54 protein-coding genes (1 of these 54 cut by a window edge) are annotated in these 54,514 nt (G+C 70.1%); 29 read left to right on the forward strand and 25 right to left on the reverse strand.

The features are described from left to right. Nucleotides 1-245: 245 nt before the first annotated feature. From TX83_RS01235 to TX83_RS01245, 3 genes are all read right to left on the reverse strand, one after another. On the reverse strand, nt 246-605 hold the full coding sequence (locus TX83_RS01235) for a TfoX/Sxy family protein (protein ID WP_222423700.1): 360 nt from the start codon (nt 603-605) through the stop codon (nt 246-248). Nucleotides 606-739: 134 nt separating this feature from the next. After that, nucleotides 740-3,172, reverse strand: a complete 2,433-nt coding sequence (locus TX83_RS01240; protein ID WP_064746100.1) for a TonB-dependent receptor plug domain-containing protein — start codon at nt 3,170-3,172, stop codon at nt 740-742. A 160-nt stretch (nt 3,173-3,332) separates the two neighbouring features. After that, nucleotides 3,333-4,754 (reverse strand): M1 family metallopeptidase, encoded by a 1,422-nt coding sequence (locus TX83_RS01245; RefSeq protein WP_075574930.1) that lies wholly within the window; start codon nt 4,752-4,754, stop codon nt 3,333-3,335. Nucleotides 4,755-5,120: 366 nt separating this feature from the next. Between TX83_RS01245 and TX83_RS01250 the strand changes: the two genes are divergently transcribed. Beyond that, nucleotides 5,121-5,516, forward strand: a complete 396-nt coding sequence (locus TX83_RS01250; protein ID WP_064746101.1) for a DoxX family protein — start codon at nt 5,121-5,123, stop codon at nt 5,514-5,516. 30 nt (nt 5,517-5,546) lie between these two features. On the opposite strand, the gene dbpA is transcribed toward TX83_RS01250, so the two are convergent. After that, nucleotides 5,547-6,968: an ATP-dependent RNA helicase DbpA gene (gene dbpA / locus TX83_RS01255; RefSeq protein WP_075574931.1), complete on the reverse strand. Its 1,422-nt coding sequence runs from the start codon at nt 6,966-6,968 to the stop codon at nt 5,547-5,549. Between the two features lie 193 nt (nt 6,969-7,161). Here dbpA and TX83_RS01260 point away from each other — a divergent pair, with 193 nt between their 5' ends. Both TX83_RS01260 and TX83_RS01265 read left to right on the forward strand, forming a co-directional pair. Continuing rightward, nucleotides 7,162-7,839, forward strand: coding sequence for a hypothetical protein (locus TX83_RS01260; RefSeq protein WP_222423701.1), 678 nt, complete (start codon nt 7,162-7,164; stop codon nt 7,837-7,839). Further along, nucleotides 7,836-8,336, forward strand: a complete 501-nt coding sequence (locus tag TX83_RS01265; protein WP_064746102.1) for a GreA/GreB family elongation factor — start codon at nt 7,836-7,838, stop codon at nt 8,334-8,336. Before TX83_RS01260 ends, TX83_RS01265 begins: the two co-directional genes overlap by 4 nt. A 10-nt stretch (nt 8,337-8,346) precedes the next feature. Here the strand turns inward: TX83_RS01265 and TX83_RS01270 are convergent, their stop codons facing one another. Together TX83_RS01270 and TX83_RS01275 are read right to left on the reverse strand one after the other, a co-directional pair. Beyond that, a complete protein-coding gene (locus TX83_RS01270; RefSeq protein WP_079247973.1) occupies nt 8,347-9,417 on the reverse strand; it encodes a serine hydrolase domain-containing protein in 1,071 nt (356 codons plus the stop codon). Between the two features lie 30 nt (nt 9,418-9,447). Further along, nucleotides 9,448-10,329: a helix-turn-helix transcriptional regulator gene (locus TX83_RS01275; RefSeq protein WP_064746103.1), complete on the reverse strand. Its 882-nt coding sequence runs from the start codon at nt 10,327-10,329 to the stop codon at nt 9,448-9,450. Between the two features lie 146 nt (nt 10,330-10,475). Between TX83_RS01275 and TX83_RS01280 the strand changes: the two genes are divergently transcribed. Both TX83_RS01280 and TX83_RS01285 read left to right on the forward strand, forming a co-directional pair. Then, a complete protein-coding gene (locus TX83_RS01280) occupies nt 10,476-11,504 on the forward strand; it encodes an acyl-CoA desaturase (RefSeq protein WP_064746104.1) in 1,029 nt (342 codons plus the stop codon). After that, nucleotides 11,501-12,544 (forward strand): SRPBCC family protein, encoded by a 1,044-nt coding sequence (locus TX83_RS01285; RefSeq protein ID WP_064746105.1) that lies wholly within the window; start codon nt 11,501-11,503, stop codon nt 12,542-12,544. Before TX83_RS01280 ends, TX83_RS01285 begins: the two co-directional genes overlap by 4 nt. Before the next feature lie 164 nt (nt 12,545-12,708). On the opposite strand, the gene TX83_RS01290 is transcribed toward TX83_RS01285, so the two are convergent. Together TX83_RS01290 and TX83_RS01295 are read right to left on the reverse strand one after the other, a co-directional pair. Then, nucleotides 12,709-13,023, reverse strand: a complete 315-nt coding sequence (locus tag TX83_RS01290) for a metalloregulator ArsR/SmtB family transcription factor (protein WP_064746106.1) — start codon at nt 13,021-13,023, stop codon at nt 12,709-12,711. Nucleotides 13,024-13,164: 141 nt separating this feature from the next. Beyond that, on the reverse strand, nt 13,165-14,184 hold the full coding sequence (locus TX83_RS01295; protein WP_064746107.1) for a fatty acid desaturase: 1,020 nt from the start codon (nt 14,182-14,184) through the stop codon (nt 13,165-13,167). Between the two features lie 217 nt (nt 14,185-14,401). On the opposite strand from TX83_RS01295, the gene TX83_RS01300 reads away from it, so the two are divergent. Continuing rightward, a complete protein-coding gene (locus TX83_RS01300) occupies nt 14,402-14,659 on the forward strand; it encodes a GIY-YIG nuclease family protein (protein ID WP_064746108.1) in 258 nt (85 codons plus the stop codon). 3 nt (nt 14,660-14,662) lie between these two features. Here TX83_RS01300 and TX83_RS01305 read toward each other — a convergent pair whose 3' ends face one another. Both TX83_RS01305 and TX83_RS01310 read right to left on the reverse strand, forming a co-directional pair. After that, complete coding sequence (locus TX83_RS01305; RefSeq protein ID WP_064746109.1) at nt 14,663-15,052, reverse strand: MAPEG family protein; 390 nt, start codon at nt 15,050-15,052, stop codon at nt 14,663-14,665. Between the two features lie 49 nt (nt 15,053-15,101). Then, nucleotides 15,102-16,094, reverse strand: coding sequence for a zinc-dependent alcohol dehydrogenase family protein (locus TX83_RS01310; protein ID WP_064746110.1), 993 nt, complete (start codon nt 16,092-16,094; stop codon nt 15,102-15,104). A gap of 185 nt (nt 16,095-16,279) precedes the next feature. Between TX83_RS01310 and TX83_RS01315 the strand changes: the two genes are divergently transcribed. Then, nucleotides 16,280-16,507 carry an RNA-binding S4 domain-containing protein gene (locus tag TX83_RS01315; protein ID WP_064746111.1) on the forward strand — a complete coding sequence of 76 codons (228 nt, stop codon included), beginning with the start codon at nt 16,280-16,282 and terminating at the stop codon, nt 16,505-16,507. A 255-nt stretch (nt 16,508-16,762) separates the two neighbouring features. Here the strand turns inward: TX83_RS01315 and TX83_RS01320 are convergent, their stop codons facing one another. Next, the gene (locus TX83_RS01320) at nt 16,763-17,758 is read right to left on the reverse strand and encodes a hypothetical protein (protein WP_261369973.1); all 996 of its coding nucleotides are present in this window, start codon (nt 17,756-17,758) and stop codon (nt 16,763-16,765) included. A gap of 135 nt (nt 17,759-17,893) precedes the next feature. Between TX83_RS01320 and TX83_RS01325 the strand changes: the two genes are divergently transcribed. The 4 genes from TX83_RS01325 to TX83_RS01340 all read left to right on the forward strand — a co-directional run bounded on the left by TX83_RS01325 (nt 17,894) and on the right by TX83_RS01340 (nt 22,830). Further along, complete coding sequence (locus TX83_RS01325) at nt 17,894-18,949, forward strand: bifunctional nicotinamide-nucleotide adenylyltransferase/Nudix hydroxylase (RefSeq protein WP_064746112.1); 1,056 nt, start codon at nt 17,894-17,896, stop codon at nt 18,947-18,949. A gap of 73 nt (nt 18,950-19,022) precedes the next feature. Continuing rightward, nucleotides 19,023-20,447 carry a nicotinate phosphoribosyltransferase gene (locus TX83_RS01330; RefSeq protein WP_064746113.1) on the forward strand — a complete coding sequence of 475 codons (1,425 nt, stop codon included), beginning with the start codon at nt 19,023-19,025 and terminating at the stop codon, nt 20,445-20,447. Nucleotides 20,448-20,621: 174 nt separating this feature from the next. After that, entirely contained in the window at nt 20,622-21,758 is a 1,137-nt protein-coding gene (locus TX83_RS01335; RefSeq protein WP_064746114.1) for a hypothetical protein, read from the forward strand. Then, nucleotides 21,745-22,830 carry a DNA methyltransferase gene (locus TX83_RS01340; RefSeq protein ID WP_064746115.1) on the forward strand — a complete coding sequence of 362 codons (1,086 nt, stop codon included), beginning with the start codon at nt 21,745-21,747 and terminating at the stop codon, nt 22,828-22,830. The genes TX83_RS01335 and TX83_RS01340 overlap by 14 nt, the downstream gene beginning before the upstream one ends. Nucleotides 22,831-22,899: 69 nt before the next feature. Here the strand turns inward: TX83_RS01340 and TX83_RS01345 are convergent, their stop codons facing one another. The 3 genes from TX83_RS01345 to TX83_RS01355 form a co-directional block, all read right to left on the reverse strand. Beyond that, nucleotides 22,900-23,466 carry a GNAT family N-acetyltransferase gene (locus tag TX83_RS01345; RefSeq protein ID WP_064746116.1) on the reverse strand — a complete coding sequence of 189 codons (567 nt, stop codon included), beginning with the start codon at nt 23,464-23,466 and terminating at the stop codon, nt 22,900-22,902. Continuing rightward, a complete protein-coding gene (locus TX83_RS01350; RefSeq protein ID WP_064746117.1) occupies nt 23,463-24,014 on the reverse strand; it encodes a GNAT family N-acetyltransferase in 552 nt (183 codons plus the stop codon). Before TX83_RS01350 ends, TX83_RS01345 begins: the two co-directional genes overlap by 4 nt. Nucleotides 24,015-24,216: 202 nt before the next feature. Beyond that, nucleotides 24,217-25,227, reverse strand: a complete 1,011-nt coding sequence (locus TX83_RS01355) for a zinc-dependent alcohol dehydrogenase family protein (RefSeq protein WP_064746118.1) — start codon at nt 25,225-25,227, stop codon at nt 24,217-24,219. A 145-nt stretch (nt 25,228-25,372) separates the two neighbouring features. Between TX83_RS01355 and TX83_RS01360 the strand changes: the two genes are divergently transcribed. Further along, entirely contained in the window at nt 25,373-26,314 is a 942-nt protein-coding gene (locus TX83_RS01360) for a LysR family transcriptional regulator (protein ID WP_064746119.1), read from the forward strand. 74 nt (nt 26,315-26,388) lie between these two features. Here the strand turns inward: TX83_RS01360 and TX83_RS01365 are convergent, their stop codons facing one another. Further along, entirely contained in the window at nt 26,389-27,549 is a 1,161-nt protein-coding gene (locus TX83_RS01365; protein ID WP_064746177.1) for an AAA family ATPase, read from the reverse strand. A gap of 401 nt (nt 27,550-27,950) precedes the next feature. Here TX83_RS01365 and TX83_RS01370 point away from each other — a divergent pair, with 401 nt between their 5' ends. The 4 genes from TX83_RS01370 (at nt 27,951) to TX83_RS01385 (ending at nt 30,682) form a co-directional block, all read left to right on the forward strand. Further along, complete coding sequence (locus TX83_RS01370) at nt 27,951-28,916, forward strand: CsgG/HfaB family protein (RefSeq protein WP_064746120.1); 966 nt, start codon at nt 27,951-27,953, stop codon at nt 28,914-28,916. Nucleotides 28,917-29,110: 194 nt separating this feature from the next. Continuing rightward, nucleotides 29,111-29,986 carry an alpha/beta hydrolase gene (locus TX83_RS01375; protein ID WP_079247975.1) on the forward strand — a complete coding sequence of 292 codons (876 nt, stop codon included), beginning with the start codon at nt 29,111-29,113 and terminating at the stop codon, nt 29,984-29,986. Nucleotides 29,987-30,029: 43 nt separating this feature from the next. Continuing rightward, nucleotides 30,030-30,380 carry a VOC family protein gene (locus TX83_RS01380; protein ID WP_064746122.1) on the forward strand — a complete coding sequence of 117 codons (351 nt, stop codon included), beginning with the start codon at nt 30,030-30,032 and terminating at the stop codon, nt 30,378-30,380. A gap of 65 nt (nt 30,381-30,445) precedes the next feature. Continuing rightward, nucleotides 30,446-30,682 (forward strand): hypothetical protein, encoded by a 237-nt coding sequence (locus tag TX83_RS01385; RefSeq protein ID WP_141233297.1) that lies wholly within the window; start codon nt 30,446-30,448, stop codon nt 30,680-30,682. 37 nt (nt 30,683-30,719) lie between these two features. Here the strand turns inward: TX83_RS01385 and TX83_RS01390 are convergent, their stop codons facing one another. Next, nucleotides 30,720-32,144: an MATE family efflux transporter gene (locus tag TX83_RS01390; RefSeq protein ID WP_064746124.1), complete on the reverse strand. Its 1,425-nt coding sequence runs from the start codon at nt 32,142-32,144 to the stop codon at nt 30,720-30,722. A gap of 238 nt (nt 32,145-32,382) precedes the next feature. On the opposite strand from TX83_RS01390, the gene TX83_RS01395 reads away from it, so the two are divergent. Then, nucleotides 32,383-32,826: an SRPBCC family protein gene (locus TX83_RS01395; RefSeq protein WP_064746125.1), complete on the forward strand. Its 444-nt coding sequence runs from the start codon at nt 32,383-32,385 to the stop codon at nt 32,824-32,826. Between the two features lie 201 nt (nt 32,827-33,027). Here the strand turns inward: TX83_RS01395 and hutU are convergent, their stop codons facing one another. Then, the gene (gene hutU / locus TX83_RS01400; protein ID WP_064746126.1) at nt 33,028-34,698 is read right to left on the reverse strand and encodes a urocanate hydratase; all 1,671 of its coding nucleotides are present in this window, start codon (nt 34,696-34,698) and stop codon (nt 33,028-33,030) included. A gap of 144 nt (nt 34,699-34,842) precedes the next feature. Between hutU and TX83_RS01405 the strand changes: the two genes are divergently transcribed. From TX83_RS01405 to TX83_RS01415, 3 genes are all read left to right on the forward strand, one after another. Beyond that, the gene (locus tag TX83_RS01405; protein ID WP_064746127.1) at nt 34,843-35,427 is read left to right on the forward strand and encodes a TetR/AcrR family transcriptional regulator; all 585 of its coding nucleotides are present in this window, start codon (nt 34,843-34,845) and stop codon (nt 35,425-35,427) included. Between the two features lie 153 nt (nt 35,428-35,580). After that, nucleotides 35,581-36,438, forward strand: coding sequence for an N-acyl homoserine lactonase family protein (locus TX83_RS01410; protein WP_064746128.1), 858 nt, complete (start codon nt 35,581-35,583; stop codon nt 36,436-36,438). A 111-nt stretch (nt 36,439-36,549) separates the two neighbouring features. Then, entirely contained in the window at nt 36,550-37,545 is a 996-nt protein-coding gene (locus TX83_RS01415; protein ID WP_064746129.1) for a hypothetical protein, read from the forward strand. Between the two features lie 123 nt (nt 37,546-37,668). Here the strand turns inward: TX83_RS01415 and TX83_RS01420 are convergent, their stop codons facing one another. Both TX83_RS01420 and TX83_RS01425 read right to left on the reverse strand, forming a co-directional pair. Further along, on the reverse strand, nt 37,669-37,983 hold the full coding sequence (locus tag TX83_RS01420) for a hypothetical protein (protein WP_064746130.1): 315 nt from the start codon (nt 37,981-37,983) through the stop codon (nt 37,669-37,671). A 101-nt stretch (nt 37,984-38,084) separates the two neighbouring features. Beyond that, the gene (locus tag TX83_RS01425; RefSeq protein WP_141233298.1) at nt 38,085-38,645 is read right to left on the reverse strand and encodes a YybH family protein; all 561 of its coding nucleotides are present in this window, start codon (nt 38,643-38,645) and stop codon (nt 38,085-38,087) included. 143 nt (nt 38,646-38,788) lie between these two features. Between TX83_RS01425 and TX83_RS01430 the strand changes: the two genes are divergently transcribed. From TX83_RS01430 to TX83_RS01440, 3 genes are all read left to right on the forward strand, one after another. Next, entirely contained in the window at nt 38,789-40,030 is a 1,242-nt protein-coding gene (locus TX83_RS01430; protein WP_064746179.1) for an ectonucleotide pyrophosphatase/phosphodiesterase, read from the forward strand. A gap of 361 nt (nt 40,031-40,391) precedes the next feature. Beyond that, the gene (locus TX83_RS01435) at nt 40,392-41,999 is read left to right on the forward strand and encodes a DNA-3-methyladenine glycosylase 2 family protein (RefSeq protein WP_079247976.1); all 1,608 of its coding nucleotides are present in this window, start codon (nt 40,392-40,394) and stop codon (nt 41,997-41,999) included. Then, a complete protein-coding gene (locus TX83_RS01440; RefSeq protein ID WP_064746131.1) occupies nt 41,996-42,517 on the forward strand; it encodes a methylated-DNA--[protein]-cysteine S-methyltransferase in 522 nt (173 codons plus the stop codon). The genes TX83_RS01435 and TX83_RS01440 overlap by 4 nt, the downstream gene beginning before the upstream one ends. A gap of 177 nt (nt 42,518-42,694) precedes the next feature. Here TX83_RS01440 and TX83_RS01445 read toward each other — a convergent pair whose 3' ends face one another. After that, entirely contained in the window at nt 42,695-43,999 is a 1,305-nt protein-coding gene (locus tag TX83_RS01445) for a formimidoylglutamate deiminase (protein WP_064746132.1), read from the reverse strand. Nucleotides 44,000-44,078: 79 nt separating this feature from the next. On the opposite strand from TX83_RS01445, the gene hutI reads away from it, so the two are divergent. From hutI to TX83_RS01460, 3 genes are all read left to right on the forward strand, one after another. Beyond that, nucleotides 44,079-45,332: an imidazolonepropionase gene (gene hutI / locus TX83_RS01450; protein WP_261369974.1), complete on the forward strand. Its 1,254-nt coding sequence runs from the start codon at nt 44,079-44,081 to the stop codon at nt 45,330-45,332. A 271-nt stretch (nt 45,333-45,603) separates the two neighbouring features. Further along, complete coding sequence (locus TX83_RS01455; protein ID WP_064746133.1) at nt 45,604-46,743, forward strand: dipeptidase; 1,140 nt, start codon at nt 45,604-45,606, stop codon at nt 46,741-46,743. Beyond that, nucleotides 46,740-47,594 (forward strand): DUF6348 family protein, encoded by an 855-nt coding sequence (locus TX83_RS01460; protein ID WP_064746134.1) that lies wholly within the window; start codon nt 46,740-46,742, stop codon nt 47,592-47,594. The genes TX83_RS01455 and TX83_RS01460 overlap by 4 nt, the downstream gene beginning before the upstream one ends. Before the next feature lie 265 nt (nt 47,595-47,859). On the opposite strand, the gene TX83_RS01465 is transcribed toward TX83_RS01460, so the two are convergent. The 3 genes from TX83_RS01465 to TX83_RS01475 form a co-directional block, all read right to left on the reverse strand. Beyond that, nucleotides 47,860-48,498, reverse strand: a complete 639-nt coding sequence (locus TX83_RS01465) for an outer membrane beta-barrel protein (RefSeq protein WP_064746135.1) — start codon at nt 48,496-48,498, stop codon at nt 47,860-47,862. A 179-nt stretch (nt 48,499-48,677) separates the two neighbouring features. Next, nucleotides 48,678-48,863, reverse strand: coding sequence for a 30S ribosomal protein THX (locus TX83_RS01470; RefSeq protein ID WP_064746136.1), 186 nt, complete (start codon nt 48,861-48,863; stop codon nt 48,678-48,680). 173 nt (nt 48,864-49,036) lie between these two features. Continuing rightward, complete coding sequence (locus tag TX83_RS01475) at nt 49,037-49,447, reverse strand: MerC domain-containing protein (RefSeq protein ID WP_064746137.1); 411 nt, start codon at nt 49,445-49,447, stop codon at nt 49,037-49,039. A gap of 100 nt (nt 49,448-49,547) precedes the next feature. Here TX83_RS01475 and TX83_RS01480 point away from each other — a divergent pair, with 100 nt between their 5' ends. From TX83_RS01480 to TX83_RS01490, 3 genes are all read left to right on the forward strand, one after another. Continuing rightward, nucleotides 49,548-51,719 carry a TonB-dependent receptor gene (locus TX83_RS01480; RefSeq protein WP_064746138.1) on the forward strand — a complete coding sequence of 724 codons (2,172 nt, stop codon included), beginning with the start codon at nt 49,548-49,550 and terminating at the stop codon, nt 51,717-51,719. Between the two features lie 171 nt (nt 51,720-51,890). After that, complete coding sequence (locus tag TX83_RS01485; RefSeq protein ID WP_064746139.1) at nt 51,891-52,331, forward strand: MarR family winged helix-turn-helix transcriptional regulator; 441 nt, start codon at nt 51,891-51,893, stop codon at nt 52,329-52,331. 151 nt (nt 52,332-52,482) lie between these two features. After that, nucleotides 52,483-53,727, forward strand: coding sequence for an MFS transporter (locus tag TX83_RS01490; RefSeq protein ID WP_064746140.1), 1,245 nt, complete (start codon nt 52,483-52,485; stop codon nt 53,725-53,727). On the opposite strand, the gene TX83_RS01495 is transcribed toward TX83_RS01490, so the two are convergent. Both TX83_RS01495 and gltX read right to left on the reverse strand, forming a co-directional pair. Beyond that, entirely contained in the window at nt 53,724-54,221 is a 498-nt protein-coding gene (locus TX83_RS01495) for a transcriptional repressor (RefSeq protein ID WP_064746141.1), read from the reverse strand. The genes TX83_RS01490 and TX83_RS01495 overlap by 4 nt on opposite strands. A 40-nt stretch (nt 54,222-54,261) precedes the next feature. Continuing rightward, nucleotides 54,262-54,514 carry the 3' end of a glutamate--tRNA ligase gene (gene gltX, locus TX83_RS01500; RefSeq protein ID WP_064746142.1) on the reverse strand. It continues 1,145 nt past the right edge of the window, so only the last 253 of its 1,398 coding nucleotides appear in the window; the start codon falls outside the window, past its right edge; its stop codon occupies nt 54,262-54,264.

The raw sequence follows: 54,514 nt of genomic DNA on the forward strand, positions 1-54,514 counted from the left end.
TTCGCCTGTAGGAGCGGCGTCAGCCGCGACCACGGGACGCGCAGAGGCCCCAAGGCCATCGCCATCGATCGAAGCCCGAACCCTTCGCCTGTAGGAGCGGCGTCAGCCGCGACCACGGCAGCGACGTACGCAAGCGCGACGGCCGAAATCCGGGCGCTCAGTTGCACGCTCCGAGCGTAGGCTTCGGATAGAGGCGCGGTATTCCCCCGCTTCGGCGGTCGCGGCTGACGCCGCTCCTACAAGAGTCAGCGCCGCCGCGAGGGCTTCTTCTTGGCCGGCGCATTGGCCTTGCGCAGCGCCGCTTCGAACGCCAGCCGCAGCCACGGCCGCATGTCCTGCGGCGAATCCATCGCCGATTCGGGCACGGTCCAGTAGCTCATCTCGATCGGCTTGCGCTGGCGGTCGTAGACGAAGGGCTCGCAGCCGGCGGCGAGAAAACGCGGACGGCTGGTCTCGTCGGTCTTCAGGTACAAGGTCTCGTCGGCGACCAGGCCGATCATCAGGCCGTCGTGGTACAGGCCGTAGCCGCCGAACATGCGCCGCGCGCTCAGCGCGCCGAAATCGGCGGCGAGGTCGCGCAGGTGGGCGATGAAGTCGTCGCTCATGCGCGGCATCGTAGCGCCGCGCGGGCGCGCCGTCAGCCTGCGCGCCGGCCGGCGGACAAGGCTGCCAGGCGGCGGCGAAGAAAAAGCCCGGCGTGCGCCGGGCTCTTCCATGGGCGGACCTAACCCGGGCGATCTCAGAACTTGTGCCAAAGGCGCACGAAATAGGAGGCGCCGTTGAGGCCGAACTGCACGCTGTCGAACACGTGGCCGTTGTCGGTCTCGTCCGGGTTCTGCCGGGTCGGCTTGACCCCGAAGATGTTGGCGCCGCCGACGGTCAGCTTGGTGTTCTCGCTGAAGGCGTAGGTCACGCTGAGGTCGGCCGAGGTCTTGGCCTTGTAGTGCGCGTTTGGCACGCCGGCGGCGGTGCCGGAGAACGTGCCCAGGGTCTGCGGGCCGAAGTGGATGATCTTCAGGTTGCCTTCCCAGGGACCGCGCGACAGGTCGAAGCCGAGCACCGCCTTGGACTTGGGCGCGCCTTGCTCGATGAACAAGCGCTCGCGCTCGGACAGCAGCACGTCCTCGCGGCCGACCAGGGCCGGCGGCGCGTGGATCGCCTTGACCTCGGTGCGGTTGAGGTTGAGAGCGAAGAAGGTGCCGAGCTTGAACTCGTTGCCGAGCTCGCGTTCGTGATTGAAGGTCAGGTCGATGCCGTCGGTGCGGGTGTCGACCGAGTTGACAAAGAACTGCGCCTGGCCGACGCCGAGCGACTGCAGGATGCCGCCGATGGTCGGGTCGGTGGTGTCGAAGCGGCCGCTCAGCACGATGCGGTCGTCGATGTCGATCCGGTACGCGTCCAGGGTCAGCGAGGTGTCGGCGGTCGGCGACCAGGTCAGGCCGACGGTGTAGTTGCGCGACTTCTCCTTGGTCAGCAGCGGCAGGCCGGCGGCGTTGGCGATGGTGCCGCCGTTGGGCGCGATCACCACGTCGACCGGTTCGCCGTTGACGAAGTCGGTGATGGTCGAGGAGAAGTACTTCTGCTGCAGCGAGGGCGCGCGGAAGCCGGTGCTGGCCGAGGCGCGCAGCATCAGCGTGTCGGTGGCGCGGAAACCGGCGGCGAGCTTGCCGGTGGTGGTGTTGCCGAAGTCGCTGTAGTCCTCGTAGCGCACCGCCACGCCGGCGGTGAAGCGGTCGGTGAAGTCGGCCTCGACGTCGGCGTAGGCCGCCCAGCTGTCGCGGCTGTGGCCGCCGGCGTCGGCCGGCTGGAAGCCCGGGAAGCCCTGGCTGCCGGCGTTGCCGCCGACGCCGACGCCGTCGGCGTCGATGTAGGAGCCCGGTTCGCCGGCGAAGATCTTGTAGCGCTCGTCGCGGCGTTCCAGGCCGAAGGCCAGGTTGAGGCCGTTGAAGACCTGGTCGTAGAAGCGGCTGACGTCGAAATTCACCGTCTTCTGCTCGAACGAGAAGCCGCCGGCGTCGAAACTGTCGGCGCTGACGCCGCGGCCGCCGTTGAGCAGGTCGAGGTTGGCGATCGAGGCGTTGAGGGTGTTGTTGATCCGATAGCGCAGCTTGTTGTAGCCGTAGGTGTAGGACAGGTCGGCGTTCCAGTCGCCCATCGCCCAGCGCAGGCCGAGGATGCCGAAGCGGTCGTCGAGCTCGCCGTCGATGAAGGGCACGAAGCCGTCCGGGTACATCGCCGCCGAATTGCGCGAGGGAATGTCCTCCGAGCCCAGGCCGTCGCGCGCGAACGCCGCCGAGGACGCGTCGCGCTTCTGCACGCCGAGGGTGAAGTACAGGTCCAGGTTCTCGCCCAGCGGCTTGTCGCCGTTGAGGAACAAGGTGCGGTTCTCGACCTTGGAGTCGCCGATGATGCGCGGGCTGCCGGCCGGCTCGGAGCGGTCGGAACGGCCGCGATCCTGCCACTCGCCGGTGATGCCGATGCTGCCGTCGCTGCCCAGGGCGAAGCCGCAGTAGGCGCTGGCCAGCCAGTTCTCGCCGTCGCCCTTGGAGTACTGGCCGTAGCCGGCGACCGCTTCGCAGCCCTTGCGCTTCTTCAGCGAGATGTTCATGACCCCGGCGATGGCGTCGGAGCCGTACTGGGCGGCGGCGCCGTCGCGCAGGATCTCGACGCTGTCGATCGCCATCAGCGGAATCGTGTTGAGGTCGGTGCCGGTATTGCCGCGGTTGCGCGCGCCGAACAGGTTCAACAGCGAGGTGGTGTGGTGGCGCTTGCCGTTGACCAGGACCAGGGTCTGGTCCGACCCCAGGCCGCGCAGCGCGGCCGAGTCGACCAGGTCGGCGCCGTCGGCGCCGCTCTGGCGGGTCGAGTTGAACGAGGGCGCGGCGTACTGCAGCGACTGGGCGAGGTCGAACTGGGCGCCCTCTTCGGTGTTCTTGGCCATGGGCAGCACGTCGACCGGCGAGATCGAGGTGGTGTCCGAGGAACGCTGGCTGCGGCGCGAGCCGAGCACCGAGACCGTCTCCAGAGTGCGCGCCTCGCTCTCCTGGGCCGGCGCGGGAGCGGCGGCGTCCTGGGCGGCGGCGGTACCGGCGAACAGGCCGCCGGCCAACAGCGCGCCTTGAATGGCACAGAACAGGCGGGCGCGGCCGGGGCGGAAACGGTAAGGCGTCATAGCGGGGTCCTTGGCGGTGGCAGGCGGGGCATCCGCCTAGCCTATCGCCAAGACGACAGTTCGTGCACAGTCCAGGCACCGGATTCGCAAAAAAGGCCCGGCGGCCGCGGCCCGCCGATCCGGCGGCACACATCCGCGTCCGTTCGTGAGGAGGCGCCGGCTAGCGGCCGGACGCGCCGACCGCGGCCCGCGCCGGCGCCGGTTCGGCCGATTCGACCCAGCGCGCGAAGAAGCCGCCGAGGTCGCGGCCGCTGGCCCGCTCCATCGCGCGGCGCAGATCGGCGCTGGTCACCGAATGGCCGTAGTGGGCCCGGGTGTAGGCGCGCACGCCGCGCCAGAACGCGCGTTCGCCGAGTTCCTCGCGCAACAGATGCAGCACGTAGGCGCCCTTCTGGTAGACCACGGCGCGGTCGTCGGCGCTGGGCTTGAGCCAGCGCTCGTAAATCAACGCATGGTCCTTGCCGGTTTCGCGCAGCTTGTCCAGGCGCCGCTTCCAGCCCTCGACCTGGCCGCGGTATGCGGCTTCGCCGTAGCGGTGCTGCAGATAGGCCGCGGCCATGAAGTTGGCGAAGCCTTCGTTGAGCCAGAACTCGTTCCAGTCGCGGCAGGTGACCGCATTGCCCCACCACTGGTGCGCGGCCTCGTGGGCGATCAGCGCCTGCGCATCGGGCTGCGCCAGCACCTCGCGGCCGTAGCTCTCCGACATCAGGGCGAAGCCGGCGTGCTCCTGGCCGATGGTCTTGGCGACCAGGGCCTGGGTGTAGGTGCCGGTGTAGCGGATGCCGGCGCGACGGCCGAAGAAACGCAGCATGTCGGCGGTATCGGCGAACACCTTACGCAGCTGCGGGACGCTCATTTCCGCCGACAGATAGCGCAGTTCGGCGCGTTCGCCGCTGCCGCCGGCTTCGCGGTAACGGCCGGCGGCGAAACCGTAGACATAACTCGGCATCGCCAGGTCCTGGCGCCAGCGGTAGGTCTCGCGATGGCCGCCGAGCGCATTGCGCGCGACCAGGCGGCCGTTGCCCACCGCCTTGAGCCCGCTCGGCACGGTCAGGCTCAGGTCGAGCGTGGCGCGTTCGCGCGGCGCGTCGACGCAGACCAGCCACTGGCTGGTCGAGAACACGGTATAGACCTCGCTGCGCTCGGGATGGAACTCCAAACCGAACTTGGGCGCGCCGCGGTAGGCGATTTCGATCTCGCGCCGTTGCCCGGCCTTGGCCGGCGCCGCCAGCTTCACCCGCAAGCGCTGGTCGAGTTTCTCGAAACCCAGCGCCTGCCCGCCTTCGCGCACCGATTCGATCTCGAGCTCGCCGGCGTCGAAGTCGATCTGTTGCTGGCCCGCGGCCAGCACCTGGAAACGGATCGCGACTTGGCCGCGCAGACTGCGTGCGCTCAGATCGGGTTCGATCCGCGCGGTGTAGTGCAGCACGTCGATGCCGCTGCCCGCGCGCGGCGCTTCGCCGCCCTGCGCGAACGCCGCGCCGCCGAGGCCGGCCAAGGCCCAGGCCATGCACCAACGCCAGCGACGCAACCCGCGCGCGGCGCGCGATGCCGGGTTCGATTGCAGCGTGGCCTGACTCATGTCCCTGTTCCTGTTCCGTGCCGGACGCCGCCGGCGAGCCGCGATGGCATAGCCGGCGCCGATGATCGCCGATGCGCAACGGCGACTGAACCCCGTCGCGCGCATGCGGTTCGACTGCCGTTCGGGAAACGCCGGCGCGACCGCGTGCGTGGCGCGGTGGGCCGCGCAACGAGGAAGCTGGGAGTTAAGCGTGCTTAACTTCCTGCGTCCTGCGCTGCATCTCTACGCCGCCCAAGCCGCCGCGCCCGCGAAGGCGGGCCTCCACGGACTTCAACGTCCGGCCGCAGCGAAGCTCTCGGCCGCTTCGCACCGCACGCACGCGGCGGGCGTAAGCTGCAAGCGCCCTCGCCGCCCGCCGGAGCCGCCATGAACGCCGAGAAGTCCCGCGATCTCGCCCTGCTGGTCCTGCGCCTGAGCCTGGGCGCGCTGATCCTGCTGCACGGCATCGCCAAACTGCGCGGCGGCCTCGACGGCATCGTCGGCATGGTGCAGGCGCAGGGCCTGCCGGGTTTCCTCGGCTACGGCGTGCTGGTCGGCGAGGTGCTGGCGCCGCTGCTGCTGATCCTGGGCTGGCATGCGCGCGTCGGCGCGGCGCTGATCGCCGCCAACATGCTGGCGGCGATCGGCCTGGTCCACCTGGGCCAGCTCGGCCAGCTCAACGAGCAAGGCGGTTGGGCGATCGAACTGCAGGCGATGTTCCTCGCCGCCGCGGTCGCGATCGCCCTGGCCGGGCCCGGACGCCACAGCCTCGACGGCCGATGATCCTGGCCGGAGGTTTCAGCTCCGGGCGACTCAGATCCGGGCGACGCGGAACTTGCGGCCCTTGATCTTGCCTTCGCGCAGGCGCGCCAGCGCCGCCGCGGCCTGGCCGCGCGCGACCGCGACGTAGGAACGGGTGGGATACACGTTGATCTTGCCGATCGCGTCGGCCTTCAGCCCGGCCTCACCGGTGAGCGCGCCGAGGATGTCGCCGGGACGCAGTTTGTCGGTCTTGCCGGCGTCGATGCGCAGCGTCGCCATCGGCGCCGCCGGCGCATTGTGCGCCTTGCCGCCCAGCGGCTGGGCGCGCCGCCAGCTCGGTGGCAGGCCCTGGCGCTGGGCGATCTGCTCGACGCGGGCGACTTCGCGCGGCGCGCACAGGCTCAGCGCGACCCCGCCGCGGCCGGCGCGGCCGGTGCGGCCGATGCGGTGCACGTACACATCCGGGTCGGTCGGCAGTTCGTAATTGATCACCGCGCCGACGTCCTCGACGTCGAGCCCACGCGCGGCGACGTCGCTGGCGACCAGCACGTTGCAACTGCGGTTGGCGAAGCGCACCAGCACTTCGTCGCGATCGCGCTGCTCCATGTCGCCGTGCAGGGCCAGGGCGGTGAAGCCGTAGTGGCTCAGCGAACCGACCACTTCCTCGGTATCGCGGCGCATGTTGCAGAACACCACGCAGGATTCGGGCCGGTATTCCAGCAGCAGCGCGCCGAGCAGCGGCGTCTTCTTGGCCGGCTCGATCTCGTAGAAATACTGCTCGATCGCCGGCGCCGCGCCGGCGCCTTCGACCGTGACCTCGACCGGATCGCGCAGGGCGGCGCGGGCCAGCTCGCGAATCGCCTCGGGGAAGGTCGCGGAGAACAGCAGGCTCTGGCGCATCTTCGGGGTCTTGGCGACGATCGCCCGGATAGGCTCTTCGAAGCCCATGTCGAGCATGCGGTCGGCCTCGTCGAAGACCAGAGTGCGCAGGCCGTCGAGCTGCAGCGCGCGCTTGCTCAGCAGTTCCTGCAGACGGCCCGGGGTGCCGACCACGACATGCGGGGCGTGCTCCAGCGAGGCCAGTTGCGGGCCCAGCGGCATGCCGCCGCACAGCACCGAGATTTTCACGTTGGGGATGGCGAAAGCGAGCTTGCGCAGCTGTTGGCCGACCTGGTCGGCCAGTTCGCGGGTCGGGCACAGCACCAGGGCCTGGGTACGGATCGCCGCCGGGTCCAGGTGTTGCAGCAGGCCCAGGCCGAAGGCGGCGGTCTTGCCGCTGCCGGTCGGAGCCTGGGCGATCAGGTCGCGGCCGTCGAGCACGGCCGGCAGGGCGCGGGCCTGAATCGGGGTCATCGTGGCATAGCCGGCCGCGGCCACGCCCTGCAGCAGGGCCGGGGTCAGGGCGAGGGTGTCGAAAGCCGCCGCAGCGGCGCCGGCCGTGTCGGCGCCGGCGTTCGGGGAAAGATCGGTCATGCGCCATGATCGCAGCTTCGCGCCGAGCTTGCGCTCGGGGGCCGTATCCGCGCCGCCGGCTTGGCGTCCGCCTTCGAGAAGCGGGGCCAGGGCGAGCGCGGCCTTCCGCGCCCGCCGCCTCCGCCCGAGCACGGACCGCCGGCCGCACCGCGAAGGCCTATCCTGGGCCCGCCGCCCCGCCCCGGAGACCGTCATGGAGCAGTTCTTGCACATCCGCGTCCTGCTCGGCATCGTCCTCGGCCTGGCCATCACCACCCTGCTCAAGGGCCTGGCGCGGTTCGTCCAGCACCCCGGGCGCGAACGCGTCTACGGCGTGCACATCGCCTGGGCGCTGTCGATGTTCACCCTGCTGGCGCATTTCTGGTGGTGGGAGTTCCGCCTGGTCCACGTCGCCCAGTGGAGCTTCGTCGCCTTCGCCTTCCTGATTCTCTACGTGGTGGTGCTGTTCCTGCTGTGCACGCTGCTGTTCCCGGACGACATCGGCGACTACCAGGGCTGGCGCGACTACTTCCTGTCGCGGCGGCAATGGTTCTTCGGAATCATGGCCGCGTCCTACGTGATCGACTTCGGCGATACCCTGATCAAGGGCCGGCGCTCTCGATGCCTTCGGCCTGGAATACCCGCTGCGCAACCTGGCTTACGTGGTCCTGTGCCTGGTCGCGATGCGCACCCGCTCGGAGGCCTTCCACCGCGCCTTCGTGGCCGCCAGCCTGGTCTACCAGTTGTCGTGGATCTACCGCCTGTACGACGTCGTCAGCTGAGCGCGCGGCGCGCTGGCAACGAGGTCACATCAAGACCGAAACCGCTCACCCGGTCACAACATCTTTGGCACTATCGTCGGCCAATGTCCGCCCTGCCCCTCCCCGCATGAGCCGAGCCTTCGTCAAGGAGGGCGACGGCGAGCCCTCGTCCCCGGACTTGCCCGAGCTGCCGGTCAGCGAGCATCCGAACTACGTCACGCCGCGCGGCATGAGCCTGTTGCGCGCGCGCATGGACGACGCCAAGCGGCGGCTCGGCGCGATCGACGACGCCGACGCCGACGCCGGCGCCCGGCTCGAACGCGCCCACGTCGAGCGCGAACTGCGCTGGCTGCAGGCGCGCGTGCTCAGCGCGATCACGATCGCCCCGGAACGCCAGCCGGCGGACCGGGTCGCGTTCGGCGCCCGGGTCGAACTGATCGACAGCGCCGGCACGGAACATGTCTATCGCATCGTCGGCGAGGACGAAGCCGACCCCGAGCGCGGCCTGATCAGCTGGGTCTCGCCGCTGGCGCGGGCGCTGCACGGCGCCCGGGTCGGCGACAGCGCGTTGTGGAAACGGCCGGCCGGCGACCTGGCGGTGGAAGTGCTGGCGATCGATTACGGCTGAGCCGCCGCGCTCACTTCAACGGCGGCAGCACCCGTTCCGACAGCAGCCGCTGGGTCAGCTTCGGCGCCTGCGGCACCCGGTAGTTGGTGGTGGTGATCACCACCACCGCGCGTTGCTCGGGCAGGACCTGCACGCTGTTGCCGCCGGTGCCGTTCATCGCATACGAGCGCATCGTGCCGCCGGCGTAGGCCAGGCGGTGCAGCCACCACAGATAGCCGTACTCGGTGTCGTCGTCGATGCGCGCATGCGGCTCGATCGAGGCGCGCACCCATTCGGCCGGAATCAACGCGCGCCCCCGGTGGCGGCCGCCGTCGAGGTAGAGCTGGCCCAGGGCGAGCAGGTCGCGGCTGCGCAGGCCCAGGCCGCCGCCGCCCTGGGCCAGGCCCAGCGGCGAGAACTGCCATTGCGGCGCCTCGATGCCCAGCGGCGCGAACAGCCGCTCGCGCGCATAGTCCTGCAGCGGCCGGCCGACCGCGGCCTGGACCGCCGCGCCGAGCGCGGTGACGCCGGCGGTGCAGTAGCGAAAGCTGCGTCCGTGCGGCGAATCGGCCGGCTTCGGCATCCAGGCCGGGTAGCCCTGGATCGGCAAGTCCAGGTAGAAGCCGACCCAATCCTCGATCAGGTACATGCGCTCCTCGTTGCCGCGCGACCAGGTATTCCAATCGTCGCACTCCAGCGCCGAGCTCATGGTCAGCAGGTCCTCGACGCTGATCGCCTGCTTGCGTGGGTCGGGGTTCTGGATCGTCCTTCCGGCGCCGAGCCAGGGCAGCACCGGCGCCTGCACCGAAGGAATGCGGCCGTCGGCGATCGCCAGTCCGGCCAGCATGCCGGTGACGGTCTTGGTCGCCGAACGGGTGTCGTGCCGGGTCTGCGCGTCGCTGCCGCGGAAGTAGCCCTCGTAGACCAGGCGCCCGTCGCGGGCGATCAACACGCTGGTGATCTGCTGGTAGTCGCCGCGCCGCAGCGCCGCGTCCAGCTCACGCCACTGCGGCGCGACCGGTGCGGCCTGCCCCGCCGCCGCCCACGCCAGTCCGACCGCCAGCCCGACGGTCACCGTCCATCCACTCACTTTCGCGGCCATCGATTCCGATCCTGTTGTCCGGCCGGCAGATTAGCCCGGCGCGGCGGCGCGCGATTGTCTGCGCGCAACCTGCGCGCGCGGCAGCAACGCCGCGCGCAGCCGCCGGTAATCGCCCGGGGTCAGGCCGTAACCGCGGCGGAAGGCGTGGCCCAGATGCGCGGCGTCGGCGTAACCGGCCTGCGCGGCGACCTCGGCCAGCGGCAGGCGCGGGTCGGCCAGCGCGCTTAGCGCGCGCTCCAGGCGCAGGCGCCGCAGGTAGTCGCCGGGCGCGCAGCGGTAGTGGCGGCGGAACTCGCGCGCCAGGTGCACCGGATGCACGCCGGCGGTGCGCGCCAGGTCGGCGATGCGCAGCGGCCGCGCGCATTCGTCGCGCAGCTTTTCGCGCACCTGCCGCAACCAGCCCGCCGGGCGCAGGCTGCGTTCCAGCGCCAGTCGTCCGGTGTGGGCCAGCAGCTCCCAGCTCAACGCCTCGCCGCTCAAGGCCGCCGCCTCGTCCCAGGCGCGGCAGGCGGCCAGCAGACGCAGCGCCGGCAACAGCGCGGCCGCGTCGTCCTGCCACAGCGGCTGCGCCGGCAGGCTCAACGCCGCGCCGAGTTCGCGCTCGCGCTCGCGCGTCGCCGACACGGTCAAGGTGAAAAATCGTCCGTGCTCGCTGCGGAAGCAATCGCGATGAGTGGTGCCGGGCGGGTTGTAGATCAGCGCCGGACCGCGGCACAACGCCGGTGCGCCACGCGCGCTGCTGAGATAGACGCCGTCCAGCAGCAGCACGTAATGCGCATCGTCGTGGCGGTGGGTCTGGACCTGCGCCTCGGGCACGGTCGGCGACAGCTCGGCGAAGCTGAAACCTTCGGCCTCGCGCCGCAGGTCGCAGCGGCCCAGGAACACGCCATGGGCGAAACGGGTAGCGGACATCGATCGAGCTTAGCCGCCGCGACCGTTCGTCGGCACGTGCTTGACGGCAGGGTCCGCTGGCGTCGAAATATTTAGCAAATTAGTTAATTGCTGATCCATTGATCGCCGGGCGCCGCCCGCGCCGCCGTCCAGGACAGGGAGAGGTCATGCACGCATTGCCGGTCAGTCTCGACGCGCACCGGGTCCGCCCCCAGGCCGATGCGGAAACCTGCATCCGCAGCGTCCGCGAGGGCCGGGTGGTCTGGGAGCCGGTGCGTTCGCTGTGGTGCTCGCTCATGGCGCTGGGCGCGATCGTCGGCGGCGCGCTGACCTTCAGCTGGGGCGCGTTCGCCCTGTTCGTCGTCGCCACCGCGACGGTGCTGCTGCTGGGACATTCCCTGGGCATGCACCGCAAGCTGATCCACGACAGCTTCGTCTGCCCGAAGTGGTTCGAATACCTGCTGGTGTATTGCGGGGTGCAGGTCGGCCTGGCCGGGCCGATCGGCCTGGTCCGCACCCACGATCTGCGCGATTACGCCCAGCGCCTGCCCGGCTGCCACGACTACCTCGCCCATCGCCGCCCGTGGCTGATCGATGCCTGGTGGCAATTGCACTGCGAACTGCGCCTGGACGATCCGCCGCGGATCGAGCTGGAGCCGCGCATCGCCGGCGATCGTTTCTATCGCTTCCTGCAGCGCACCTGGATGCTGCAGCACCTGCCCTGGGCGCTGGCCTTCTTCGCCGTCGGCGGCTGGGGCTGGGTGTTCTGGGGCGTGTGCGCGCGCGTGGTCGCCGGCGTGTTCGGCCATTGGCTGATCGGCTACTTCGCCCACAACCACGGCGGCATGCACCACGAAGTGCGCGGCGCCGCAGTGCAGGGCCGCAACGTGCGCTTCGTGTCGCTGCTGACCATGGGCGAGTGCTGGCACAACAACCACCACGCCTTCCCCGGCTCAGCGCGGCTGGGGCTGTATCCGGGCGAATGGGACCCGGGCTGGTGGCTGCTGCGCGGTTGCGAACGCATCGGCCTGGTGCACGGCCTGCGCCTGCCGGCCGATCTGCCGCCGCGGCCGGAACTGCGGCGCCTCGACGATCCGCCTTCGCCGCCTGCGCTGACCGACCTCCCTCCCCTGCCGCCGCGCGCCGCCGCGACGCGCTCCTGCCGCTGCCCGCTGTCCCCGGCCTTGCCCCGATGACCGACTTCCCGCCCCTGCCGCCGCCGCCCGCCCCGGCCCCGCCGGTCGCGCCGCCGCCCTCGCTGCTTGCCGAAACCGTGCCGGTGCTGATCGGCGCCGCCGTCGGCCTGGCCCTGCGCTGGATCTTCGACGGCGAGCCCGGCGAACGCTTCGCGCCGATGCTGCCGATCTTCTTCCTGCTCGCGCCGGCGGCGGTCGGCGCGGTGACCGTGTTCGTCGCCGAGCGGTTGCGCGCGCGCAGCGTCCGCTATCACGTGCTGGCGCCGATGGCGACGGTGCTGCTGGTGCTGATCGGCAGCATGGCCGCGCTATGGGAAGGCATCATCTGCGTGCTGCTGGCCTTGCCGATCTTCCTGCTGCTGGGCTCGCTCGGCGGCGTGGTGATGGGCCTGATCTGCCGCCACGCCGGCTGGTCGAAGACCCCGACCGTGTACGGCATCGCCGTGTTGCCGCTGCTGCTCGGCCTGGCCGGCGTCGGCCAGGACGCGCCGGTGCGCTACCGCGCGGTCGAACGCACGGTACTGGTGCAGGCCGCGCCGGCCGAGGTCTGGACCCACCTGCTCGACGCCGACCGCATCCGCGCCGGCGAGGTCGACCGCGCCTGGATGTACCGCATCGGCGTGCCGCTGCCGCTGTTCGGCCTGACCCACCAAACCCCGACCGGGCTGGTGCGCGAGGTGCGCATGGGCCGCGGCATCGCTTTTCGGCAGATGTCCGCCGACTGGCAGCCGCAGCGGCGGGTGCGCTGGCAATACCTGTTCGACGCCGATTCGGTTCCGCCGCGCGCGCTCGACGACCATGTCCGCATCGGCGGCCACTACTTCGACCTGCGCGACACCACCTACACCCTGACCCCACGCGGGCCGGCGACCGAACTGGCGATCCGCATGGAGTATCGGGTCAGCACCGGCTTCAACTGGTACGCGGTGCCGGTCGCGGATTGGCTGATCGGCGATTTCAGCGAGGTCATCCTCGACTTCTATCGCCGTCGCGCGGAGGCCGTGGCATCGGCGCCGAAGGGGCCGGCTGCGCGCGAGTAAGCGGCCCGCGGCCGCCCGGCCTCGCCGCTGCCCGCTTCGCCGCTCTCCTCGAACCAGGGGCCAGGGCGGGCTTGCTGTTGCCGCTGCTCATCCGGCAAGGCCAGCGCGAATTCCCCGCGCTGCGAAGGTCACTGGGCGAGCGCGTCGCGCCGGGCGTTCGCGCCCTAGCCCGCCGCCTTCTTCGCCCGCCGGCTTTCGCGCTTGAGCGGGCCGCCGACCGGGCAGATCTCGAACGCGAACTGGGTCAGGGTATTGACCAGGTTGTCCGGCACCAACCGGTAGACCACGAACTGGCCGCGCCGCTCGCTGTCGATCAGGCCGGCGTTGACCAACACCGACAAATGGCGCGATACCGCCGGTGCGCTCATCTCGAAGCGCGCGGCGATGTCGCCGGCGGTCAGCTCGCGCTCGGACAGGAAGGCCAGGATCTGCCGTCGCGGCGACGAGGCCAGGGCTTCGAAGATCTTGTCCTGCATCATGGGGCACCGCCGTGACCGGTCCGCACGCCGCTCGCGTACCGGCCGATTATAGCCGTGCTTAATTAGCGAATAAGTTAATTGCCTCGGCGCCCCGACCGCCGCGGCCGCCCCGTCGGGCCGGCCGCGGAGCGCACCGCCGGCTCAGGCACGCACGCGCTTGGGATAGCCGACCATGCGCTGCAGCTCTTCGTCCCACAGTTTCAGCCGCGCGCACTTCAGGCTCGACCACAGGGTCAGGCGCGGCGCCGCCTGCAGCAGCGGGCTGGATTCGAAGGCCTCGCGCAGGCGGTAGTTGGGAATGCGGCTGGCGAGGTGATGGATGTGGTGGTAGCCGATGTTGCCGGTGAACCAGTGCACGATCCGCGGCAGATCGTAATAGGAGCTGCCGGCGATCGCCGCAGCGTGCGAGTTCCAATCGTCCTTGCGAGTCCAGTAGGCGTCCTCGAAGGTGTGCTGGACGTAGAACAGCCAGACCCCGGCCGCGCCGGCGATCAGCACGATCGGCAGGTGGGTCAGCAGCACCGTCTTCCAGCCCAGCGCATAGCCGAACCCGACCAGGGCCAAGGTCAGGGCGAGGTTGTTGAACAACACGCTGGCCCACTCGCGCTTCCAGGTGAACGGCAGGTCGAACGGAAAGCGGTGCTTGATCACGAACTGGTAGACCGGGCCGATGCCGAGCAGCACCGGCGTGCTGCGGTACAGGCGGTAGCGCAGGCGGCCGAACCAGGACAGGGCGCGGTACTCGGAGACGGTCAGGGTGACGATGTCGCCCATCTCGCGCCGGTCCAGGTTGCCCGAGGTGCCGTGATGGATCGCGTGGGTCTTCTTCCAGTAACCGTAGGGGAACAGGGTCACCACGCCGAGGCAGCGGCCGACCAGGTCGTTGGCGCGGCTGCTGGCGAAGAACGAACCGTGGCCGCAGTCGTGCTGGATGATGAAGGTGCGGACGTACAGACCGGCGGCCGGGATCGCCAGCAGCAAGGTCCAGCCGTAGCCCCAGTCGGCGATCAGGCTCCAGGCCATCAGCGCCCACAGCGCGGCGAACGGGACCAGGGTGTTGATCAGCTGCCAAACGGCCCGGCCGAGGTGGGGCTGGGCGAAGTGCGCGCAAAGCTGACGCAGGTTGCGGGCGGTGACGGGCGAATCGGCGTCGGCGTTCAAGCGGCGGCTCTCGAGAAGGACGCCGCATTGTGGTGAGCGCACTGCGACCTGGCAATGACGTGCGGTCACGTATGTTTGTGATCGCCCGCCATGTTTCGCAACCCGACGCGCGACGGACCGTGCGGCGCAAGCGCGGCACGGCCCCGCCGGATCGCCCCCGCCGGCCCGGTCCGCCCGGCGTATCCCCGGCCGGCACGCACGGGCTAGGCTATGGCGCATGCCTGCCTGGTACGTCTATGTCATCGAATGCCGCGACGGCAGTCTCTATACCGGCATCGCCGTCGACGTGGAGCGGCGCTACGCCGAGCACGCCGCCGGCAAGGGCGCGCGCTACACCCGCTCGCACCCGCCGGCGCGGCTGCTGGCGCGCTTCCCGCACCCCGACCGTTCGGCGGCCTTGCGCGCCGAATACGCGATCAAGCAGCTGACTCCGGCGGCCAAGCGCGCGCTGTGCGCCGCCGCGCCCGCCGGGTGAGGCTCAGAACAGCGCCCACAGCAGCTTGAGCAGGCCCCACAACGCCACCACCCACACCGCCGAGCGCAGATAGGGAATGCCGGCCGCGTACACCGGCACGTAGACCAGCCGCGCCCAGAAATAGAGCTGCGCGCCGAGCGCAGTGTCGTCGCTGCCGCGTCCGGCCAGCTGCACCGCCAACGCTGCCGCGGCGAACAGAGGGAAGGTTTCGAGGAAGTTGCGCCAGGCCCGTTCCATCCGCGCCGCCACCCCGGTCAGCGGTTCGGGCGTACCGTCGCGCGCGCCGGCGTTCCAGCGCAGACCGCGCTGTGCGGTCATGAAGCCGGCGTTGACCAGCAGGTGGACGATGCCCAGCGCGATCGACCAGGCCAGCATCTGCAGTTCCGCGCTCATGCTCGCTCCTTCGCAGCGCCGCGTTTCGATTCGGACCGAGCGCGCCGGCTCAGACCGGGCCGTTCGGCAGCAACAGGATCTTACCGTCGCGCTCGCCGGCCGCGGCCGCGGCGACCGCGTCCTTGATCCGGTCCAGGCCGAAGGTGGCCTGGATCCGCGCGCTGAGGGTGCCGGCCGCCACCGCGTGGGCGATCTCGCCGAACACCTGCGCCCGGCGTTGCGGGCTGGCCTGCTGGAACCAACGCGACAACCAGAACCCGCGCAGACTGACGTCGCGGAACACGAAGGCCGCCGGCGAAATCTGGCAGGGCTCGCGGCTCATCGCGCCGTAGTTCACCACCACCCCGCCCTCGCCCAGGGCCTCTGCGATGCGCTGGGTGGCGGTGCCGCCGACCGCGTCGATGCCGAGCCGGATCGGTGCGCCCTGCGCCGCTTCGCGCGCGCGCCGGGCGAGGTCGTCGCCATCGACCAGGACCACGTCGCCGCCGAGCGCGCGCACCGCCTCGGCCGCCGATTCGCGACGGACCACGTTGATCGTGCGCAGGCCGCGCTGGCGCGCGATCTGCACCAGATAGCCGCCCACCGCGGAATTCGCCGCGTTCTGGATCACCCAGTCGCCCGGGTGCAGGACGGCGAATTCGCTCAGCAACAACGAGGCGGTCGGCGGGTTGATGGTGATCATCGCCAACTGCTTGGGGTCGCCCTCGCCGGGCAGCACGACCAGCCCTTGCGCCGGCGCCACCCGATGACTGGTCCAGCTGCCGCCGCCGATCGGCAACAGCACCCGCTGGCCGACCCGCAGCGAATCCACGCCCGGGCCCAGTGCGGCGATCCGGCCCATCCCCTCGTTGCCGCCGACCGCCGGCAACGGCGGCAGCAGGCCGTACTCGCCGGTCAGGGTCAACAGATCGGAAGGATTGATCGGGGCCGCCAATACTTCGATCAGCACCTGGCCGGGCAGCAACGGCGGCGCCTCGAACGGTACCGCCTCGATCACGTCCTGCGGCACCGGGCCGCGATGGGAATATTGCGCCTTGAGCATCGCCCACCTCCGTCGGAACGCCAGGGAAAGCCACGGCGAACCGTCGCGACGGCCCGCCACCGGCGGCCGGCCCTGCGTTGCCGCCGACCGGTCCAGGCCCTCAGCCTACGCCGCCGAGGGTGCAAGCGTCTTGCGTCCAGGTCGCAGCGCTGCGACCCTGCCCTGCCACGTACCGCCCACCGCCCATGCAACCGATCCGTTTCGAACTCGATGCCCACCACGACCACGTCGAACTGAACCAGCTGCTCAAGCTGGTCGGCCTGTGCGACAGCGGCGGCGCCGGCAAGGCCCTGGTCGCCAGCGGCGCGGTCCGGGTCGACGGTCAGGTCGAGCTGCGCAAGACCTGCAAGATCCGCGCAGGGCAGCGGGTGAGCTGCGAGGGCGTGCAGATCCAAGTCTTCGCCGCGCCCTAACCGTTTTTCCGGCAAGGGCGCCGCATGCCACCCGATTCGTTGAATCCGCAGCCAGCGGCCTGAAGCGCGCGCAACGACAGGTTCGCATCAGCGTCCTGTCGTCGCCGCAACGACTTTGCGAGTCCGCTCTTCGCAACGATGCCAACGCGTGGGAACCGGAACCCGCGATGCGATTTTCTTGCGGACGGAAAACGGCCGCCGGAGGACATAGGCGCGGTTCGAAGCGCTTTTAGCGACAGGCGAACCAAGCCAAGGTCACGCCAACGGCAACGCGCTCTCCGCCCGGCACGCCTGGTCGTGCAAGCGCTGCACGTGTTGCGTCGCGATCGCGTAGTCGCGGCTGCCGAGGCTTTCGACGAAGCGGCAGGCGGCGTAGCCGGCGGCCTTGCGCTCGTAGTCGGCCACCCATTGGTCGCGCTCCGGCACGTAGGCCGGATCGCTCGGCCATACGCCGGGACGCGGGCGCAGCGGTTCGCGGATGCCGATCCGCCACGGCTTGGGGCTGAGCCGGGCGCGGAAACAATGCTGGCGCTGGCACATCAGCGCGAACCGCGGGTCGGCGCCGACCGCGGCGAAGAACTCCGCCACCGCCGGTTCGTTGGGGTCGAACACGCGGTGCATCGCCAGCAGGCGCAGCCCGGCCGGCGTGCGGTACAGCCGCAGATGCCAATCCGGGTGGCCGGCGACGAAGGCGCGCACGCGCCGCATCGCCCGGCTCTCGGGACCGCCGTCGGCGGCATGGCGGCGCTTGGACTGGGCGCGGGCGATCAGCGAGAAACCGTACAGGGCGGCAAACAGGGCCAGAAGACCGAAGCCGGTATAAGTGAACCAGCCCACGGCGACCCCGATCGCCAACGACACGAACAGATAGCCGCGGCGCCACGCCGAAACCGGCGCGTCGAAATCGACGTCGGCGAACAGCACCTCGGGCGTGTTGAGACAGCGCGCGCCGTAGCTGTTGCGGGTCACCACCGTTTCGCCATCGCGCTCGACGATCTGTTCGCGGATCGGCAGGCCTTCGGCGTCGTAGGGCACGCGCGGCTCGGTGCGCGCCACGCCGGCCTGTCCGGCGAGCATGCGGTCGAAAGCGTCGCGGGCGCGCACGTCCGCCATCGCCTGGGCCTCGGCCAGACTGGCGTCGGACCAGCCGAAACGGCGCACCGTCAGCGAACGCCGCCCCGAAGGGTGGCCACGCCCGAAACTCTCCTGCACCCGCGCTTCCGCCCAGTACTGCGGAACGATCATCGCCATCCTTGCGCTCCCCTGTGTCCGTGACCGGCCGATTGTACGCAGCGCCGCGGCACTTGACGGCCGTCGCGATCGGCGTAGCATTTTCCTCACGCCCTCGGACAGACCGGCGGCGAATCAACTCCGTGAGGGATTCTCATGGCATACGAATACGATTACCTGGTTTTCATCGGGCGCTTCGAGCCCTTCCACAACGGCCATGCCGCCGTCGCCCGCCACGCGCTGGGCAAGGCGAAGAAGGTCGTCTTCCTGGTCGGTTCCGCCGACACTCCCCGCACCGTCAAGAACCCGTTCACCGTCGCCGAGCGCGCGGTGATGATCCACAGCGCGCTGACCGACGCCGCCGATCGCCTGATCGTGCGCCCGCTGCGCGATCATCTCTACAACGAAAGCCAGTGGATCGCCGCGGTACAGCGCACGGTCGCCGAAGCGGTGCGCCAGGACGGCGGCGGCGAGCAGGCTCGGGTCGGCCTGATCGGCATGGACAAGGACGCCTCCAGCTACTACCTGCGCGAGTTCCCGCAGTGGCCGCTGGTCGACGTCACCCACACCGCGACCTTGTCCGCGACCGAGCTGCGCCGCTATCTGTTCGAAGCCAACCAGCTCGACAGCCACGGCGGGCTGATGCTGATCCGGGCCAACGTGCCCGGGCCGGTGTTCGACATGCTCGAAGCCTTCCGCAAGAACTCTCCGGCGTTCCGCCAGTTGGTCGCCGAGTACCAGTTCCTGGAGCAGTACCGCGCCGCCTGGGCCGACGCGCCCTATCCGCCGACCTTCGTCACCACCGACGCGGTGGTGGTGCATTCCGGGCACGTGCTGCTGGTGCGCCGCCGCGCCGAACCGGGCAAGGGCCTATGGGCGCTGCCGGGCGGCTTCGTCGGCCAGCACGAGGGCCTGCTCGACGCCTGCCTGCGCGAGCTGCGCGAAGAAACCCGGCTCAAGCTGCCGCTGCCGGTGCTGAAGGGTTCGCTCAAGGGCCAGCGCGTATTCGACCATCCCGAACGCAGCGCGCGCGGCCGCACCATCACCCACGCCTACCACTTCGAGTTCCCGGCCGGCGAACTGCCGCCGGTGCGCGGCGGCGACGACGCCGACAAGGCGCGCTGGATCCCGGTCAGCGAGGCGCTGGAGATGAGCCCGCAGCTGTTCGAAGACCACCTGCACATCCTCGAATACTTCCTCGGCCGCGGTTGATCCAAGGGACCGCCCGGCCCTCATGCCGGTGGACAGACCGCCGGCTTCTCCCAGACGCGAAGGAGCTTCCGTCATGCAATGCCTCGACAACCTGCTGCTCAACACCGACAGCTACAAGGCCAGCCATTGGCTGCAGTATCCGCCCGGCACCGACGCCACGTTCTTCTACGTCGAATCGCGCGGCGGCGTGCACGACCGCACGGTGTTCTTCGGCCTGCAGGCGATCCTCAAGGAGTACCTCAGCAAGCCGGTCACCCACGCCGACATCGACGAAGCGCGCGACCTGTTCGCCGCGCACGGCGAGCCGTTCAACGAGGCCGGCTGGCGCGACATCGTCGACCGCCACGGCGGCCTGCTGCCGATCCGCGTGCGCGCCGTGCCCGAAGGCACGGTGGTGCCGACCCATCAGGCCCTGGTGACGATCGAATCCACCGACCCCGCCGCCTACTGGGTGCCCTCCTACCTGGAAACCCTGCTGCTGCGCCTGTGGTATCCGGTGACGGTGGCGACGATCAGCTGGCACGCCAAGCAGACCATCCGCCAGTTCCTCGAACGCACCAGCGACGACCCAGCCGGGCAACTGCCGTTCAAGCTGCACGACTTCGGCGCGCGCGGCGTGTCCAGCACCGAATCGGCCGCGCTCGGCGGCGCCGCGCACCTGGTCAACTTCCTGGGCACCGACACCGTGTCCGGCCTGTTGCTGGCGCGGCGCTACTACCACGAACCGATGGCCGGCTATTCGATCCCGGCCGCCGAGCACAGCACCATCACCAGCTGGGGCCGCGAGCGCGAGGCCGAGGCCTATCGCAACATGCTGGCCCAGTTCGCCAAGCCCGGCGCGATCGTCGCGGTGGTCTCCGACAGCTACGACATCTTCCATGCCATCCGCGAGCACTGGGGCAAGACCTTGCGCGAGCAGGTGATCGCCTCCGGCGCGACCCTGGTGGTGCGGCCGGACTCCGGCGACCCGGTCGACGTGGTGCATCAGTGCCTGACCCTGCTCGACGAGGCCTTCGGCCATACCGTCAACGGCAAGGGCTACAAGGTGCTCAACCACGTGCGGGTGATCCAGGGCGACGGCATCAACCCGACCAGCATCCGCGCGATCCTGGAGCGCATCACCAGCTACGGCTACGCCACCGACAACCTCGCCTTCGGCATGGGCGGCGCACTGCTGCAGCGGCTGGACCGCGACACGCAGAAGTTCGCGTTGAAGTGCTCGGCGGCGCGGATCGACGGCGAGTGGATCGACGTTTACAAGGACCCGGTCACCGACAAGGGCAAGTCCAGCAAGCGCGGCCGCATGACCCTGGTGCGGCATCGCGAATACGGCCACTTCAAGACCGTGCCGGTGCCGCAGGACGCGCCTTCCGTGGCCGAAGCGGCGCCGCCGCTGGGTTACGAAGACGCGATGGTGACGGTGTGGGAGGACGGCCGTTTGCTCGCCGACTGGACGTTCGCGCAGGTGCGCGGGTTGGCGGATGCGACGCGGCTGTGAGGCGCCCCTCACCCCAGCCTCCCTCCCGCGAGCGGGAGAGAGGCTCCAAGCCCTCGCCGCTTTCAGATCACGCCCTCGGGTTCCCTCTCCCGCTTGCGGCGACCGAGGGAAGTGCAGAGCTGACAGGGCTAGGGTGAGGGCAACCCGCCCACCATCGACTCCAGGACGACTTCCATGCCGGCCCCCCTCGAAGGGCTAGCGACCGCCGATCCGGGCACGCTCCCGCTCAGCGCGGCCTCTACCCTGTTCCAGCGCCTGCGCGCGACCACGCCGCAACTGGCCCGGCGCGCGCCGGGCGAACACGATGCCGCGCGCTGGCGCGAGCACCGCATCGGCGGGCGCCGCTACCGCGTCGCCCAGCCGGTCACCTTCACCCCCTATGCGGCAGCGCGTCCTTGTTCGGCGCGCTGCCTGTTCTGCTCGGAAAACCTGCGTCCTCACGGCGACGGCGCGATGGCGCAGAGCCTGCGCCCCGGCCCCGACCACTTCCAACGCCTGAGCGCGGCGTTGGCGCAGTTGCGCGGGCTGCCGCTGTCGTGGTCGCTGTCGGGCCTGGAAACCAGCGACGACGAGGACTGGTTCCTGCGCCTGCTGGACGCCCTCGGCGCGGCCGAGCGCGACGGCGCGATCGTCGAAGAACGCGTGCTGTACAGCAACGGCGCCGGCTTCGCCCGCGGTCGCGGCGAAGAACTGATCGCCGCCTTGCGGGATTTCCGCCTGTCCTGGCTGGAACTGTCGCGGCATCACTGCGATGCGGCGCGCAACCAACGCATCATGCGTTTCCGCGAGGGCGAGCCGATCGCCGACGGCGCGCGCTTCGAAACGGTGGCGCGGCGCCTGGCCGCGACGCTGCCGCTGCGCCTGGTGTGCATCCTGCAGCGCGGCGGCATCGACGATGCCGAGGGCGTCGCCGCCTATCTCGACTGGGCCCGCGGCTGCGGCGCCGGCACGGTGATCTTCCGCGAGTTCTCGCGTCTGGACGCCGGCTATCGCGACAACGCCACCCGCCGCTACGTCGAGGCCGAACGCGTGCCGATCGAGCAGGTGCTGGCCGCGTGCATGGACGCGCCGTGGTGGTCGCGTCTGCAGCCGCTGCGCATCACCGAAGGCTATTACTTCTGGAACCTGCAGTTGCACGATCCGCGCAGCGGCCTGAAGGTGGTGTTCGAAGCCTCCGATTACGCCGCCATGCACCGCCGCCATGCCAGCGGCGACGTGTACAAGCTGGTGTTCCACGGCAATGGCCGGCTTTGCGCCGGCTGGCAGCCGGACCGCGACATTCTGTGGGAGCCGCCGCATGGACAGCCGTAGCTGGTTGCTGTTGGAGCCCGATCCGCCCGAGCATCGCCTGCCCGAGGATCTGCGCGCCCGCGATGGTCTGGGCGGCCGCGATTGCGGCTGGGTCGCGCAGATGCGTCCGTTCGTGCGCCACTTCAGCCGCCCCGGCGAAACCGTGTTCGACCCGTTCTGCGGCTTCGCCACCACGCTGCTCGCCGCCGCGCTCGAAGACCGTCGCGGCTGCGGCGTGGAGATCGACCCCGAACGCGCCGCGCTCGGTCGCGAGCGGCTGGCGCGCCACGGCGTCGACGCACCCATCGCCACCGGCAGCCTGCCCGACACGCCGGCGCCGCGCGCGTATTCGCTGTGCCTGACCAACGTGCCCTATTTCGGCTGCCGTTGGCCGGGCCGCGACGAGGCCGGACAGTTGTACCTGGAGCGCGACTACGCCGCCTACCTGCAGCGCGTGCGCGACATCTTCCACGCCGTGCGCGAGGCGCTGCCGCAAGGCGGCTACTGCATCGCCATGGCCGAGAACCTGATCGTCGGCGACCGCATGCTGCCGCTGGCCTGGGACCTGGGCCGGGTGCTCGGCAACCTGTTCGTGGCGCGCGAGGAACGCCTGCTCTGCTACGCCCGTCCGCCGCAGCCGCGCGCGCCGGGCGACCCGCGCAGCGATCGCAGCCACGAGTACGCGCTGGTGTTCCAGAAGCAGCCGGAGACGATCTGCCTGCAGAGCACCTGCGACGAATTGGACGCGATGCGCGCCGCCGGTTTCGGCTACACCCTGCACGGCAGCTTCGCCCATTGGCTGGCGCACGGCGAGGAGGCGATGAAGCGGCCGCCGGCCGACGCCGACCTGCTGCTCGACGACGGCGACCCCGAGGCGCTGGACCGGCTATTGCACTGGCTGCACGAACGCCATTACGAACTGAGCCTGTGGGGCGAGCCGGTGCGCCCGCCGCTGCGGCTGGAACGCTGGGCCGAGCATTGGTATCTGCGCGCGCAGCGCCGCGACCGGCTCGGCCGGCTGGTGCGGCTGGACCTGGGACTGGCCAGCCGCCACGCGCAACTGCCGCCGGTGCCGCTGCAGCGCGACGGCTGAGTGGTCGGACTCAGGCCAGTCGGATTCACGCCGGCAAGACCCGACTCGGCACGCGCCGAGCCGCCGGGTTCAAGCCGCTGGCGTCAGGCCCAGCCCGCCGAGATCGAGGTACCAGAACAACGCCGTCTCCTCGCGCAGCGCCGGATCGTGCGCGTAATGCATGCGGTCGTAACCGCCGAGCACGAAACCGTGGCGCGCGTAGAAACGGCAAGCGGCGACGTTGCGGTCCTGGGTCTCCAGCACCACGCCCGGCAAGCCGCGCTCGCGCGCCCAATCGGTCGCCCGTTGCAGCAAGGCCGCGCCGGCGCCGCTGCGGCGCTGTCCGGCGTCGACGGCGATGTCGTCGATCAGGGCCAGGCCGTTCCAAGCGGTCGACACCAGCACGCGGCCGATCACGGCGCCGTCGAGGATCGCGAGGAAACCGGCGGCCTGCCCGCCTTCGAAGTGTTCGTCCAGATCCTCGTCGCCGGGTTCGTCGCCGTAGCGCTTGCGATACGGCGGCAGCGGCTCGATGTCGTAGGCGATCGCCCCGCCCTCGCTGCGCAGCCGCAGGCGCGAATCGACCGCGAAGCTGGAATCGAAAGCGAACGCCGCCGCGGCCAGCGCCGGCGTCAGTGCCACGATGCTCGGGCTCACGCTTTCAACTCCAACGCGAGGATCGCGTCTTGGTAGGTGTTGGCGCCGACCTGGAAACGGCGTTCGCCGACCGGGCGGAAACCGTTGCGCGCATAGAAGGCCAGCGCACGCGCGTTGCCGGCATAGACGCCGAGCAACAACCGGCGCGCGCCGCGCCGGTGCGATTCCTCCACCGCATGCCGCATCAGTTCGCGGCCGACGCCGCCGCCGTGGAAACGCGACAGCAGGTAGATGCGCTTGAGTTCCAGATCGTCTTCGGCCAGGTCGGCCAAGGGCAGCTTGGGCGGCGCGATCAGGGCATACCCCACCGGCGCCGCGCCCAGCGCGGTTTCGGCCAACCAGGCCGCGCCTTGCGGATCGGCCAGCCAGTCCTGATAAAGCGCGGCCGCATGCTGATTGCGGCAATGGGCGACGATATCGGGCCCGTCGAGGATGCCGGCGAAGGTTTCCAGGAAGGTCGCCGCGCCGGCCAAGGCCAGGGCGGCGGCATCGTCGGCGCCGGCGCGACGGATGCGCACGGCGTCGAGGTCGGTATCGGTGGAAGTCATGGGGCTGAGGCCGCAGGGACGATCCGCCGAAGATCGCACGAAGACGCCGCCGCAGGCATCGGCGAAAAGTCGCAACCGCCCCATGCCGACGCCTGAAGCAAAACGCCGGGCGAACCCGGCGTCTTGTCGTGAGAGCGACGAGGGACGTCGAATCACGGCGCCCGCGTTTGCGGACTCCTATCCCGAAACCCCGATCCCCGCCTCAAACCGCAATCACCACCTTGCCGAAGTGCGCCCCATCGCGCAGGTAGGCATAGGCCTCGTTCGCCTGATCGAAGCCGAACACGCGGTCGACCGCCGGCACGATCTTGTTGACGCCGACGAAGCGCGACAGGTCCTCGCCCATCGTCCGGCTGCCGACGTAGATGCCGGCCAGGCGCTTGGCCCCGGCGATCACCGAGAACGGATCGAATTCGCCGGCGAAGCCGCTGACACCGCCGATCACGGCGATGGTGCCGCCCATGGTCGCCGCGTCGATCGAGCGCTGCAGGGTGCCCTTGCCGCCGACCTCCAGCACCGCGTCGACACCGCGGCCGCCGGTCAGTTCGAGCACGTCGCGCTGCCATTCCGGCTGGCTGCGGTAGTTGATCGTGGCGTCGGCGCCGAGCGCCTTGGCGCGGACCAGCTTGTCGTCGCTGGAGGAGGTCACGAAGGCCTGCAGGCCGGCGGCCTTGGCCAGCTGCAAGCCCCAGATCGACACGCCGCCGGTGCCGAGCAGCAGCACGCTGGCCCCGGGGGCCAGCCGCGATTCGACGAACAAGGCGTTCCAGGCGGTCACGCCGGCGCAGGTCAGGGTCGCGGCTTCGGCGTCGCTCAAGTGCGCCGGCACTGCGAACAGCGAGCGTTCGCCGGTCACCAACTCTTCGCTCAACACGCCTTCCGCGCCGCCGCCGAACGCATCGCGGGTCGCATGCGGAGTCGGCGCGCCGTCGTGCCAATGCGGGAAGAAGCTGGTGGCGACGCGATCGCCGACTTTCCAGCGGCCGACCTGGGGACCGATCTCGACGATCTCGCCGACCGCGTCGGAGCCCGGCACCAACGGCGCGTCGGACGGCACCGGATAACTGCCGCCGGCGACCATCAGGTCGCGGTAGTTCAGCGAAACGGCGCGCACGCGCACCCGTACCTGGTCGCCGCTGAGCGGCGCGGATGCGCGTTCGAAAGATTCCAGAGCGCCGATGCCGGCGCCGGCGCGGATGCGATAAGCCTTCATGTCTGTCTCGATAGGGAATGGGGGACGCGGCGCGCCGGAAGCATCGTGGCGATGCGGCGGCGACCGAGTGGGCGTACGATATCGCTTCCGATATCGATCCAGTGGTTCATTTCACTCCGATATTTGTATCCCCATAGGAACCAATATGGCCGTCAACGACCGACTCCTCGGCATCGTCGCCTTCGTCCAATCCGCCGAGGCCGGCGGCTTCGCCACCGCCGCCGAACGCCTGGGCGTGACCCGCTCGGCGATCGGCAAGCGCATCGCGCGCCTGGAACAGCAGCTCGGCGTGCGCCTGTTCCACCGCAGCACCCGCCGCCAGAGCCTGACCGACGACGGCCAGGCCTACTACGAGCGCTGCGTCAAAGCCCTGGCCGAGCTCGACGCCGCCGAGGCCGCGCTCGACAGCGGCCGGCGCGAACCCAGCGGACGATTGCGGGTCAGCGCGCCGGTGCAGTTCGGCCGCCATTGCGTGGCGCCGGTAATGCTGGAACTGGCGCGTCGCCATCCGCGGCTGGAGATCGACCTGTCGTTCAACGACCGCTATGTCGATCTGGTCGAGGAAGGCTACGACCTGTCGATCCGCGTCGGCCGCCTGCCCGACAGCGCCACGCTGGCCGCGCGCCGGTTGACCGAAGAGGGCCTGGGCATCTGCGCTGCGCCCGCCTACCTGGCGCAGCGCGGACTGCCGCGCGACATCGACGGCTTCGCCGGCCACGACGCGATCCTCTATGGCCGCAACGGCCAGAACGTGGCCTGGCAACTGCGCGACGACGACGGCCGGGTGCGCGAGCCGCAGGTCAATGCGCGCCTGCGCTTCGACGATCTGCAGGCGATCGCCGACGCGGCGGTGGCCGGCGCCGGCCTGGCCATGCTGCCGTGCTGGATGCTGTCGCGGCATATCCGCGCCGGCGAACTGCAGCTGGTGATGCACGCCGACCGGGTGGTCGGCACCCGCATCCACGCGCTATGGCCGCATACCCACTACCTGCCGTTGCGTACGCGCGCGGCGATCGACCTGCTGGTGGAGCGGATTCCGGATCTGGTGGCGTGGGATCGGAACGATCGCAATGCCGTGTGCAGGTAGGTGCGGCGGACGGCGCGGATCCTGTGTGGGGGCCGTCGGCCGCGTGCCGTCAACAACAAATCCCGCCTGCCCCCTCACCGTTCCGGCCAGTACCACGCCGGCGCATCCAGCATTCCCTGTCCGACGATGCCGGTCTGGCTGAACTGCTTCTCCAGCCGGATGCTGTTGCAGTCGGCTTCCTGCTCCAAGGCCGCGATCAAGCGCGCAGCGTGCGATACCACCCACACCTGGGTGCGCCGCGACGCGTGCGCGATCAAGCGCGCCAACGCGGGCAACAGGTCCGGGTGCAGGCTGGTCTCGGGCTCGTTCAGCACCATCAACGGCGGCGGCCGCGGCGTGTGCAGCGCGGCGATCCACAACAGATAACGCAGCGTACCGTCGGACAGCTCGGCCGCCGACAGCGGCCGCAACAGGCCGTGCTGATGGAATTCGAGCGCGAACAGCGCCTCGCGGCCAGCGACGTCGACCCGCGCACCGGGAAAGGCATCGCTCACCGCCGCCGCCAAAGCCTGCGGGTCGCCGATCTCCAGGATGGTCTGCCAGGCCGCGGCCAGATCGCGGCCGTCGTGGCTCAGCACCGGCGTGCGCGTGCCCAGCTGCGGTTGCCGCGACGGCGCCTGCGCGTCGCTGCGGAAATGGTCGTAGAAGCGCCAGCCGCGGATGGTCTCGCGCAGGCTCAGCACCTCCGGCGCCGCCTGCGGATCGGCGAGCTGGCCGAACAGGCTGTCGAACGGGTTCAGGCCCTCGGCCGCGACCCGCCAACCGCGCCCCTCGCGCACCCGCGCCAGGCCGGCGCGGCGGTCGACCAGCAGATTGGCCGGGCGCAGGAACGGCCCGGCCCAGATCGCCTCGCGCTTGATCTCCGGGTCGTGGGCGAAGCGCGAGCGGCTCGGCATGGGCAGGCCCAAGTCGATCGCATAGCCGTAGTCGTCGCCGGCGAAGCCCAGCCGCAACGCCACCGGCGCCTGCCGGCCGGTGCCCTGCACCGGCACTTCGCCGCGGCGCATGCGCGGCGAGATCGTCTCCGGCCCGGCCCATAGTGTCGAGCCCAGGCCGCCTTCGGCCGCCAGCGCCGGCACCACCCCGCCCTGTGCGGTTTCGGCCAGCAAGCGCAAGGCGCGATAGAGATTGGACTTGCCGCTGCCGTTGGCGCCGGTGACCACGTTGAGCCGCCCCATCGGCAGCACCAGCTCGCGCAGCGATCGGTAGTTGGCGATGGCGAGGGTATGCAGCATGGCGAACACCCGGCAGTGAACGGACGGCCCGAGGCCACAATGCGGCAGTATCGCCCGCGGTATTCGCAGCCGGTGAGACGCTGCCGACGATGCGTCCTAACGAGGGCGCGTCGGACGCCCGCCCGTCCCTCCGACGCGAACCGGCCGCCCGTCGCCACCTGTCAAAGTCGACGGGTCGGCCTGGCCTGCAAACTAGTGTGATGCCGTTATCATTGCCGGGCGTACCACCACCGCGGCGCCCGCCGCCGCGGCTTTCGTTCTGGGGACTCCGGCCGACCTCCCGCTGCAACGCAGCGATGGCCTGCGAGAGGGACGATGGGGTGGCGCAGGCACCGCGGCGCAGACCGCGGCTCTTTCAGGAACGCACGGTCGCCCCAGGCGGCCGTTTCAAGGACTAGACGATGAAAACCGCAAGCAGGGGCATTCAAGTGGTGGCATGCGTGCTCGGAGTGGGCCTGGCGCTGAGCGCCGCGCCGACCTGGGCCCAGCGCAAGAGCGCGCAGGACATCCGCGCCCAGAAGATGACCGAGATCCCCACCTGCTCCAAGAACCTCGGCGCCATCTCCGTGATCGAGCCGGAGGACGGGGTCAACTGGTGGAGCGGCCAGCAGTTGCCGGCCCCGAGCAAGCTGATCAAGGTGTTCGTGCAGAAGTCGCGCTGCTTCACCCTGGTCGACCGCGGCGCCGGCATGGACATGGCGATGCGCGAGCGCGACCTGGCCTCCAGCGGCCAGTTGCGCAACAAGTCCAACATCGGCAAGGGCCAGATCCGCGCCGCCGACTACATCCTGGTGCCGGACCTGATCGCCAAGAACAGCAACGCCGGCGGCAACGCCATCGGCGGCCTGCTCGGCGGTCTGATCGGCGGCAAGGCCGGCGCGGTCGCCGGCAACCTCAACTTCAACAAGAAGACCGCCGACGTGGTCCTGACCGTGACCGACGTGCGCTCCTCCGAGCAGGTCGCGATGGCCGAGGGCAGCGCCAAGAAGACCGACATCGGCTTCGGCGCCGGCGGCACCCTATGGGGCGGCAGCGGCCTGGGCGGCGCCGGCGTGTCCGGCTACGCCAACACCGAAATCGGCCAGGTCATCACCATGGCCTACCTGCAGGCCTACACCAACCTGGTCACCGAACTGGGCGGCCTGTCGGGCAACGCCTCGGCCTCGAACTCGCAGCAGGCGGTGACCGTGGTCAAGGCCGCGCGTCTGTTCGCCAATTCGTCGGGCAGCGGCAAGGTCGTGCGTCCGCTCGACCCGGGCATGATGCTGTACCCGACCGGCAACAAGCAGGGCGCGATGTGGGAAGTCGAGGACGAACTCGGCAACAAGGGCTGGGTGTCTTCGCTGGCGATGGAACTGTCCAAGTAAACCGAGCCGCGCCACGGCGCGTTCGATGCGCAGGGAGGCCGCCGGGCGACCGGCGGCCTTTTTCGTGCCGGCGCGCCGGCGCATGCAGGCCGCGTCGCCTACGCGGCCTTCCCTTGCGGCGCGCGAACGGCGATACATGAGGCTGTCGCCGGCCCGCAACGCGCCGCCGGCGGCGACGCCGTCAAGGAGGATCCATGAAGTCAGTCCCTCGTCTGTGCCTGCTATTGCTGATCGCCGCGCTGTCCGCCTGCACCTGGCACGTGCGCGAGGACAACATCGTGATCGCGCGCGCCGCGCCGGCGGCCGACCTGGCCGCGTTGCGCGCGCAACTGCCGGCTTACCGCATCGAAGAGACCCGCATCGCCGCCGACGGCGCGCAGTTGTATGCGCTGCGCTTCCTGCGCCGCGACGCAGTCGCCACCGTGCTGTACTTCGGCGGCAACGGCTACACCGTCGCCAGGCACGCCGCGACCAGCGCCAAGGCCTATGCCGACGCGCCGGTCAATTTCGTCCTGGTCGATCATCGCGGCTACGGCGCGAGCACCGGCACGGCTTCGCTGGAGGCGCTGCTGGCCGACGCCGGCACGGTCTACGATCGCATGCGCGAGGACCCGGAGCTGGCCGGCCTGCCGCTGATCGTGCACGGCCACTCGCTGGGCAGCTTCATGGCCGGGCGGGTGGCGGCCCATCGCCGCCTCGACGGCCTGATTCTGGAAAGCTCGGTGACCAGCTTCGAGGACTGGGGCGCGCACATGCGTTCGCGGCAGAAGCTGTGGGCGCGGATGCTGGTGCGGCGCGTCGCTCCCGCCGGGGCGCTGGTCGGCCAGGGCAACCGCCCCGTCGTCGAAGCGCTGGACGAACCGGTGCTGTTCGTCGCCGGCGAACACGACGTCGCCACCCCGCCGCGCTTCGCCGAAGCCCTGTTTCAGGCCACGCCGCTGCCCGAGGGGCGCAAGCGCCTGCTGATCGTGCCGGCGCGCAATCATACTAACGCCGCCGATTCGCCCGAATTCCGCCAAGCCCTGTCCGCGTTCCTTGCCGAGTCCGTCGCTCCCCGGCCGGCCGGTTGACCCTTCCGTCTCTTCCCCTTCCACCGCTGCCCACGGAGCCGCCATGACCGCTTCCGACCGCAACCTGCGCCTGGACTACCTCGAATCCGCCGTCGCCGACATCGCCGCCGCCAAGGCCTTCTACGGCGCCGCTTTCGGCTGGACCTTCACCGACTACGGCCCGGACTACTGCGAATTCGACGACGGCCGCATGAAGGGCGGCTTCAACGCCCATGTCGCGCCCAAGCCGGGCGGTGCGCTGGTGGTGAGCTGCGCCGACGATCTCGCCGATGCCCGGCGCCGGGTCGAAGCGGCCGGTGCGCCGATCGTCGCCGAGCACGAATTCCCGGGCGGCCGCCGCTTCCACTTCGTCGACCCCGACGGCTACGAACTGGCGGTGTGGTCGGACCGCTGAAGCGCCGTCCCGGGCCGCGCCGGCTAAACCGCAGCCGGCGCGGCGCTTTTCCAGGAGAACGCACGATGGCATTGGACGCGATAGGCGACGTATTGGGCGGCGCCTTGAGGCTGCTCGGACGCGTGCTGTTCGAAGGCGTGGTCGAACTGTTGCTGCACGGCACCGGCTGGGTGCTGTTGAAGCCGTTCTACGGCAAGAAGGAACCTGGCGAGGCATTGTGCGCGCTGGTCGGACTCGCGGCTTGGACCGCGTTCGCGGCCGCGGCCTTCTTCGCTTACCGCTACCTGCATCCGCCCGGGTAGCGTCCGGCCGCCGCGCGCGACGCGCCGCCGCCTGCCGCTACACCTGCGCGTTCTTCCATCGCCCCCGGGTGAACAGCCACAGAGTGAACACGCCGACCGCGGTCTCGGACACGAACACGCCCCAGAACACGCCGGAGTGCTGCCAGTCCAGCGAGATCGCCAGCAGGTAGGACAGCGGGATCTGGATCAGCCAGAAGAACACCACGTTGATCTTGGTCGGGGTCATGGTGTCGCCGGCGCCGTTGAAGGCCTGCACGGTGACCATCCACCAGCCGTAGATGAAGAACGAGTACGACAGGATCCGCAGCCATTCGGCGCCGATCCGCACCACCTCGGGATCGGCGGTGAAGATGCTCACCAACTGCCGCGGCAGGGCGAAGAACAGCACCGAGATCGCGACCAGATAGGCCATGTTGTACCAGCCGATCCGCCACACCGAGGCCTCGGCGCGCTCCGGATGGCCGGCGCCGAGGTTCTGTCCGACCAGGGTCGCGGCCGCGTTGGACATGCCCCAGGCCGGCATCATCGTGAACATCATGATGCGGATGGCGATGGTCGCGCCGGCCACGGCCTCGCTGCCGATGCTGGCGAGGATGCGCATCAGGAAGATCCACGAGGTCATCGCCACGATCATCTGGCCGACCCCGCCGAGCGAGGTGCGCACGATGTTCCACAGCATGGCGCCGCGCCACACCAGCTGCGCCGCGGTCACCCGGATGTGCTTGCCGCCGCGGAACAGCACCCACAACTGGTAGGCCACGCCGATGCCGCGCCCGATGTTGGTGGCGATCGCCGCGCCCTCGATGCCGAGTTCGGGCGCCGGCCCCAGGCCGAAGATCAGGATCGGGCACAGCAGGATGTTGAGGCCGTTGGACAGCCACAGCACCCGCATCGCGATCGCCGCGTCGCCGGCGCCGCGGAAGATCGCGTTGATCACGAACAGCAGCATGATCACCGCGTTGCCGCCGAGCATCCACTGCGTGTAGCGGTAGCCGTGCTCGATGCTCCAAGCGTCGGCGCCCATCAGCCGCAACAGGTCCTGGGCATAGACGATGCCGGTCAGCGCCGGCAACACCGATACCAGCAGGGCGATGAAGATCGCCTGCACCGCGGTGATGCCGGCTTCCTCGCGCTTGCCTTCGCCGATGCGCCGGGCCACCACCGCGGTCACCGCCATCGCCAGGCCCATCGCCACCGCATACAGCAGGAACAGATAGCTCTCGGTCAGCCCGACCGTGGCCACCGCCGACGGCCCGAGCTTGGCGACGAAGAAGATGTCGACCACCGCGAAGGTGGACTCCAGCACCAGTTCCAGCACCATCGGCACTGCGAGCAGGAACACGGCGCGGCGCAACGGAATCTTGGTGTAATCGGCATCGGTGCCGCGCACCGCTTCGCGCAGCTCGCGCCACAGCGAAGGCGGTGCGGCGGTCGGTTCGACGGCGGAGAGGTCCTGGGTCATCGCAGGCTCCGTGCAGTGATGGCACCGCCCGATGATAGGGGCCCTGCCCGGCTTGGCTAGTGACAACAGTCCGATGAATCGGGGGCCGTTTGGCGGTTTCGGCCGGTTTACGGCCTGCGCTACAACCTGAACCGCGCGTCGCGCCGTCGTCGCGGGCGGCGTCCATCGCCGATGTCGATTCCGCTTCCGTCCGTTCGTCGCAATGGATGAGGGCTTCACCTCGTTACGGAGATCACCCATGAGCAACACCGTTCGCCTGCTGCGCGTCTTCACCGCCCCGCCGGAGCGCGTCTACCGCGCCTTCCTCGACCCCGCCGCCCTGTGCAAGTGGCTGCCGCCGGACGGCTTCACCTGCACCGTGCACGAGCTGGAAGCCAAAGTCGGCGGCCGCTACCGCATGAGCTTCACCAATTTCGGCAGCAGCGACAGCCACAGCTTCGGCGGCACCTACCTGGAGCTGATGCCCGGCGAGCGCATCGTCCACGACGACCGCTTCGACGACCCCAACCTGCCCGGCACCATGGTCACCACCATCACCTTCCGCGCCGTGTCCTGCGGTACCGAAGTGCAGGTCGTGCAGGAAGGCATTCCGGACGTGATCCCGGCCGACCAGTGCCACCTGGGCTGGCAGGAATCGCTGACCCTGCTCGAACGCCTGGTCGAACCGACGATTCCGGGCTGAGCCCGAGCCGTCTGTCTGTAGGAGCGGCGTAAGCCGCGACCGCGACACCGGGCCTGCGGCGTAACTTGCGCCGCGGGCTGAAATCCCGCGGTCGCGGCTTGCGTCGCGTCTACCCTCGGCAGCGCCGCGGTTGTCGTGTCCCAAACGACGACGGCCCGCGAATGCGGGCCGTCGTGGCGAACGATGGACCGGCGGCGACGCTCAGAGCATCGGCAACTTCAGCCCCTGCTCCCTGGCGCAGGCCTGGGCGATCTCGTACCCGGCATCGGCATGGCGCATGACCCCGGTGCCGGGGTCGTTCCACAGCACCCGGGCGATGCGCTTGTCGGCTTCTTCGCTGCCGTCGCAGACGATGACCACCCCGGAGTGTTGCGAATAGCCCATGCCGACGCCGCCGCCGTGGTGCAGCGAGACCCAGGTCGCGCCGCCGGCGACGTTGAGCATGGCGTTGAGCAAGGGCCAGTCGCTCACCGCGTCGCTGCCGTCGCGCATCGCCTCGGTCTCGCGGTTCGGCGAAGCCACCGAGCCGCTGTCGAGGTGGTCGCGGCCGATCACCACCGGCGCCTTCAGCTCGCCGTTGCGCACCATTTCGTTGAACGCCAGGCCGAGCTTGTGGCGCAGGCCCAGGCCGACCCAGCAGATGCGCGCCGGCAGGCCCTGGAAGCTGATCCGCTCGCGCGCCATGTCCAGCCAACGATGCAGGTGCGGATCGTCGGCGATGATTTGCTTGACCTTCGCGTCGGTCTTGTAGATGTCGTCCGGATCTCCGCTGAGCGCGACCCAGCGGAACGGGCCGACGCCGCGGCAGAACAACGGGCGCACATAGGCCGGAACGAAACCCGGGAAATCGAAGGCGTTGGCGCAGCCTTCGTCCTTGGCCATCTGGCGGATGTTGTTGCCGTAGTCCACGGTCGGAATGCCTCGGGCGTGGAAGGCCAGCATGGCTTCGACGTGCACGCGCATCGACTTCTTGGCTTCGTCGCGGACTCGGGCCGGGTCGCTGCTCTGCGCTTCCAGCCACTGCTCCACGGTCCAGCCGATCGGCAGGTAGCCGTGCACCGGATCGTGCGCCGAGGTCTGGTCGGTGACGCAGTCCGGACGCACGCCGCGGCGGACCAGCTCGGGCAGGATCTCCGCAGCGTTGCCGAGCAGGGCGATCGACTTGGCCTCGCCGGCGGCGGTGTACTTGGCGATCCGCGCCAACGCGTCGTCGAGGTCGTGGGCCTGCTCGTCGACGTAGCGGGTGCGCAGGCGGAAGTCGATGCTGGTCTGGCGGCACTCGATGGTCAGCGAGCTGGCGCCGGCCAGGGAGGCGGCCAGCGGCTGCGCGCCGCCCATGCCGCCGAGGCCGGCGGTCAGGATCCACTTGCCCTTGAGGTCGCCGCCGTAGTGCTGGCGGCCCATCTCGACGAAGGTCTCGTAAGTGCCCTGGACGATGCCCTGCGAGCCGATGTAGATCCACGAGCCGGCCGTCATCTGGCCGTACATCATCAGGCCTTTTTTATCGAGCTCGTTGAAGTGCTCCCAGTTGGCCCAATGCGGCACCAGGTTGGAGTTGGCCAACAGCACGCGCGGCGCGTCGGCGTGGGTCGGGAACACGCCGACCGGCTTGCCGGACTGGATCAGCAGGGTCTCGTTGTCTTCCAGCTCGCGCAGCGACTTGAGGATGGCGTCGAAGCTCTCCCAGTCGCGCGCGGCGCGGCCGATGCCGCCGTAGACCACCAGCGCGGCCGGATTCTCGGCCACCTCGGGGTCGAGGTTGTTCTGGATCATGCGGAAGGCGGCTTCGCTGAGCCAGGACTTGCAGCTCTTTTCGCTGCCGCGCGGCGCGCGGACGACACGGGAGGGATCGAGGCGGGTGCCTGCGGACATGACGAGGTTCCGGCGGGTGGGATGGCGAAATTATCGCGCCGCGTTGCGCGCGCCCGCCAGCGCCGGCGCCGCCGCACCGGCCCGTACAGGCGGGAAAACGGGGCGAATTTGCCCTTCCCGGCCGCCGATGTATACGCTGTATACATGAGCGCCGCCGCCACCGCCGACCGGATCCTGCGTGCCGCCCGCACGCTGTTCGAACGCGGCGGTGCGCAGGCGGTGACCATGCGCCGCATCGGCGATGCGGTCGGCATCACCCCGATGGCGATCTACCGCCATTTCCGCAACCGCGAAGCCTTGCTGCAACGCATCTGCGACGACAGCTTCGAGCAGATCGCGCGCCACTGGAGCGCGCGCAGCGCCGGCGGCGACGTGATCGCGCGCCTGCTCGCGACCCAACGCATCTACCTCGACTACGCCCTGGCCCATCCGCATCTGTTCGATCACGCCTTCTCGATGCGGCGCGAGCGCGCCCGGCGATTCCCCGAGGATTTCCGCGCGCGCCTGTCGCCGACCTTGAACGTGGTCGCCGACCTGGTCGCCGAAGCGCAACGCGCGGGGCGACTGCGCGAGGGCGACGCCTGGGATCTGGCGATGACGTTGTGGGGGCACACCCACGGGTTGATCGCGCTGTACCGCGCCGGCCGCTTCAGCTACGGCGAAGCGGAGTTCCGCGCCTTCTACGACGCCTCGCTCGATCGCCTGCTGCACGGCCTGTTGGCCGGCTGAGCCGGGCGCGGATCGCGGCCGCCGCACCGGCGTCTGGTCCGGCGACCGGCGCTTGCGTCTCGACAGTCCGGCACGATAGTCCGCTGTCGGGCACAGCCTGCGCGGCGGGGCTTGGCGATAATCCACCCCCTCCCCACCGTCCGGATCCGCGCCATGCGCTTACGCCGTCGCCTCGCCGCACTGACCGCCACCCTGCTCGTCGCCGCCGCCGCGCAAGCCGCGCCGCCCAGCGCCAAGCCCTCGTCGCTGCGCGTCTACGCCATGGACTGCGGCCGCATCGAACTGCAGAACATGGACATGTTCTCCGACGCCGGCGAGTACGCCGGCCAGCCCGGCACCATGGCCGCGCCCTGCTTCCTGATCGTGCATCCCAAAGGCCGGCTGCTATGGGACACCGGCCTGGGCGACGCGATCGCGGCCAAGCCCGGTGGCGTGTTGCTGGAAGGCATGGGCATCCGCTTCACGGTCGAACGCACCCTGGCCGCGCAATTGGCCGAACTCGGACTGAGTCCGTCCGACATCGACTACGTCGCCCTGTCGCACCTGCATGCCGATCACAGCGGCAATCTCGGCCTGTTCCCCAAGGCGACCTGGGTGCTCAACCGCACCGAGCTGGAATGGGCCTCGGCCACGCCGACACCGATCGGCGTCGACCCCAAGCTGTTCGCCGGCTGGCGCCAGGCCAAACTGCGCGACGGCAACGACGACGACGATCTGTTCGGCGACGGCAGCGTGCGCATCCTGCGCACGCCCGGCCACACGCCCGGCCACCGCGTGCTGATGCTGCGCCTGGCCCACTTCGGCCCGTTGGTACTGTCCGGCGACCTCTGGCATACCCGAGCCAACTACCAGCGGTCGCGGGTGCCGGCGTTCAATCACAACCGCGCCGACACCATGGCCTCGTTCGAACGGGTCCAACGCTTGCTCGCCACCCATCCGGGCCAGGTGGTCGTGCAGCACGCGCCGGAGGATTTCGCCGCGCTGCCGAAGTTCCCGGCCTATATGGACTGAACCGCGATCGGCGAAGACGGGCTGCCGAAAGTTGGCTGACCTCCTGCACTGACGGGCGGCGCGGGCAGCGGCGAACCTGATCACCGTCCTCAAGCCCATCGCGAGTCCGCCATGCCGTTGCCGTCTTCGCCGTCGTTCCGCCTGCCATGGGCCGTCGCCTTGCTGGGCCTGGCGGCCTGGGCGCCGCTGCGCGCGCAGTCCGCCGAAACGTCCGCCGAGCCTACGCCGAAATTGCCATTGACCTTGCCGGCCACGCTCGAAGCCGGGCGGTTCTACCTGCATCCGCGACTGCACGGCGGGCGCGAACTGCGATTGTTCTCCGACAGCGGCGGCGGACTGCTGTTCACTCACGCCGGCGCCCGCGCGCTCGGCGTCGCACCGCAGTCCAGAACCGACAACGCGCCGCCGCAGTTGCTGACCTGGCCTCGATTCGACGCGCGCGCCTGGATTCCGGCACCGCAGAACGTCGAACGCGGCATACCGGTAGCGCCGGCGCCGCCGAATCAACAGCACTCGCTCGGCGACGGCATGATCGGCGCAGCCTGGTTCGGCGGACGCAGCTGGGAATTCGACTATCCGCGCGGCCGCTTGCGCCTGTTGCCCGCCGGTGCCCTACCCCGGGTCGATGCTGCGCACCGGGTCGAGCTGGGCTTCCAGAAGGACGCGCAAGGCCGGCCGACCACCCATTTCGCGCGCATTCCGGTGCGCATCGACGGCGAGGTCCTGCAGCTGCTGTTCGACACCGGCGCCAGTTTGATGCTGACCGAGCAAGGCGCGCGCGAATTGGGCGGCGGCCCCGCCCATCGCGCGGGCAGCTTCATCGCCGCCGGAGTTCTGCAGCGGTGGCACGACCGGCATCCGGACTGGCGGGTGGTCGAACACGGCGATCGCAACGGCAGCGGACGCCTGATCGAGGTGCCGGAGTTGGAAGTCGGCGGCTATCGGGTCGGCCCGGTGTGGTTCGCCGAACGCGCCGACCGCAATTTCCACGAGTACATGTCGCAGTGGATGGACCAACGCATCGACGGCGCGATCGGCGGCAACGCCTTCGCTACCCTGAAGGTCAGCGTCGACTACCCGTCCGCAACGGCGACGTTCGAACGCTGACGCCGGCGCGGGAGTGGGAGCGGAAAAATACGCCCGGCACGAGCCGGGCGTTCGATCGATCCAGAAGGGATCGGAACCGGGACGGTCGCGCGGACGGCGCGGACGGCGGTGGGTGGGCGCGCTTCAGCGCACCGAAGGATCGAGTTTGCGCAGCGCGCCGGCGACGTCGACCTCGCCGGTGCGCTGCAGGTCGTCGCGATCGTAGCGGCGACCGTACGCGGCGCACTCCTGCTTGGCGCGCGACTGGATGCGCGATCCGGTCTGGCGCAGGCAATAGCGATCGTCGGCGCGCAGCTTGGCGGCGGTCTGCGCGTCTTGCTTGGCATCGCGGCCGGCGTGCGCGTCTTGCGCGACGGCGGCGACGGCGGTAGTCGGAGTCTGTGCGGCAGCGGCGAACGCGAACGCGTACAGCGTGGCGGCGAGCATCGCGGATTTCATGGAACGCCTCCTGTGAATGGACAGGGATCGAGCGGTCGCATCCACGATACGCCGGCGCCGCCGCAGCCGCGGCGTAATGGCAATCGCCGTTTAAGGTCCTGTCAGCGTTTCGGGCAGGCCTCGCGGCGGCCGTTCTGGAACGCCATCGCCTCGGCTTCGCTGGCCGGACGCGGGGTCTGCCCGTCGTCGAACAGCACCCGCCAAACGCCGTCCCCGCCGCGATGCCAGACCGACTGGAACGCGCCCAGCGCATAACGCGGCTGCGCGCCCGGCTGCACGCGCTGGTACAGCGCCGGGCCGGTCGACCAGGCCACATCGCGCGCGCCGCCGATGGTCACCCGGGTCGGGTACCAGCGCAGCAAGGTTTGCTTGCCTTCGATCAGGCCGGCCCAACGGCGCGCGATTTGGTCGCGGCCGCGGGTCGGCTGCGGGCTGCCGGCGCCGAACGCGGCCTGCGGGTGCAGGTGTTCGGCGAAAGCCTCGGCATCGTGTTCCGCAACCGAACGGGCGAAGCTCAGCTCGCGCGCCCAAACCGCGCATTCGTCCGCGTCGAGCACCGCCGGCGGCGCCGGAGCCGGCGCGGGCACGGAGGGGGTCTGCGCAGCGGCGACGGCCCACCACGAGGCGGCGGCCAGGCAGGCGATGCGGACGGGAGTGCGCATGGACGGGGCTCCGCGGAAGTTGCGGTCACTATCGGCGGCTCGCTGCGGCGGCGCCAGCGACGGAAGTCATGCCGAATCTGGCCGCCCGTCGCGGTCCCGGCCGCCGCCATCGGCCTGCCATCCGGGGCGGCTATCATGCGCCGATGCGTTCGATCTTCTCCGCGGCCTGGGCCGCCCTGCTCCTGTCCGTTCTCGCTGCCTGCACCGCGCCGACGCGCGAGCCGCCGCCCGCCGACACGCCCTTGCTGTTGATCTCGATCGACGGCTTCCGTGCCGGCTACTTCGAACTGGGCCAGACGCCGAACATCGAGCGGCTGGCCGCCGACGGCGTGCGCGCGCAATGGATGACGCCGTCCTATCCGTCGCTGACCTTCCCCAACCACTACACCCTGGTCACCGGCCTGCGCCCCGATCGCCACGGCGTGGTCCACAACAGCATGAGCGACGACGCGCTCGGCCGCTTCCGCGTCGCCGATCGCGACGCAGTCGGCGACACGCGCTGGTGGAACGGCGGCGAGCCGATCTGGATCGGCGCGCAGAAGGCCGGCCTGCGCAGCGCCACCTTGTTCTGGCCGGGCAGCGAAGCGCCGATCCGCGGCCTGCGCCCGAACCGCTGGCGCCCGTTCGACGCTTCCGTCGACGAGAACGCGCGGGTCGACGAGGTGCTGGGCTGGCTCGGCGAACCGGCCTCGACCCGGCCGCACGTGGCCACCTTGTACTTCGACGCGCTCGATCACGAAGGCCACGACCATGGCCCGAATTCGCCCGAGGCGCGCGCCGCCCTGGTCCGCATCGACGCGGCGATCGGCCGCCTGCTCGATGGCCTGGCCGCGCGCGGCATGGCGGACCGGACCAACATCGTCCTGGTTTCCGACCACGGCATGGCCGAAGTGGCGCCCGGCCAGCGCATCGCGGTGGAGGACATGATCGCTGCGGACCAGGCGGTGGTGACTTCGGTCGGCCAGTCGATCGGCATCGTCCCGCTGCGCGGCCGCGAAGCCGAAGTCGAGCGTCGCCTGCTCGGCGCGCACCCGAATTACGACTGCTGGCGCAAGGGCGACCTGCCCGCGCGCTGGCACTACGGCCGCCACCCGCGGGTGCCGCCGATCGTGTGCCAGATGCGCGAAGGCTGGGATGCGATCGAAGCCAGCAAGCTGCGCGAATCCCCGAACCCCGGCACTCGCGGCTCGCACGGCTACGACCCGGCGCTGGCGTCGATGCGCGCGATCTTCGTCGCCCGCGGTCCGGCGTTCAAACGCGGCGCGACCCTCGCTCCGATCGACAACGTCGATGTCTATCCGCTGCTGGCGCGCCTGATCGGCATCGTGCCGGCACCGAACGACGGCCACATCGCCCCGCTGCTGCCGGCCCTGCGCGAGCCCTGAATCGTTCTTGCGGGCTGCATCGCTTCCTGTAGGAGCGGCGTGAGCCGCGACCCACCGCAGCGACCGAAGCAAGCGCAACCGCCGCAGCCCGATCCACCGGGCTGTTTCGTAATTGACGCACCCGCGACTTCGACCGATGGCGTGGTATTTCGCCGCTTCGGTTGTCGTGGCTGACGCCGCTCCTACACAAACCGGACAAGCCGGTTGCCGAACGCGTCGCCCGAGGGCAGGAGCGGCGCGAGCCGCGACCGCGCCGGCGCACGCGCCACGCAAGCTCCGCCCACAGGCCACCCGTCACGCCTCCACGTTCATGTCCGAATCCGGCCAGTCCGCAGCCTGTGCCGGTGCTAGGCTGCCTCGTATGGACGCCACCCCCACTCCCGCGCCGGCCGCTTCCCTGCCGCATTGGCGCGTCTGCGAACAGGCTCGGTTGAGCCGCGATCCGCGCTTCGACGGCCTGTTCTTCACCGCCGTCACCAGCACCCGCATCTATTGCCGGCCGGTGTGTCCGGCGCCCGCGGCCAAGCGCGAGAACGTGGTCTATTTCGGCCACGCCGCGGCGGCCGAGGCCGCCGGCTTCCGCCCTTGCCTGCGTTGCCGGCCGGAATTGTCGCCCGGCGAAGGCGCGTGGCGGCGCGGCGATGCCGCCGTCGCACGCGCGCTGAAGCTGATCGATCAAGGGCTTCTGGCCGAACAGCCGTTGGCCGAATTGGCCGCGCGCGTCGGCGTGGGCGAGCGGCAATTACGCCGCCTGTTCGTCGACCGCCTCGGCGCGCCGCCGATCGGCGTGCACGGCACCCACCGGCTGCTGTTCGCCAAGCAATTGCTGACCGAGACGCGCCTGCCGATCACCGAAGTCGCGATGGCCGCCGGCTTCGGCAGCCTGCGCCGCTTCAATGCGACTTTCCAGGAGGCCTATCGGATGGCGCCGCGCGAGTTGCGCCGGCGGCCGAACGAAAGCGTCGACGCCGGCGGCGGCGAAACCTTGAGTCTGCGCTTGGGTTATCGGCCGCCGTACGACTTCGCGGCGATGCTCGATTTCCTGCGCGGCCGTGCCCTGCCCGGAGTCGAACTGGTCGACGAGCACAGCTACAGCCGGGTGATCGGCCCGATCGAAGCGCCGGGCTGGCTGCGGGTCAGCGCATGGCCGTCGCGCAGGGGCGAGGCCGAACACGCACTGCGCCTGGAACTGCATGGGCCGGCACCGGCGCGGCTGCTGGACATCACCAATCGCTTGCGGCGGATGTTCGATCTGGACGCCGACCCGAACGCGATCGGCGCCGCCTTGTCGGTCGACCCGCGCCTGAAGGCCTTGGTCGACCGCCGGCCGGGCCTGCGCCTGCCCAGCGGTTGGGACGGCTTCGAGATCGCGGTGCGCGCGATCCTGGGCCAGCAGGTCAGCGTCGCCGCCGCGCGCACCCTGGCCTCGCGTCTGGCGCAGCGCTACGGCCAGCCGCTGCCGAAGCCGTTTGCGCCGGGACTGGAGCATCTGTTCCCGACTGCGGACGCCTTGGCCGACGCCGACCTGGTTTCGATCGGCCTGACCCGCGCCCGCGCCGACACCGTGCGCACGGTCGCCCGCGCCCTGCTCGATGGCCGGGTCGACTTCCGCGCCGAACGCACGCTCGACGATTTCGTCGCACGCTGGGTCGCCCTGCCGGGCATCGGCCCGTGGACCGCGCACTACATCGCCCTGCGCGCGCTCGGCCATCCCGACGCTTTTCCCGCCGACGACCTGGTGCTGCAGAAGGCGGTGCCGGAAGACGGCGTGCGCCTCAGCGCCAAAGCGCTCAACGCCCGCGCCGAAGCCTGGCGGCCGTGGCGCGCCTACGCCGTGATCCAGGTCTGGCGCGACAGCATGCCGGTACCGGCGGCCAAGCCCGCCGCGGCGGCGACCCCGGCCCCCAAGCGCCGCCGGGTCGCCGGCGGCCGCGCCGAAACCGCGCGCAACGAAGGCGCGGCGGCATGATCACCTATCAAAGCATCGACAGCCCGGTCGGCGAACTGCTGCTCGCCAGCGCCGCCGACGGCCTGCGCCTGATCGAATTCGAACGTCCCTGGCATCCGTACAAGCGCGGCGACGACTGGCGCGAGGGCGACGACGAAGTCCTGCAGCGCACGCGCAGCCAGCTTGGCGACTACTTCGCCGGCCGCCTGCGCGAATTCGACCTGCCGCTGGCGCCGCACGGCACGCCGTTCCAATTGCAGTGTTGGCGCACGCTCGCGCAGATTCGCTGGGGCGAGACCTGGAGCTATGCGCAGATGGCCCAGCGCATCGGCCGTCCGACCGCGACCCGCGCGGTCGGCGCCGCCAACGGCCGCAATCCGCTGCCGATCGTGCTGCCCTGCCATCGCGTGATCGGCTCCGACGGCAGCCTTACCGGCTTCGGCGGCGGCCTGCCGACCAAGCAGTTCCTGCTGACCCTGGAAGGCGCGTTGCCGGCGCAGGAAGCGGTGCCGATCGGGGATTTGTTCGCGCCACATTGAGGGGCGCGTACGCGCAAGCCAAGTCCCCCTCGAAGGCGGAGCGACGGCACGCTCCCTGCCCCTGTTTTTCCAAGGGTGCAACGCTTTGGGTGGGGCCCGCAGGCGCCAACGCCGGCTTCGCGCCGATGCGCTGCCGTCGGTGTTTGTTCTGAAGCCGTTGCTATTGCTGTCGCCGTCTCAACCCGCCATCAACCGCCGCATCGCATCCGCATACCCCGCGGCGATCTCATCGCGCTTGTGGTGCCGTCCGCCGGACACGACGACCTCGCCGCCGACCTCGACCGTGTCGATGGCATTGCGGTTGCCGCTGAACAGCCAACGATCGATGCAGTCCTCGTCGCTGGCGCCGGCCAGGATCGGCGCATTCGCGTCCAATGTCAGACGGTCGCCGGCCAAGGCTTCGGCGCTGAAACCGGTCGAAGCCGGAGCGCTGGCGACCACGCCGCGCAGCAGGGCTTCGCCGACGCTGGCCGCATGCGCCTCGTCGCCGCGGCCGACGGCGATATTGCGCCGGCGGGTGATCAGGCGCTGGCCGTACTCCAGCCAACGCAGCTCTTCGACCGGAGACACCGAGATATGCGAATCCGAGCCCACGCCCCAGGCACCGCCGGCATCGAGGTAGTCGCGCAGCGGGAACAGGCCGTCGCCGAGGTTGGCCTCGGTGGTGGTGCAGATCGCCACGGTCGCGCCGCTGGCGGCGATGCCGCGCACTTCATCCTCGTCGAGGTGAGTGGCATGGACCAGGGTCCAACGTTCATCGACCTCGGTGTTGCCGAGCAGCCAGCGCACCGGGCGCGCGCCGCGCGCAGCCACGCAGTCGTCGACTTCGGCGGTCTGCTCGGCGATGTGGATATGCACGCGGCTGTCGGCGGGGATCGCCGCCAGCACCTCGCGCATCGGCCCCGCCGGCACCGCGCGCAGGCTGTGCAGGCAGCAGCCGACGCGCAGCATCGCATCGCTGTCGGCGCGCAGGGTGTCGAGCAGGCGCAGGTAGGCGTCGACTTCATGGCCGAAACGGCGCTGGCGCTCGCCGAGCGGGCGCTCGTCGAAACCGCCGGTCATGTACAGCACCGGCAGCAAGGTCATGCGGATGCCGGTTTCGCGCGCCGCGGCGATCAGCGCCCGCGACATCGCCGCCGGATCGGCATAAGAGCGGCCGTCGGGCGCATGGTGCAGATAATGGAACTCGCACACGCTGGTGTAACCCGCTTCGAGCATTTCCGCGTACAGCTGGCTGGCGACCGCGTGCAGTGTTTCGGGGGTGAAACGGGCGGCGAAGCGGTACATCGTCTCGCGCCAGGTCCAGAAGCTGTCGGCCGGGTCGGTCTGGCGCTCGGCCATGCCGGCCATGGCGCGCTGGAACGCGTGCGAATGCAGGTTGGCGATGCCGGGCACGCGGCGGCGCGCGTGCGTACTGGCCGGTACGGCGACGCGCTGCCAGCCGTCGGGGGTCCAGGTGGCGCAGGAGTCGGAGGTCGTCATCCGGCCATTCTCGCCTGCGCGCGCCCGCGACGCGACCGCCGGCCGGGTCACGACCGGCGCCAGCGGCTAAAATCCCGCCATGACCGCCATGTCCTCCCGCTCCGACGGCCCCCTGTACGACGGCCTCGTACTCGGCGCCACCCTGGCCACCCTCGACGGCGACCGCGGCTACGGCGAGATCGCCGACGCCGCGCTGGCCTGGCGCGACGGCCGCCTGGCCTATGTCGGCGCGCGCTCCGACCTGCCCGGCGCACCGCAGGACCTGGCCGCCAAGGTCGTCCAGGCCGGCGGCTGGATCACCCCGGGCCTGGTCGACTGCCACACCCATCTGGTCTTCGCCGGCGACCGTGCGCGCGAGTTCGAGTTGCGCCTGCAGGGCGCCAGCTACGAAGACATCGCCCGCGCCGGCGGCGGCATCGTCTCCAGCGTGCGCGCCACCCGCGAAGCCAGCGGCGCCGAGCTGTTGCGTCAGTCGCTGCCGCGCGCACGCGCCCTGCTCGGCGACGGCGCCACCACCCTGGAAATCAAGTCCGGCTACGGCCTGGACTTGGAGAACGAGCGCAAGATGCTGCGTACCGCGCGGGCCATCGGCCGCGAGCTCGGCATCCACGTGCGCACCACCTATCTGGCCGCGCACGCGCTGCCGCCGGAGTACGCCGGCCGCAGCGACGACTACATCGACGCGGTCTGCGCCTGGATGCCGCGCCTGCACGAAGAAGGCCTGATCGATGCGGTGGACGCGTTCTGCGAAGGCATCGGCTTCTCGCCGGCGCAGACCCGGCGCGTGTTCGAGACCGCGCGCGCGCTCGGCCTGCCGGTCAAGCTGCATGCCGACCAGCTCAGCGATCTCGGCGGCGGCGCCCTCGCCGCAGCGTTCGACGGGCTCTCCGCCGACCATGTCGAACACACCTCGCTGGACAGCGTGCGGGCGATGGCCGAACACGGCACCGTCGCGGTATTGCTGCCGGGCGCGTTCCATGTATTGCGCGAAACCAAGCTACCGCCGCTGGACGCGTTCCGCGAGCACGGCGTGGCGATGGCGGTAGCCACCGACTGCAATCCCGGCACCTCGCCGCTGCTGTCGTTGCGCCAGGCCATGCAACTGGCCTGCAGCCACTTCCGCCTGACCCCGGAGGAAGCCCTGCGCGGCGCCACCGTGCACGCCGCGCGCGCATTGGGTTGCGCCGATCGCGGCGTGCTGCGGGTCGGCGCGCAGGCCGATTTCGTGCAATGGGACATCGGCCACCCGGCCGAGCTGTGCTACTGGCTCGGCGGCCGGCTGGCGCGGCGTGTCTACGCCGCGGGCGTGCTGGTCGAAGGCAGCGCGGCCTGAGCGCCGCCCCAGCCGGGGCGGGAACGATGCAAACCGCGACCGCAAACCGGCACCGGCCGCGCCGGCATCCGACCGCCGCCGGCGCCGTTTCCCCGGCGCCGGTACAAAGCGCCTTTGCGTGCGCTGCGCCGCCGCAAACTGCGCGCATCGCTTGTTGTACCCTCAGCCCTCCTGCGCGCCGCCGCGCGCTCAAACCGGAGGTCGTGTGCGGATCGCAGCTCTCGCCTTAGCCCTTGCCCTGTCGTGGTCGGCCGCATCGGCCGACGAACCCTTGAGCGCCGGCCAACGCTTCGCCCAGGATGCGACCATCGTCGATACCCATATCGACGCGCCCAGCCTGTTGCTGCGCAACTGGGCCGATCTCGGCGTGGACACGCCCAAGGTCGAATTCGACTACCCGCGCGCGCGCCAGGGCGGCCTGGACGTGGCCTTCATGTCGATCTACACCTCGCCCGGCGAAGACCGCGCCGGCAGCGCCACCCAGACCGCGCACACCCAGATCGACGCGGTCGAGGCGATGATCGGCCGCCATCCGGAGCGGTTCGCCCTGCTGCGTTCGCCGGCCGACTTCGAGCGCCTGCACGCGCGCGGCCAGCGTGTGCTGCTCGCGCTGGGCATGGAGAACGGCGCGCCGATCGGCGACGACCTGGCGCGGCTGGCCCAGTTCCATGCCCGCGGCGTGCGCTACATCACCCTCGCCCACAGCGAGGACAACCGTATCAGCGATTCCTCCTACAGCCGCAAGCGTACCTGGCAGGGGCTGAGCCCGTTCGGCGAGAAAGTCGTCGACGAAATGAACCGGCTCGGCATCATGGTCGACGTCTCGCACCTGTCCGACGACGCGGTACGCGATGTGCTTGCGCGAAGCAAGGCGCCGGTGATCGCCAGCCATTCCGGGCTGCGCCATTTCACGCCCGGTTTCGAGCGCAACCTCAGCGACGAGCTCGCCAAGGCGATCGCGGCCAAGGGCGGCGTGGTCCAGATCGTGTTCGGCAACGCCTTCGTCGACCCGGCCTCGGCCGCCGACACCCAGGCCTACTTCGTCGACAACGCCAAGTTCGAGCGCGAACAGGCCGCTGCGCGCGAACGCGGCGAAGCGGTGCGCAGCCAGGCCGATTTCGACGCCGCTTGGGAGAAAGCGCACCCGCCGCGCAAAGTACCGATCGATGCGGTGCTGAATCAGATCGACTACGCGGTGAAACTGCTCGGCGCCGACCACGTCGGCATCGGCTCGGATTTCGACGGCGTATCCGGCGCGCTGCCGGACGGCCTCACGTCGGTCGCCGATTACCCGAACCTGATCGAAGGCCTGAAGCGGCGCGGCCATTCCGACGACACCGTGCGCAAGATCCTCGGCGACAACCTGCTGCGGGTATGGCGCGCGGTCGAGGCTCAGGCGGTGCGTCGATGAGCGCTTCCGCGACCGGTCCGGCGTTCGAGCTGCTCCAGGCCAACCCCGGCGGTTCGCCCGACGGTCACCTGCGCTTGCTGGACGAACACGGCGAGGAATTCCTGGAGCCGTTCGACCTGGTCCAGACCCTGGCCGAAGTACTGGCCGAGTCCGGCCATCGCGCGCACGCCTACGACAACGGCTGGATCGAGATCGGCGACGACGGTCTGTTCGCGTTTCCCCAACTGGTCGAATTCACCGAGCTCGACAACGGCGTCATCCGTACCGCCAGCACCATCCAGTGCCACCACCCGCGCTGCTTCCCGCTCGGCCTGTTCGAGTACCAGCACGCCACCGGCGAAGGTTTCGACGATGCCGTACGGCGCGGGTTCGGCCAATGGGCACGCACCGACCTGATCGCCCTGCTCGACGCGACGCGGGTCGAACCCGAAGCCTGCATGAGCATGCGCATGGACTTCGACGGCGAAGACGGGTCGAAAGCACGGTCGCGGCGCGTCGTGTTCGGACCGGTGGCGCACTTCGGCCAAGCCCCGGCCGAACAGGCCGCAAACCCGGACCCGGACGAGGACGCGGAAGCCTGCGAACACGGCTTCTGCCCCTGCTGTCTGTTCACCCAATCGCTGGACGCGTTCCGTCCGCTGCTGCAGGCCGAGGGCGTGTTCGCGCTGCGTCTGTTCGCCTCGCGCGATCACCACGACGGCGAATGCCAGGCCGATTGCCGGGTCAACGGCGAAGATTGGGCGCCGGGGCTGGCCAGCCTGCAAGCCTATGCCGCGACCTGGCCGAGCACGGCCGGACAGGGGCTGGAATTCCGCAAGCAGTACGTGATCGTGCAGGACGCGCCGGACTGAGCCCGCGGCGGCGCCAACCGAAGCGAGTTGCGGCGCCGGCCCGCCGTCGCCGCAACTCGCGCGCCGCATAGCGAAGGCAAGCCCAACCGGCACCCAGGGGAATCCTCCCGAATCCCTAATCGCGAATCCCTAATCCCTAATCCCTAATCCCTAATCCCTAATCCCGAATCCCTAATCCCGAATCCCGAATCGCGAATCCCCGTCCCGCAAAAAAGCAAAGCCCGGCGCAGGCCGGGCTTTGCTTTTGTCATCGTGCAGGCGCTGATCAGAAGCTGGCGCGGACACCGATGGTGTACTGCTTGGCGTGCTCGCCGAACTCGGCTTCGCCGACGATGCCCCAGGTCTGGTTGAACTTGACCAGGGCGCCGACGGTGCCGCTGAACTCGCTGTCGTACATGTCGCCGTCGGTGTAGTTCAGCTTGGCCCAGCCTTCGAAGTTCTTGGCCAGGTTGCCGCGCAGACCGACCGAACCGCGGAAGTCGTCGCCGTCGATCTCGTCGGACAGCACGTTCGAGTCCAGCTCGGTGCGGATGTAGCTCAGCTCGCCGACCCAGTCGACGCGCTCGGACAGAGTGTGGTGGTAGCCCACGCCGATCTTGAACTGGTCGGCATCGACGTCGATGTCGCCCAGGTCGACGTTGTTGAAGCGCACGCCGACGTTGTTGTCTTCGCCCTTGCGGTAGCTGCCGAACGCGTAGAACGGCGCTTCGCCGAACGCGATCGAACCGTCGATGTAGCCGCCGTCGGCCTTCGGATCCTGCACGCGCAGGCCCGGGGTCAGGCTGCGCACTTCGTACTGCTGCACCGAATAACCGGCTTCGATGTGGGTGTAGCTCAGACCTTCCGCAGCGGCGGCGGTCGACGCCAGGGCCAGGGCCAGGCCCAGCGCGAGTTGCTTCTTCATAAATCCCCTTGTTCCTTGATTGGCGATGAAGTTCCCATCCTCGGGAACGGCGCGCATCTTAATGAAAAAATTACATCCTGTCTGCCGGCATCGCGCCGCCCGCCGACAAAACCGTGCGACAAAACAAAAGCCCCGCGGAGGCGGGGCTTCGGTTCGAACCTGCGGGCCTGGAGGCCGGCTTATTCCTTGGTGGCCTTCTTCGCCACGACCTTCTTGGCCGGCGCCTTGACCGCGCTCTTGGCGGTCTTCTTGGCGGCCGGCGCCGCGGCCGAGCCGGTGGCCTTGGTCACGGCCTTGCTGCGGGCGTTGCCGTAGCTGGAGTTGTAGCGCTTGCCCTTGGCGGTCTTGCGGTCGCCCTTACCCATGGTCGTGCTCCTAAATTAAGACGTTGTGCGTTGAATCGATTGGTTCGAATGGTGTCCGCGCTGGCGACAGGCGCAGCCACCGGGCAGGTCCGCAGGACCGGTGCCGGCGCCGCACGGCGCGCGCGAGGCTGCGAAGCCTAGCATAAGCGTCGGTTCCAGGCCCGCGGCGGGGCTCAATGAGCGCAGTGGGCGTCGTGGACGTGAACGTGGTTCAGGCGCAAATTGGCCAGATGGGCCAGCCCGACCAGGGTGCCGCCGAGGGTCATCACCACCGCATGCGGCAACAGCGAATGGTGCAGCGGCGGATACAGCAGGCCCAGCCACAGCACCAGCACGCCCGGCAGCAGCAGGACCAGCGCGCGCACGGCACGGTGGCGGCGATAGCCCCAGGCGACGCTGAAACTGCCGAGCAAGGTGGCGAAGATCACGAACGCCAGCTCGAAGCGGCCGTCGAACCAGCCGGCCACGCCGAGCGAGGGCAGCAGCGCGATCGCCAGCGGCAGCAGCGCGCAGTGCACCGCGCACAGCAGGGAGCCGAAGGCGCCGATGCGGTCGATCAGGCTGCGGGGACGCAGGTCGGGCATGGATGACGGTTTGTTAATGATGACTTCTGGGAGGGGGACATCGCGACTTGGTTATAATATAACATTACGACCTGTCGCTCCCAACACTTTACCTGAACCCATGCCCCGACGTCCCCTGCCGCGGCTGCTGCCGCTAGCCCTGGCCCTGCAACTGGCTGTTCCATTCATCGCTCAGGCCCAGGAGGCCGGCACCGTGCCGGCCGATCGCCACCCGCCCACCGACCTCAACGCGATCGAGGTCAAGGCCACGCCCTTGCCTGGCACCGCGGAAGACCTGACTCGCCCGGTCGATGTGCTGGCCGGCGAACAGCTCGACCGCGCCAAGGCCAACTCGCTCGGCGAGACCGTGGCCAAGCTGCCCGGCGTGCAGAGCTCCTACTTCGGCCCCGGCGTCGGCCGGCCGATCGTGCGCGGTTTCGACGGCGCCCGAGTCCAGGTGCTCAGCGACGGCCTCGGCTCCGGCGACGTGTCCACGGTCAGCGTCGATCATGCCGTCAGCATCGAACCCTTCCTCGCCGACCAGATCGAGGTGCTAAAGGGCCCGGCCACCCTGCTCTACGGCAGCGGCGCGATCGGCGGCGCGGTCAACGTCATTGACGGCCGCATTCCCGAGCGCGCCACCGAGCAGCCGCTGCAAGGCCGCGCCGAACTGCGCGGCGGCACGGTCAACGACGAAAAGACCGGCATGGTCCGCCTCGACGGCACCTCGGCCTCCGGCCATGTCGTGTTCCACTTCGACGCCCTGCACCGCGAAACCGGCGACTACGACATCCCCGGCTATGCCGAGAGCGCGGCCCATCGCGCCGAAGCCGGCGAAGTCGCCGACCCGGCCGACCGCGGCGTGCTGCGCAACAGCGCCGTGCGCACCGACGCCGGCGCGCTCGGCATTTCCTGGGTCGGCGAACGCGGCTTCCTCGGCGCCAGCTACAGCCTGTTCAACACCCGCTACGGCGTGCCGGGCCACGAACACGAGCACGGCGACGACGGCCACGATCACGGCGACGAAGCCGAGGGCGAGGAAGGCGCGGTCCGGATCGAAATGGACCAGCGCCGCACCGAAGTGCGCGGCGGCCTCAACGAGGTCGGTCCGTTCGCCTCGATCCGGGCCAAAGTGGCCCGCACCGAGTACACCCATACCGAATACGAAGGCGCCGCCGTCGGCACCGTGTTCGACAACACCAGCACCGAGGGCCGGCTGGAACTGGTGCATCGCCCCTGGGGCGGCTGGAACGGCGCGTTCGGCCTGCAGTTGGCCAAGCGCGACTTCCGCGCGATCGGCGACGAAGCCTTCGTGCCGCCGTCGCAGTCGCGCGACGGCGGCCTGTTCTGGATCGGCGAACGCGAGTTCGGCCCGGTCAAGCTGGAGCTGGGCGCGCGCCACGACCGCAACGAGATCGACGTCGACGAGGGCGCGATCGGACCGGACCGCGATTTCGATACCACCAGCCTGTCGGCTTCGGCGCGCTGGAATCTGAGCGAGGACTTCCACCTGTCGTTCGGCCTGGACCGCGCGCAGCGTTCGCCGACCGCCGAAGAGCTGTACTCCAACGGCTTGCACGTGGCCACCGCGAGCATCGAACTGGGCAGTCCGACCCTGGACGTGGAGACCGCCAACCGCGCCGAGCTCGGTCTGCACTGGCACAACGGCCCGCTCAAGCTGAGCGCCTCGCTGTACCACGTGCGCTACAACGACTTCATTTACCTGGCCGACACCGGCGTGGAAGAGCACGACGGCCCGGTGCGGCTGTGGACCCAGGGCGATGCGCGCTTCAGCGGCGCCGAAGCCGAGGCCGACTGGACCTTCCTCGACAACGACACCGGCACCTGGGGCCTGCGTGTGTTCGGCGACGTGGTGCGCGGCAAGCTCGACGGCCGCGGCACGCGCGAGGTCGCGTTCGCGGTGCCGCATGGCGATCACAGCCACGACTACACCGCCGACCTGGCGCAGAGCGGCAACCTGCCGCGCATCGCGCCGTGGCGCCTGGGCGGCGAACTGCGCTGGGCGCGCGGCCCGCTGCGCGCTTCGCTGGGTGCGGTGCGTTACGCACGCCAGGACCGGGTCGCCGAGTTCGAAAGCGAAACGCCGGGCTATACCCTGGTCGACGCGCATGTCGCCTGGCACGCCGACACCGCCGCCGGCAACGCCTGGGAAGTGTTCCTCGACGGCAGCAACCTGCTCGACAAGGAAGCGCGCGCGCACACCTCCTTCCTCAAGGACGTGGCGCCCCTGCCCGGCCGCGGGGTCGCGTTCGGCGTGCGCATGTTCTTCTGACGGCCGACAGCGGCACCGGATCGGACGTCCTGGCGCCGCCCGCATTCGGCTTGCGGGCGGGAGCGCCGCCGGCAGGGTTCGCCGCCGGCGCTCGCACCAGTTCCCAGCCCACCGAACGCCGGCGCTCGCCGGCGTTTGCGTCGGCCGCACAAATAGGTGTATATACACACAATGGCCTTTCCTCCGACCGCGCCGAGCGTCTGCACCTGCTTCCGCATGCGCAAGCTGTCGCGGCTGATGAGCCAACGCTACGACCAGGCGCTGGCGCCGGCCGGGCTCAATCTCAATCAATATTCGATCCTGCGCCGCACCGGCGGCCAAGGGCGCCCGCTGGGCGAAATCGCGCGCGAACTCGGCATGGACCGCAGCACCCTGAGCCGCGATCTCAAGCCGCTGGTCGAGGCCGGCTGGATCGAATCGGTGCCCGGCGATGACGCGCGCCAACGCCGCCTGCGCCTGACCGCGTCCGGCCGCCGCACCATCGAACGCGCGCAACCGCTGTGGCGCATGGCTCAGGACGAAATCGACCGCGGCCTCGGCGCCGACGGCGTCGCCGCCCTGCACGCGCAGTTGGACCGCGCGATCGCGCAGTTGCAGGGCGACGCCCCATGAACGCCGCCGGCGCCGCGCCTGCCTCGCTTCCCGCCTGCCGTCATCCCCGCGAAAGCGGGGCCCAAGGCTTCGCCGCGACATCGCTCCGCGCCCTGCGGACGCCCGATCGGTCGCCGGTCTCCTTCCCCGCCGTTCGTCAGCGAGCGTCCGCATGAACCCCGCGCCCTCCGCCAAACCCGCGTCCTACTGGCCGCTGCTGCTCGCCGCCACCGCGATGCTGATGATCACCATGGGCATCCGCCAATCGCAGGGGCTGCTGGTCAAACCGATCGGCCACAGCACCGGCCTGGGCATCGCCGAAATCAGCTTCGCGCTGGCGATCGGCCAGTTCGTCTGGGGTGCGGTGCAACCGGTGTTCGGCGCCCTCGCCGATCAGCGCGGCCCCGGCCGGGTGCTGGTGTTCGGCGGCGTGCTGCTGATCGCCGGCATGGGCCTGACTCCGTTCGTGTCCTCGCAATGGGGCCTGCTGATGACGCTGGGCGTGCTCGGCGCGGCCGGCGCGGGCGCGGGCAGTTTCTCGATCCTGATCGGCGCGACCGCGCAACGGATTCCGGCGGAAAAGCGCTCGCTGGCCTCGGGCGTGATCAACGCCGGCGGTTCGATGGGCCAGTTCGTGTTCGCGCCGCTGGTGCAAGCGGTGATCGCGGCGGCCGGCTGGATGGCGGCGATGTGGACCCTGGCCGCGGCCGCGGTGGCGACGCTACCGCTGGCCTGGCCGCTGCGCCGGCGCGAATCGCCCGCAGCGGTGGCCGGTGCGACGAACGCGGCGCCCGCGGGCATCGGCTTGCGCGAGCAGTTGCGCATCGCGGTACGCGAGCCGAGCTACTGGATGCTGCATGTGGGCTTTTTCACCTGCGGCTTCCACATCGCCTTCCTGGTCACCCACCTGCCCGGCGAAATCGCGCTGTGCGGACTGTCGGACAACGTTTCGGCGATGGCGTTGGGCCTGATCGGCCTGTTCAACGTCGCCGGCAGCCTCGCCGCCGGCTGGCTCGGCCAACGCTTCCGCATGAAGTACCTGCTGGCCGGCATGTACGCCAGCCGCGCGGCGATGATCGCGATCTATCTGGTCTCGCCGCCCACGCCGCTGACCTTCTACCTGTTCGCCGCCGGCCTCGGCGTGACCTGGCTGGCGACGGTGCCGCCGACCGCCGGCCTGGTCGGCAAGCTGTTCGGCCCGCGCTACCTGGGCACGCTGTTCGGCCTCACGTTGCTCTCGCACCAGATCGGCGGCTTCTTCGGCGCCTGGCTCGGCGGCTTGGCGATGGCGAGGTTCGGCGACTACACCTGGATGTGGTACGCCGACATCGTGCTGGCGCTGCTGGCCGCCGCGGCGAACCTGCCGATCCGCGAGAGCCGGCCGGCGCTGGCCGGGTTGGCGGCGGCGAAAGCCTAGCCCTGCGCCGCCTTCGCCTGCACGCAGTCCGCGCACATGCCGTGCACTTCCAGCGTCTGCGCCTGCGGCACGAAGCCCAGTGCGCGCGCCCGGGCTTCGAGCAGATCGACGATGCGCTCGTCTTCCAGTTCGGTCGCCGATTGGCAGCTGTCGCAGATCAGGAACGGCACCGCGTGCTGGGCGCCGCCCGGGTGATGGCAGCCGACGAAGGCGTTGATCGAGGCCAGCTTGTGGATGAAGCCGTGCTCGAGCAGGAAATCCAGCGCGCGATAGATGGTCGGCGGCGCCGCAGCGTCGTGGGTCGCCTTCATCCGGTCGAGCAGGTCGTAGGCCTTCATCGGCCGGCCGGCGTCGGCGATCAGGCGCAGCGCGTGGGCGCGGATCGGAGTCAGCCGCAGGCCGCGCTGCTCGCAGGCCCGCTCGACCTCGTGCACGAAGGCGTCGCCATCGTGGACGTGGTGCTGGGGATCGGTGCAGGCGGTGTGGGTGCTCATGGCGGACTCCGTAGCGCGGCGCGGGCCTGATCGATTCGACCTATGCCGGAATCTTAGTGAGGGCGGCGTCGATACGTTGCAAGGCCTGCTCGCGGCCGGCCAGATAGACCGTATGCGAGATGTCCGGGCTGACCTGAGTGCCGGTGATCGCCACCCGCATCGGCTGGGCGATCTTGCCCATGCCCAGGCCCAAGGCTTCGGCCGTCTCGTGCAGGGCCGCCGCCACGCTCTCCGCGGTCCACGCCGCCAGCGCGGCCAGACGCGTGCGCGCCTCGCTCAGCGGCGCGTGCGCG

Origin of the sequence: Lysobacter antibioticus HS124, from assembly GCF_000336385.2 — a bacterium.
GTDB classification, from domain to species: domain Bacteria; phylum Pseudomonadota; class Gammaproteobacteria; order Xanthomonadales; family Xanthomonadaceae; genus Lysobacter; species Lysobacter firmicutimachus.

Coding starts and splice junctions, on each gene's coding strand:
- TX83_RS01390 (WP_064746124.1), bottom strand. CDS start 32,144: ATGACCCAGGACCTCTCCGCCGTCGAACCGACCGCCGCACCGCCTTCG.
- TX83_RS01365 (WP_064746177.1), bottom strand. CDS start 27,549: ATGCTGCATACCCTCGCCATCGCCAACTACCGATCGCTGCGCGAGCTG.
- TX83_RS01475 (WP_064746137.1), bottom strand. CDS start 49,447: ATGCCCGACCTGCGTCCCCGCAGCCTGATCGACCGCATCGGCGCCTTC.
- TX83_RS01440 (WP_064746131.1), top strand. CDS start 41,996: ATGATCACCTATCAAAGCATCGACAGCCCGGTCGGCGAACTGCTGCTC.
- TX83_RS01490 (WP_064746140.1), top strand. CDS start 52,483: ATGAACCCCGCGCCCTCCGCCAAACCCGCGTCCTACTGGCCGCTGCTG.
- TX83_RS01320 (WP_261369973.1), bottom strand. CDS start 17,758: ATGGCGATGATCGTTCCGCAGTACTGGGCGGAAGCGCGGGTGCAGGAG.
- TX83_RS01460 (WP_064746134.1), top strand. CDS start 46,740: ATGAGCGCTTCCGCGACCGGTCCGGCGTTCGAGCTGCTCCAGGCCAAC.
- TX83_RS01250 (WP_064746101.1), top strand. CDS start 5,121: ATGAACGCCGAGAAGTCCCGCGATCTCGCCCTGCTGGTCCTGCGCCTG.
- TX83_RS01330 (WP_064746113.1), top strand. CDS start 19,023: ATGCAATGCCTCGACAACCTGCTGCTCAACACCGACAGCTACAAGGCC.
- TX83_RS01420 (WP_064746130.1), bottom strand. CDS start 37,983: ATGAAATCCGCGATGCTCGCCGCCACGCTGTACGCGTTCGCGTTCGCC.
- TX83_RS01375 (WP_079247975.1), top strand. CDS start 29,111: ATGAAGTCAGTCCCTCGTCTGTGCCTGCTATTGCTGATCGCCGCGCTG.
- TX83_RS01350 (WP_064746117.1), bottom strand. CDS start 24,014: ATGACTTCCACCGATACCGACCTCGACGCCGTGCGCATCCGTCGCGCC.
- TX83_RS01290 (WP_064746106.1), bottom strand. CDS start 13,023: ATGATGCAGGACAAGATCTTCGAAGCCCTGGCCTCGTCGCCGCGACGG.
- TX83_RS01240 (WP_064746100.1), bottom strand. CDS start 3,172: ATGACGCCTTACCGTTTCCGCCCCGGCCGCGCCCGCCTGTTCTGTGCC.
- TX83_RS01270 (WP_079247973.1), bottom strand. CDS start 9,417: ATGGCCGCGAAAGTGAGTGGATGGACGGTGACCGTCGGGCTGGCGGTC.
- TX83_RS01415 (WP_064746129.1), top strand. CDS start 36,550: ATGCCGTTGCCGTCTTCGCCGTCGTTCCGCCTGCCATGGGCCGTCGCC.
- TX83_RS01445 (WP_064746132.1), bottom strand. CDS start 43,999: ATGACGACCTCCGACTCCTGCGCCACCTGGACCCCCGACGGCTGGCAG.
- TX83_RS01430 (WP_064746179.1), top strand. CDS start 38,789: ATGCGTTCGATCTTCTCCGCGGCCTGGGCCGCCCTGCTCCTGTCCGTT.
- TX83_RS01280 (WP_064746104.1), top strand. CDS start 10,476: ATGCACGCATTGCCGGTCAGTCTCGACGCGCACCGGGTCCGCCCCCAG.
- TX83_RS01340 (WP_064746115.1), top strand. CDS start 21,745: ATGGACAGCCGTAGCTGGTTGCTGTTGGAGCCCGATCCGCCCGAGCAT.
- TX83_RS01260 (WP_222423701.1), top strand. CDS start 7,162: ATGGAGCAGTTCTTGCACATCCGCGTCCTGCTCGGCATCGTCCTCGGC.
- TX83_RS01425 (WP_141233298.1), bottom strand. CDS start 38,645: ATGCGCACTCCCGTCCGCATCGCCTGCCTGGCCGCCGCCTCGTGGTGG.
- dbpA (WP_075574931.1), bottom strand. CDS start 6,968: ATGACCGATCTTTCCCCGAACGCCGGCGCCGACACGGCCGGCGCCGCT.
- TX83_RS01265 (WP_064746102.1), top strand. CDS start 7,836: ATGAGCCGAGCCTTCGTCAAGGAGGGCGACGGCGAGCCCTCGTCCCCG.
- TX83_RS01380 (WP_064746122.1), top strand. CDS start 30,030: ATGACCGCTTCCGACCGCAACCTGCGCCTGGACTACCTCGAATCCGCC.
- TX83_RS01300 (WP_064746108.1), top strand. CDS start 14,402: ATGCCTGCCTGGTACGTCTATGTCATCGAATGCCGCGACGGCAGTCTC.
- TX83_RS01335 (WP_064746114.1), top strand. CDS start 20,622: ATGCCGGCCCCCCTCGAAGGGCTAGCGACCGCCGATCCGGGCACGCTC.
- TX83_RS01485 (WP_064746139.1), top strand. CDS start 51,891: ATGGCCTTTCCTCCGACCGCGCCGAGCGTCTGCACCTGCTTCCGCATG.
- TX83_RS01385 (WP_141233297.1), top strand. CDS start 30,446: ATGGCATTGGACGCGATAGGCGACGTATTGGGCGGCGCCTTGAGGCTG.
- TX83_RS01435 (WP_079247976.1), top strand. CDS start 40,392: ATGGACGCCACCCCCACTCCCGCGCCGGCCGCTTCCCTGCCGCATTGG.
- TX83_RS01360 (WP_064746119.1), top strand. CDS start 25,373: ATGGCCGTCAACGACCGACTCCTCGGCATCGTCGCCTTCGTCCAATCC.
- TX83_RS01495 (WP_064746141.1), bottom strand. CDS start 54,221: ATGAGCACCCACACCGCCTGCACCGATCCCCAGCACCACGTCCACGAT.
- TX83_RS01325 (WP_064746112.1), top strand. CDS start 17,894: ATGGCATACGAATACGATTACCTGGTTTTCATCGGGCGCTTCGAGCCC.
- TX83_RS01470 (WP_064746136.1), bottom strand. CDS start 48,863: ATGGGTAAGGGCGACCGCAAGACCGCCAAGGGCAAGCGCTACAACTCC.
- TX83_RS01465 (WP_064746135.1), bottom strand. CDS start 48,498: ATGAAGAAGCAACTCGCGCTGGGCCTGGCCCTGGCCCTGGCGTCGACC.
- TX83_RS01405 (WP_064746127.1), top strand. CDS start 34,843: ATGAGCGCCGCCGCCACCGCCGACCGGATCCTGCGTGCCGCCCGCACG.
- TX83_RS01370 (WP_064746120.1), top strand. CDS start 27,951: ATGAAAACCGCAAGCAGGGGCATTCAAGTGGTGGCATGCGTGCTCGGA.
- TX83_RS01310 (WP_064746110.1), bottom strand. CDS start 16,094: ATGCTCAAGGCGCAATATTCCCATCGCGGCCCGGTGCCGCAGGACGTG.
- TX83_RS01245 (WP_075574930.1), bottom strand. CDS start 4,754: ATGAGTCAGGCCACGCTGCAATCGAACCCGGCATCGCGCGCCGCGCGC.
- hutU (WP_064746126.1), bottom strand. CDS start 34,698: ATGTCCGCAGGCACCCGCCTCGATCCCTCCCGTGTCGTCCGCGCGCCG.
- hutI (WP_261369974.1), top strand. CDS start 44,079: ATGACCGCCATGTCCTCCCGCTCCGACGGCCCCCTGTACGACGGCCTC.
- TX83_RS01305 (WP_064746109.1), bottom strand. CDS start 15,052: ATGAGCGCGGAACTGCAGATGCTGGCCTGGTCGATCGCGCTGGGCATC.
- TX83_RS01235 (WP_222423700.1), bottom strand. CDS start 605: ATGAGCGACGACTTCATCGCCCACCTGCGCGACCTCGCCGCCGATTTC.
- TX83_RS01355 (WP_064746118.1), bottom strand. CDS start 25,227: ATGAAGGCTTATCGCATCCGCGCCGGCGCCGGCATCGGCGCTCTGGAA.
- TX83_RS01480 (WP_064746138.1), top strand. CDS start 49,548: ATGCCCCGACGTCCCCTGCCGCGGCTGCTGCCGCTAGCCCTGGCCCTG.
- TX83_RS01410 (WP_064746128.1), top strand. CDS start 35,581: ATGCGCTTACGCCGTCGCCTCGCCGCACTGACCGCCACCCTGCTCGTC.
- TX83_RS01395 (WP_064746125.1), top strand. CDS start 32,383: ATGAGCAACACCGTTCGCCTGCTGCGCGTCTTCACCGCCCCGCCGGAG.
- TX83_RS01285 (WP_064746105.1), top strand. CDS start 11,501: ATGACCGACTTCCCGCCCCTGCCGCCGCCGCCCGCCCCGGCCCCGCCG.
- TX83_RS01275 (WP_064746103.1), bottom strand. CDS start 10,329: ATGTCCGCTACCCGTTTCGCCCATGGCGTGTTCCTGGGCCGCTGCGAC.
- TX83_RS01315 (WP_064746111.1), top strand. CDS start 16,280: ATGCAACCGATCCGTTTCGAACTCGATGCCCACCACGACCACGTCGAA.